The following is a 56,531-nucleotide window of genomic DNA, read 5'->3' on the forward strand; positions in this document are numbered from 1 at the left end:
GATCGGGCATGCAGGCCATCCTGAAGTGATCGGGACACTCGGACAGATTCCGGACAAGTTCCATCTGGTCTCCTCAGTAGCTGATGTCGAGAGATTGCATGTCGACAATGTCCACGACCTGTCGTACGTCACGCAAACGACGCTGAGCGTCGACGAATGTCGGGATATTGTCGGCGCGCTCCATCAACGGTTTCCGCATATCAAGGGCCCCCACCAGGAGGATATCTGTTACGCGACGCAGAACCGCCAGAACGCCGTGAAAGAACTCTCCAAGCTCGTCGACGTCATTCTCGTCATCGGCTCTCCGAACAGCTCGAACTCCAACCGGCTGCGCGAGTTGGGGGAACAGTGTGGGATTGCGTCCTACTTGATCGATGCCGCGTCGGACATCGATCCAACGTGGCTGACGAACGTGCAAGCGGTTGGGATTACTGCCGGCGCTTCAGCGCCAGAAGTTCTGGTCGAAGAGGTCGTAACATACCTCAAGACATTTGGGACCGCAGAGGTTCAAGATCTGACCGTCATCGAAGAAGACGTTGAATTTCTTCTTCCGAAGGAACTCATTGCCATTGAATCTTTCAAAAAGCCAGTCGGGGCTTAGGCGAGACATCCACACCTCTCGCTGATGCCCCTCCCTAAATGTTGTAGGTCTTCTCCCTCCTTTCTACCATAGGCAGTATTTTTCTTTGATTTTTCTCTGGCGTCTGTGCTACAGAACCAACGATCTATCCGGCTTTGTCCGCTCGAAACATGCTATCGAAGGAGTCGCCGATGTATTTGAAATCCATCGAGATGGCGGGATTTAAGTCGTTCGCAGAAGCCCGCATCCAATTCCCCGAAGGCGTGACCGCAATTGTCGGTCCAAACGGAAGCGGGAAAAGCAATGTCGTCGATGCCATTCTTTGGGTACTCGGCGAGCAGAGCACGAAGGCCCTGCGGAGCGAGAAAATGGAAGATGTCATCTTTAACGGAACCGAAATGCGGAAACCTCTCGGCCTAGCCGAAGTGTCCCTTGTGATTAGCGGGCTGGATCGGGTTCATGTGGACCCCCTGTCCGGTCTGTCGAATCAGCTGTCTGAATACCAAGAACTCATGATTACGCGCCGCCTGTACCGTAATGGCGAAAGCGAATATCTCATCAATAAGACCATCTGCCGATTGAAAGATGTCCGGAGCATCCTGCTGGACACCAGGGCTGGCACGAAAGGACACACCGTCATTGCGCAAGGACAGATCGATCAAATCCTGAACGCATCACCGCAAGATAGGCGTGAGTTGATTGAAGAAACTGCCGGCATCGTTCGTTACAAAAAACAGAAGGCCGAAACGCTGCGCAAGTTGGATGCGACGCAGCAAAATCTTCTGCGGGTACGAGACATCATTGCAGAGGTAAAAAAGCAGTTGAATTCCCTCGATCGCCAGGCGCGGCAGGCGCGGTCCTATCAGACGTTGCAGCAAGAGGCCAAGGTGCTGGAGATCCGGTTGTTGACCAACGAATACCGTGCTCTTCGCGCGACGCTCGAGGAGGTGGAGTTGGAACTGCAGACGTTGGGAGACCGCGAGTCGGGGCAGTCCGCAGAGCTGGCGCGTGTGAATACGGAACTCGAGCGAATCAAGCTCGCAATGGCCATGGCAACCGAGGCGGTCGGACAGCGGCGCGAGGAGCTGTCGAAGGTTGAACAGCAACTGGCGCTGGCGCTGACGGCCGCAGAAGTCGAGCGTAATCGTGAAGAACTCTATGCGCAGCAGCAGAGTCAAGGCAGACAGGAACTCGAGCGCCTGACCCAGGAGCAGAAGCAAGGCGCGGACGAGGTTGCGACCCTTGAGGAGGCGTTGGCATCGCTCGAGCGTGAATGTGCGGAGCGGGAGCAGGTATTCGCGACGCTCGACCGGGAAATGAAAGAGCTGGGGCACCAACGATCAGCCGTGTTGGCCGAAGAGGAACGAGGGCGTCAAGACGTACTCAATCTGGCGATATTGGCCGCGAATACTGAGCAGACTCTGGTGCAATTGGCCGCTCGCATTCAAGAGGCAGCGGATCGTGAAGGTCGGTTGGCCTCCGAACGGGAAGACTTTCGCCTGCAGCACGAGACGGCAACGGACAAGCGTCAGGCACTCCGGCAGGCCTCGCATGACGCCGAGCAATTGGTTTCAAGCCTGCGTCTGCAACGGCAAGCAGTTGAGGAAGAGAACGAGCGCCTGTCGGGCGAATTGGCAGAAGTCGACCGGTTTATATCTCAACAGTCTGAAGAGTTGGCCGCAGTGGATTCTCACCTACGAGCGCTGCAGGGGGTGCTCCAAGAGGACATGGGTTATGGGCGGCGCGGTGACGAAGAATCGACGGCACTCAAGGCCTGTACCGGGGTTCGTGATGCAGTTGCCGAATGGTTGGTTGTACCTCCTGGATGGGACCGGGCGGTGGAAGCGATTTTGGGCGAGCGGGTCAGGGGGTGGTTTGTCGACAATCCCGGCGCAGCTTGTGAAGCGATTGAGTTTCTCAAGGGAAAGGATCTCGGTCGTGGTACGTTTATCCCGCAGCAACCTCGCTGGGCAGCTCGGGACAGGGCATCCGACCAGTGGTGGCCTACAATTGAGGGCCAGCCCGGTGTGGTTGGACGTGCGATTGACCTGATCAGGGTGGAGGGTCAACGTGAAGCGGCTCGGGATTATCTCTTCGACCGGGTCGTGTTCGTCGAGACCCTTAACGACGCGACGGTCTTATGGGAACAACAGCCCAGCGCTGCTCCCGATGGCCCCATCCTCGTGACGCGCGCAGGCGAGGTTCTGGATGCAGCAGGGGTGATTTCCGGTGGGCAGGCTGGTGCAACGGGAGGGCTGCTGCAGCGTCGGCGAGAGGTACTTCGTTTAGAGGCACAAGGCGTCTCCCTGACGGGGTCTGTGGAAGAAGGGAAGCAGCGACGGGAACGATTGCTGGAGCAGGGACAGGAGTTGCGTGAACAGAGTCGGCAACTCGCGGAGTCGCTGCGTGACGCTGAAATGCAAGAGCTTTCACTGCGGAAAGACGAAGCAGGACTCCAGCATATGCTGGGAGACCTGACCCAGCGGATCGATACATTGACGGGAGATGCGCAACGAGGCTTGGCGGAAGCGCAGCGGCTCAATCAAGAAATCCGTTCCGGCGAGGCGCAGCTTGCACAATGGATGGCGGAGAAGGCCGGGCAGGAAGCCGAACTCACCCGTGTGCGCGAACGGGTACGGCAGATTGATCAAGATATGCAGGGGATTCAGCAGCGATGTACAGAGGCACAATTGGCGGCGCAGGACATCCGGACAACCAGGGAGCATCGCCATCAGGACCTCCTACGGATTCGGCAGGAGCAGCAGGACGCGACCGCGCGTATTGAGACCTTGACGCGCCATGTCGAAGGGCTCGCAGCCTCAATTGAGCAGAGCCGGGCTGAACGTGAGCGACAGGAAGGGCGTTGTCGCGAATTCGGCGAGTCGGCAGCTCAGGGCAAGGCACGGCTGGTCGAGATGCAGGAGCAACAGGCTCAGGACATGGCGGAGGTGCAGCGGCTCGAGGCCGGGCTGGAAGATATCCGGCGCGTGGTCTCGTCTCTCCGCGAATCCCGCATGGCGGTGGAGGTCAAGAAGGCGGAAATTCGAGTGCAATTGGGGACTGTCGAATCGACGCTCCTGGGGACATACCAGGTCGATCCGGCAACGCTGCTCGATCAGCCGGTCGTCGAGCTGGCGCCCGACCGACTGGCCGTTGGGGAAGAGCCGATTCCGGAAGGCCGACCGGCAGTCGATGAGGCAACGCTCCGTGAGCAATTGCAGAAGATTCGCGAGAAGCTGGATCGCTTGGGGCCGATCAATTTGGCAGCCATTCAAGAACACCAAGAGTTAGACGAGCGGCATCGATTCCTGACGACGCAGGAACTAGACCTCTCCACCTCCATCGGCTCGCTCAAAGAAATCATCCAGCGCATCAACCGTACGACGAAAGACATGTTCGCCAGCACGTTTGCCGAGCTCCAACAGAAGTTCAGCGAGGTATTCGTAAAGTTTTTCCCGGGTGGTCGAGCCGAACTGCAGCTGGTCGAGGTGCCGGCGGACGAGACAGGAGAAGGGCGCGGCCCGCAGGAACCGGGTGTCGATATCGTGGTGCAACCACCGGGCAAACGATTGAAGAGCATCACGATGCTCTCGGGTGGTGAAAAAACCTTGACGGCAATGGCGTTGCTGTTTGCGAGCTTCTTAATCAGACCGACGCCGTTCTGTATTCTGGACGAAATCGACGCCCCGTTGGATGAAGAGAACATCGGACGTTTTACCGGCGTATTGCGTGAACTGTCCCGGGACGCACAGTTCATGGTCATCACCCACAGTAAGCAGACGATGGCCATTGCAGACTCGCTGTTCGGGGTCACCATGGAAGAGCCTGGGATCTCAAAAATTGTCTCGGTAAGGCTCAGCAATTTGCAGCCAGTTTGAAAAGAGCAGGTCGGCTAAAACATCCATACTTCAGAGGACTTCCGTACCTCTGTTTCTTGACGTCAGAGTAGGGGCTCTGTTATATACCCCCACAGAGCCCGACCTATGGGCGGGCCGCTCGTCGCGTGAGCTTTGTGGGGCCAAGCGAGTCACGCGAAGGGTCCAATTCATCATCTACAATTTTCAATAGACCGATAGAATGAAGCTGATTCGAACACTCCTCGATCGTCTATCCGATAGCCTCTCCCTCTCCGTTCCGGAGATGCGCGGGCTGGCGACCGAGTTATCCAACGTTCCGCCGTTGCGGCTGGTGTCGGACAAGTCCGTGCTGTCTGCACCCATCGATTCTGCGACACGTCGCCAGGCCAACCCGATCAGCCAAGTGGATACGCTCGACGACGCGATCCGGCGCAGTCAAGCCTGGTTTCTATCCAGGCAACATCCAGCAGAGGGGTACTGGGTTGCGGAGCTTGAAGCCGATACGACGTTGACAGCTGAGTATCTCATGCTGCGGCGGTTTCTCGATCGGGTCGATCCAGAACGAGAGCGCCGAGCCGTGCACTATCTCCGTGCCATGCAATTGCCCGATGGCGGATGGCCGATTTTCTACGGAGGGCCTTCCGAGATCAGCGCCTCTGTGAAGGCCTATTTTGCCTTGAAGTTGAGCGGCACTTCCGCAGACGAGCCGTTCATGGTTCGGGCCCGTGACCGAATTCTGGCCATGGGTGGAGTGGTTCAAGCGAATGTGTTTACCAAGATCGCGCTGGCGCAGTTCGATCAATATGACTGGGAAGGCATCCCCCACATGCCGGTTGAGCTGATGCTGCTCCCAAAGGGGTTCTACTTTAACATCTATGCCATTTCCTATTGGTCCCGCTGCGTCTTAACTCCACTGCTGATCATCTTCGCGCACCGACCGGTGTGTCAGATCCCGCGGGAGCAGGGGATTGAGGAGTTGTATCATATTCCGCGGAAGGAGATCCGCTATTGGAAGTTCCCGCCGTTCAACAAAGATCAGAAGTGGTTCACCCTGCATAATTTCTTTGTCGCGCTGGACGCGATGCTGAAACTCTACGACCGGGTGCCTCTCATGTGGTTGCGCGAGAAAGCGCTGCATCGTGCCACGACCTGGATGTTGGAGCACATGAAGGGCAGCGGCGGGTCGGGGGCGATTTATCCGGCCATGGCAAATTCAATCGTCGCCCTTCGCTGCCTCGCCTATCAGGTCGATGATCCATTGGTTCAGAAGGCGCTCCACGAAATCGAATCGCTGGAAGTGTACGACACCGTATCGATCGGTGATCAGCGCGTCGAGGCACTGCATCTTCAGCCCTGCCACTCGCCGATTTGGGACACGGCGTTGCTCATGAACGCCTTGAGCGAGACCGGGATGCCGGAGGACCACCCATCGCTTCAAAAGGCGGCGGCGTACATGGTGTCGCGCCAAACGAAAACGGTGGGAGATTGGAAAATCTCGTCTCCCGATGCGGAGCCGGGAGGGTGGTACTTCCAGTTTGAGAATGAATTCTATCCCGACGTCGATGACTCGGCGGTGGTGTTGATGGCGCTGTCGAAAGTCCGGATGGATCAGACCGTCGAGTTACAAGATTCCATCCAGCGGGGAATGAATTGGGTGCTCGCCATGCAAGGATCCGATGGCGGGTGGGGTGCATACGACAAGGACAACAATCGTGTCGTGTTCAATTATATCCCCTTTGCCGATCACCATGCCTTGCTTGATCCGAGCACATCCGATTTGACCGGACGCTGTCTCGAGATGCTTGCGGCGTTGGGCTACGATCAGACGCACCCAGCTGTGGCACCGGCCCTCCGGTTCCTCAAGCGAGAGCAGGAGGCCGACGGCAGCTGGTACGGTCGGTGGGGCGTCAACTATATCTACGGCACCTGGTCCGTCCTCGCCGGTCTCCGTGCGATTGGGGAGGATCTTTCGCAGCCCTATATTCGCCGCGCGGTTACCTGGCTTGAGTCGAAGCAGAATCCCGATGGCGGGTGGGGTGAATCTTGTCTGTCTTACGGCGACCCTGCATGGAGCGGGAAGGGGGACAGCACGCCTTCTCAAACGGCCTGGGCCATCATGGGACTCATGTCAGCCGGCATGAGCGACGCCTTCAGTGTCGCTCGCGGCGTCCAATACCTGCTGCGCCACCAAATGAAAGATGGTTCATGGGAAGAGGTCCGTCATACAGGGACCGGATTCCCTCGAGTATTTTATCTACGCTACCATTGGTACTGTCGGTACTTTCCCTTGTGGGCCTTGGCGATGTATCGGAATCTGCGGACGCGCGGGAAGATGCGGGCTGACGAAGTACGGCAGCAGGTCCTCGCGTCCCGGTGTCATCGAGCCGGTCGTTGAGCCGCCCGCCGACGTCTTCCGTTGGCGCGGACCACTCCCACTCAGGATCTGCAGTGAATCCCATCGCCATCTTTGCTGCGACTCGTTGGGAACTTCAGGCCGTTCGCCGTGCCCTCACGACGGATCGTGTCGAGGTCGTTGCCGGTGTCCGCTGCCATATAGGGCAGCGAGGGAATCGCGCCTATTGGCTCATGCAAACCGGCGTCGGTCCTGTTGCGGCCCGTGCAGTGGCGGGAGGGGTGTTGACGGCCCAGGCGATGTCGCTGGTCATGTCCACGGGTTTTGCCTGCGCGCTCGTGCCGGCTCAGGTGGGGGACCTCATCGTCGGCACAGGGGTCTCCTCGGTGCAGGGGGAAGGAACCTGGACAATCGGGAACGATCCTGTGTTTTGCGATGAGACCGTATGTGAAGGCCTTCTGGCCGTGGCGAAAGACGCAGGGTTAGTCGCGCGGGTTGGAACAGTCGTGTCATCGGACACCGTGGTGTGGCAGGCGTTGGAGAAACGCCGGTTGCAACGTCTGACCGATGCAGTCGGACTCGATATGGAGAGTGCGGCACTGGCGGCGGTCGCTCAGGAGCGGGATCTTCCGCTGGCGATCGTGCGGACGGTTTCTGATTTAGTGGACGAAGATCTTCCTCTTGACTTCAATCTTTTTCTCAGGCCCACTGGTTGGTTCAATGGCATGCAGGCGCTGATGAGTCGGCCTTCCAGCCTCGGGGGGCTGAATCGGTTGCGAAAGCAGAGTCGGGTGGCGGCGGATCGATTGACGGAATGGTTTCAGCGTTATGCCGAGACAGACAGATAGTGAATCGCTTCGACGGTCAAGGAGTCTGTCCGAATAATCCGAAAACGATGCAGATGCCGGTAGATTATACGCCGCAGCAGAATGGCAGAACTTGGACAGGCTCCTGAGGTAATCGATGACGAATGTGCTCGGACAGCTGGGGGCGTGGACGGTACACCGTGTACGGGAAATGGGCCGCATGTGGATGTTTATGCTGTCGTCTTTCGCCTGGCTCGCAAGACCCCCCTTTCGATTCCATCAAACGATGAAACAGCTTCACTTTGTCGGGTACAAGTCCACATTTGTCGTCGTACTGACGGCGGCGTTCACGGGGATGGTGTTGGCGCTGCAAGGGTATTACACCTTACGGAAGTTTGGCTCCGAGGGGTTGCTGGGTTCCGCGGTGGCGTTGAGTATGATTCGGGAGTTGGGGCCTGTGCTGGCTGCGCTGATGGTGACTGCTCGGGCTGGATCAGCCATGACTGCTGAGATCGGTATCATGAGGATCACGGAGCAGATCGATGCACTTGATACCATGGCGATCAATCCGCTGCAATACTTGATCGCGCCGAAACTGGTAGCCGGCCTGATCGGGGTGCCGTTGCTCGTGGCCATATTCGATGTGGTCGGTATTTATGGTGGTTCCCTCGTCGGTGTTGATTTATTGGGCGTGAGCGAAGGGGCCTACTGGAACTCGATCCAATCAGCCGTGGAATGGAAAGATGTCTACGGCGGCATTCTCAAGTCGATCAGCTTCGGGCTGATCATCAGTTGGGTCTGTTGTTATAAAGGGTTCTACACGAGACAGAGTGCCGAGGGGCTCGGGCGTGCGACGACGGAAGCGGTGGTCCTCTCGTCGGTACTGATCCTCGTAAGCGACTATTTCCTGACCTCGGTGCTGCTCTAGAACCGTAAGGGGTGAGGCGTGAGGGGTGAGGCGATTTCAAAGAAGCGAAGTTCTGCGCCCCTTACGCCTGACGCCTTACGCCTCACGGAACACGCATGATCAGGCTGCTCGGGGTCGAAAAACAACTCGGTGGGCAGCCGGTGCTGCAGGGCATCGATCTCTCGATCCCTGTCGGCAAGCTTACGACCATTATCGGTGGCAGTGGATCGGGGAAGAGCGTGCTTCTCAAGCACATGATCGGGCTCATGCAGCCGGATCGCGGTGAGGTGTGGGTTGGAGATGTGGAAATCTCCCGTCTGTCTGGCACACGTTTGAACGATGTGAGAAAACAGTTCGCAATGCTCTTTCAAGGAGCTGCGCTGTTCGACTCCCTCTCGGTGTTCGAAAATGTGGCATTCCCGTTGCGGGAGAAGTTGCGCATGAAAGGCCCGGACGTGGCGCGGCGGGTCGAAGAGAAGTTGGAAGAGGTCGGATTGGCAGGGATGGGACATAAGTTTCCCGCCGAGTTGAGCGGGGGCATGCGGAAGCGGGCTGGTCTGGCACGGGCCTTGGTCATGGAGCCGGGGATTATCCTCTTTGATGAACCGACGACAGGGTTGGATCCTCTGATGGCGAAATCAATTCACGATCTGATCGTCACCATGCAGCGGCGGTTCGGTTTTACTGCAGTCATGGTCAGCCATGAAATCCCGGAGATCTTCGGGATTTCCGATTGGGTGGCGATGCTTCGAAAAGGGAAAATTGTGTTGATGGCCACGGCTGCAGAATTCCCGCGGACCACAGATCCGGAGATTCGGGAATTCATTTCAGTCGGTGGCACTGTGATGCTGCCCAATTCGCTCGCTGAGTAAAGGAGGACTACCGGGGATGGAAAAAACCAAGCTGGAAATCGTGGTCGGCGTCTTCGTGCTCGTCGGCGTATTGTGCCTCGGGTATCTCTCCATCAAGCTCGGGAAACTCGAGATGATCGGCGGCGATGTCTATGAGGTCGAAGCCCAGTTCAACAGCGCCTCGGGGCTCAAACCTGGTTCGACGATTGAGATCGCCGGGGTCGAGGTCGGCAGGGTCCGGGGGATTACGCTCGTCGAGGATCGGGCGAAGGTGAAACTGGCAGTCAATAAGACCGTGAAACTCTATACGGACACCATTGCGTCCATCAAGACGCGGGGGATCATCGGGGAAAAATTTTTGGCCCTGAATCCGGGAGGGGGGGGCGACCCGCTCAAGCCGGGGGATATCATACGCGATACCGAATCGGGGCTCGATCTCGAGGAGCTGGTGAGCCAATTTGTGCATGGGAAAGTGAACTGAGCTAACTGGTTTGGCTGGTTGATTTGGTTTCTTTGGTTCATCTGGTTAGTTTCGTTTGACTACCTAACGAGACAAACTAAATAAACCAAACAACATTCTGATGCTGGAGGAGGGCACATGGAGATCAAGGGATCCGCTGCGACACAGGCGCAGCGATGGAGTTCGAAGTGGTTGCTCAGCGGTCTAGCCGGTCTGTTGTTGTTCGGCGGAGTTGCCGTCCAGCCGGCAGCGGCCGGCGGTGCGACGGAGGCCATGAAGCACACCATCGATCAGGTCCTCACAACCATTCAGGACAAAGAACTCAAACAACCGGGGAAAGCTGAAGAACGCCGGCACCGATTGGAACAGATTGTCGGAGACCGGTTCGATTATCAAGAAATGTCGAGGCGGTCGCTGGGCGCTCCCTGGAATACGTTATCCGACAAAGACAAACAAGAATTTGTCGGACTATTTCAGACCCTCTTGACCAACTCTTACGCCGACAAGATCGAATCCTACTCTGGAGAAGGTGTGAAGTATATCAATGAACGGACTGAGAACGACTATGCCGAAGTCAGGACAAAGGTATTGACTGGTAAGGTCGAAATTCCGCTCGACTACCGTTTGCTCAACAAGGGTGGTGATTGGCGGGTGTATGACGTGGTGGTGGACGGTGTGAGTTTGGTGAATAATTACCGGGGACAGTTCTCGAAGATCCTCCGGTCTTCAACCTACGCTGACCTCGTGGACCAGCTTCGCAAGAAGTCCGACAAGATCAAAGCCCAGTAACCCAATTCAAGAAGTCATGACGATCCTGCACGGCCTCCTTGCCGTTGTCATCCTGTTCCTTGTGGTGAACGGCGGCATGCTGCCGGACTGTGCCCGGGCTGATGTCCAATACTTTCCGGTTCCCGCTGTGTCCAGCAGCAAGAATGACGGGAATGACGCCGGCTTGATCCTTCCGATTCTGGTCACTGAGCCTGATGGAGAGCTCAAATACATTATCGCTCCGATGCTCATTCAAAATTCTATCGTGGGGACTCGCGGGACGATCAATCTGTTTCGATACGAGCCAGGGGGACGGGAAATGCGGCTCATCGGATCCTATACGGAGGAGATCGAGCGGAAACTGTTATTCAGTTACACCGATCCGGCCTTCAGTCAAGGGCGCTACTCGTTGAACTTCGGTGCCTCGTTTTTCAAGAACGCCACGGCTCGGTTTTTCGGTTTAGGGCAAGCGACCTCAGAGTCAGCGGAGACGAATTACACCGCGCGCGAAGGGCGGGCGAACTGGCGTTTCGGGGTCCATGCGAATGAAGTCACTCAGATTGCCATTGGTCAGCGATTCCGTCAAGTGACTCTGCAGGGGGGTGGGGCAACGGATCTTCCCTATACGGGCAACCAGTTCCCTTCCGTCGACGGCGTTCAAGGCGAAACCCTCATTCTTGGACACCGGGCGACGTTCTTTTACGATACGCGCGACAATCTTATCTCGCCGACCGATGGGATGGCCGTGACGGCCTATGCAGAACTGAACCAAAATATCCGCAACGGCGATCATCCCGTCTACTCCCGTTATGAGCTCGAGATCAAGAAGCTGCTACCGAGTGAGTCGAAACACGCGATTCTCATCATGCGGGCGGATCTTCAGGCTACGATTGGGGACCAAGTACCGTTCTTCGAGCAAAGCTCCTTGGGAGGGCAAAACAATTTGCGAGGCTATGGTGTCGATCGCTTCATCGACAAGAATCTTGTCGCGCTGAGTATCGAAGAGCGTATTCATCTGGCACGAGCGAAGGTGGCGGGGGTGATGGCGGACTTTGAGATTGCGCCGTTTCTGGATACGGGACAGGTGTTCAATGATTTCAAAGACGTGAGTTTTAAGGATTACCGTTTGACACCCGGTGTAGGGTTCCGCGGAATTGTTAGGCCCAACGTCGTCGGACGCGTTGACTACGGCTATAGTCAGGAGGGTGGAGCGGTCTTTGCCGGACTCGACTTCCCATACTGATCCATCGTCGCGAGGTATCATTGGTCGCGCGATATTTGGTCTGGCGCTGCTCGTCTGGCTCCTCTCCTTCGTCTGTGCCCAGCCATCGCCGGTCAAGGCGGAGGGGTTCGGTCCGTTTCCTGTCAGAAATTTCCAGCCCTTTCAGCAGCTGGTGTTGACTGTTCCAGGCGACCGCGCCGCCGTCGTGAAACAGGGTACTCTGGACGTACGGTTGGAACTTGCGGAGACGGCCAGTATCTACGACGATAATTCGCCGCCGATGAACGTGACTGTCAAATTTGAAACTCTCAGGTCCGGCCTCTTTCTTCGTTATGGTGCCACGGACAGATTGGAACTCGGGCTAGAGGTGCCGGTTCTCTATCGGTACGATGGATTTATGAATGGAGCCATTAAGGGGGTCGAGCGGGCCACGACTGGCTTGAATCCGGACCAAGCTGCGCTTGAGAACACCAGCTACGTGTTCAATGTCACTCGGAACGGTCAAACAATTATGAGCGGAGGTCCTGGTGCGACAGGGTTGGGGGATACGACGCTGATGAGCAAATATCAGTTCCTGAAGGAGGGGGCGGCGATGCCGGCTGTTTCCCTCCGTGGCGCGGTGAAGTTGCCGACGGGTGATCAATCGGCTTTTTTCGGAAGCGGAAGTCCTGATTTCGGATTGGGTCTCGCGGCTGAAAAACTTGTGGCTGGCCGATGGATACTCTATGGTAACGTGACCGGAGTTGTCCCGACCGGAACCATAGCAGGTTTTGGCCTGCACCCTACCCTGTCCGGGCTTGCGGCCATCGAATATCTCTGGTCAGAGAATCTGTCGGTCACAGCCCATTTTAACTACTATTCATCGCCATTTTCCGGGACCGGCTCGAATGTATTCGACAAGGATGTGACAGAATCAGTCCTAGGGTTCAGCTATCGCGTAGCCCAGCCTCTGTTGTGGCAAGTCTATGCAGTCGAAAATCTCGACTTCATTAGGGGGAGCGCAGCCGACTTCACGCTCTCGACGGTGTTGACCTATCGATTTGAGTCATGAGCGATACGGAAGATTCGGTGGTGAGAGAAGCTAACACCTTGACAACATGGGACTCTCATGTGAAACTCATCCCTGCGAGCGTCCAAACTGCCACACCGCTTTGCCAGTGATCATCAGGGCTTAGCTTGTTGTTACAGGGGTATGTGCGTACGCATTGACGCAAAGGAGCATCCGCTATGTCGATTTTGAAGACCATTCACAGTCCGGCTGATCTGAAACGGCTATCGCCAACGCAGTTTCCAGCCTTGTGCCAGGAGCTGCGGGAACAGATTATCGGCGTGGTATCCAATGTTGGAGGTCACCTGGCCTCGAACCTTGGAGTCATTGAACTGACTGTGGCCCTACATTCTCTGCTCAACACCCCCAAAGATAAGATCGTGTGGGACACGAGCAATCAAGCCTATGCACACAAGCTGCTGACGGGACGCCGCGAGGGGTTCCATACGCTCAGGCAATACGGAGGGTTGAGCGGTTTTTGTAAGCGTGAGGAAAGTGAATACGATACGTTCAATGCAGGCCATGCGGGAACCGGCGTATCCGCTGCCTATGGCATGGTCGAGGCGCGTGACCAGTTGAAACAGCGACACAAGGTCGTCTGCATTGTTGGTGACGGGGCGATGACGGCCGGGATGACGTTGGAAGGTTTGCAGCATGCCGGAGGGCTGGGAAAGGATTTCCTGGTCATTCTGAACGATAATCAAATGTCCATTTCGAAGAACGTCGGAGCCATTTCCTCCTACTTAAACCGGACCATCACCGGAGACTTTTATGACAAGATGCGGGAGGAGACAGGGCAACTGCTGGGGAAAATCCCCCATATCGGTCAGGACGTGCAAAAGTGGGCCCGCCGGGCTGAAGAGCTGGCCAAGGGAGCAATCCTTCCAGGGCTGCTCTTCGAAGAGCTCGGGTTCAGGTATGCCGGGCCGATCGATGGACATAACTTCGAGCATCTGTTGCCCACCTTGGAAAATGTATTGAAGATGAAGGGGCCTGTATTGCTCCATGTCGTGACGAAAAAAGGGCTGGGCTATGAGCCCTCGGTGAAGAATCCTGTGTGGTTCCATGCCTGTCCGCCCTTTGTGCGGGAGACCGGGGTGCCGGCAAAGAAAGCTGCGCGGCCGTCCTATACGCAGATTGCCATCGAATCATTAGTCAAGCTGGCCCGAGCGGACAAGCGGATCGTCGCGATTACAGCTGCAATGTGTGAAGGGACTGGCCTGAATATTTTCGAGAAAGAGTTTCCGGACCGGCTCTATGACGTCGGGATTGCCGAACAGCATGCAGTGACGTTTGCCGCAGGTCTTGCGACCCAAGGCCTCCGTCCGGTGGTGGCCTTGTATGCCACCTTCTTACAGCGTGCGTACGACCAGGTGGTGCACGATGTCGCGACACAAAACCTGCCAGTGACCTTCTGCATCGATCGCGGTGGACTGGTTGCGGAAGACGGGACGACACACCACGGGGCATTCGATTACGCATTTCTGCGACACATTCCAAACATGGTCGTCATGGCGCCGAAGGATGAAAATGAGCTGCAGCATATGATGAAAACCTGCGTCCTGCACGATGGGCCTGCTTCGGTGCGCTACCCGCGTGGACTCAGCCTGGGCGTCGCGATGGATAAGGAGCCGGAGGCATTGCCGGTCGGAAAGGGTGAGTTGTTGCGCGATGGCACGGAGGTGGCGATTGTGGCCATCGGTGTGCCGGTCTCCCCTGCCGTGACAGCGGCGAAGCGGCTTGAAGAAGAAGGTATTTCTGCGGCAGTGATTAATGCCCGTTTTGTGAAGCCTCTGGACCAGGACTTAATCGTCGAGGTAGCGAAGCGGGTTCGATACGTGGTGACGGTTGAAGAAGGCTGCAAAATGGGAGGGTTCGGCTCAGCCGTGCTTGAAGCCCTGTCCGATGGCGGCGTGACCGGTGTGACGACAAAGATTTTGGGGTTGCCGGATTGGTACATCGAGCAAGGGCCGCAGGATTTCCTGCGCGAACGATATGGGTTGACGGCGGACGGGATCTATCAGAGCGTGAAAGAGTTAATCGACAAGACACCAGCTGTGCCACGAGAACAGTTCACCTTTGCGTCATCGCTCGACCGGCTTCCGCATGGAGATGAGCAGGGAAGCTGACGGAAGGCGTGAGGGGGTAAGGCGAGAGTTAGGCGAATGCATATCACGAGACGGAAAACCAGGCAGATTCAAGTCGGCAAGGTCAAGATCGGCGGAGACGCCCCTGTGTCCGTTCAGTCGATGTGTTCGACGGATACGCGCGATACCGCTGCGACGATCGAGCAAATCCGCCAGCTGGAGGCAGCAGGGTGTGAAGTGATCCGTGTCGCCGTGCCGGACGATGAAGCGGCGGCTGCGCTGCCCAAGATCAAAGCAGCCATGACCGTCCCACTGATTGCGGACATTCATTTCGATCATCGACTGGCATTGAAAGCCGCGAAGGTTGTGGACTGCGTCCGGATCAATCCTGGCAATATCGGGGCCTGGTGGAAAGTCGAAGAAGTCATCAAGGCTGTGAACGATCACAACATTCCAATCCGCGTGGGAGTCAATGGCGGCTCGCTGGAGCGGGATCTGTTGGACAAGTACGGGTGGCCCTCACCGGAAGCGCTGGCTGAGTCTGCGCTCAATGCCGTCCATGCCCTCGAGGATGTGGGCTTCACGAACATGAAGGTGTCCCTGAAGGCGTCGGATGTACACCACGCAATCGATGCCTACTGGTTGTTCGCCCACCAGTCGGATTATCCGCTGCATATCGGAATTACAGAGGCAGGAACAGCGATGACCGGGGCAGTCAAATCCACCATGGGTCTCGGGTACTTGCTCTCGCAGGGGATCGGCGACACCTTGCGTGTATCGCTTGCGGCTGATCCGGTCGAGGAAGTGAAGGTGGGATTCGAAATCTTGAAGTCGCTCGAACTGCGGCATCGAGGGATCAATGTCATTGCCTGTCCGACCTGTGGCCGTGTAGAGATCGATGTGGTCAGAATGGCCAATGAACTGGAAAAGAAGCTCGGCCATATTAAGACCCCCCTCAACGTATCGGTCCTCGGCTGTGTCGTGAACGGGATCGGCGAAGGGAAGGAAGCGGATATCGGGATCGCTGGAGGCGAAGGCAAGGGTATCTTATTTAAGAAGGGCAAGCTTGTCCGCAAGGTGCCGATCGAAGAGTTGATGGATACGCTGATTTATGAAGTCGAGCTGATGGCCAAAGAAAAAGATGCTGAAGGAAACGGGGAGGTCATTGCTCCTTCGAGTGAAGGATGGGAGTCCCTTAATCCTGCATCAGATCGGTCCTCGACACTCGGAAAAGAAATTCCAGTTCTCTCCAGTAAGCGGTAGATCCCACCTTTAGCAGGATGCTCAAAAAGGCTGTCCAGCAAGGCCGCAGTGAACGAAGAGGCGAGGCATACGATTCGGTATGTTGAGCTTCTGAGCGAAGCGAGAACGCCGCTGGCAGACTTTTTCAGCATCCTGTGCTAGCCTCTCGCCTCTTTCCCAGACTATAATGCGTGCTTAGGGCGCCGTACCCAAGTGGTTAAGGGAGCAGTCTGCAAAACTGCGATGCAGCGGTTCGACCCCGCTCGGCGCCTCCACACCGCACTGGTGCGTGGTCTGTCTGGTTCATCTGGTCTATCTGGTTTGTTTGGTTCATTGAGTTGGTCTGGTTCAACCAAATAGACCAGACAGACCGAACAGACTAAATGGGCCATCCCGATACCCTACCACTCCCCTGCCGGCCATCGACGTCCTGCCTCCCGGAGCGACCCTTCCAGACTGCTCTGGGAAGAAAGTCCGGCAGAGAACGGATGACTTGTGGAGATCGTCGTACACATGGTGGTGGAAAGTAAATTGACGGGCGACAAAATGGAGTGCTAGAATCTCAAACGTCTACAACCTGCTAGTTCGGTGGCCGGATCGCCATCGTCACCATTACAGATTAAAAAGAAGGAGAGAGAGGAATGGCCGTTCCACTTTCCCAGATGGCTACTGTCACGAAGTATGTGCTTGCCCAGAAGATGAAAGGGGTGAAGCGGTATCCTCTCGTGTTGATGTTGGAACCCCTATTCCGTTGCAATTTGGCCTGCGCCGGCTGCGGAAAAATTCAATATCCTGATCATGTGCTGGACAAGCGGCTCACCCCCGAGCAGTGTTGGGCGGCGGCGGAGGAATGTGGTGCTCCGATCGTCAGTATCCCAGGCGGCGAACCCATGATCCATCCCGAGATGCCCAAGATTGTCCGTGGGTTGGTTGAGCAGAAGCGGTATATCTATCTCTGCACCAATGCAATTTTGATGGAGCGAAAACTCGACGAGTATCAGCCTTCAAAGTTCCTGACATTCAGCGTCCATATGGATGGCCTGAAGGACGAACACGATTTAGCTGTGTGTCGAGATGGTGTCTATGACGTGGCGGTGAAGGCGATCAAGGCGGCACTGAAGCGGGGACACCGCGTTACGACCAATACGACTCTCTTCGACGATGCCAATCCCGAGCGGGTGAGGAAATTTTTCGATGCCATGACGGAGCTCGGCGTCGAAGGCATGATGATCTCGCCTGGCTACAGTTACCAGAAAGCGCCGGACAAGCAGCATTTTCTGAAGCGAGAACGCACGAGGGAATTATTTTCTCGTATTTTGGGGAACCCAAAGAAGGAGTGGCAGTTCAATCAATCACCACTCTTCTTGGATTTCTTGATGGGGCGGCGGGAGTATCAATGCACCCCCTGGGGTAATCCGACCTATAACGTGTTTGGATGGCAGAAGCCCTGCTATTTGCTGCAAGAAGGCTACGCGAAGACGTTCCGTGAATTGATGGACAGCACGGAATGGAATCACTATGGAACAGGGCGGAATGAGAAATGCGCCGATTGCATGGTGCATTGCGGGTATGAACCGTCCGCAGTCGAAGATACGTTCGGAACGATGTCCGGGTTCGGCCGGACCGTCAAGCTGACGATGGTCCCCACCTCGCGATGACGGGCTGCGTGAAGCGTCGTTCGTCTCTCGTCGTTTGCACGAAAGACACACGCTTCACGAGACACGCTTCACGTTTCACGACTCCTCAATGACCGATACCAAGAATCACAGTGGTAGTGTGACCGGATCGCCGCAAGGCCGCGTATTTCAGCCGGCTTCCTTCTCCGAACTCGTCGAGGCGGTAGAGGTGGCGTTTGATTATCGCGGCGATGTGACTATATCATTGAAATCCGGCGAATCCCTCAGTGGATACCTCTTCAATCGCCAGGTCAGGGAGTCCGATTCCTCTATTGACGTGTTTCCTTCCGATGCTTCTCCGGCTCGCCAGATCCGGTATGACCAGATCGTGACAATCGCCTTTACCGGGGAGGATACGGCCACTGGGAAATCCTGGGAAAGCTGGATTGCCAAGAAAGAATCGGAGCGACGAGCCGAAATCGCTCGTGTCGCAGCCGACGCAAAAGCGCGAGGAATCTTGTAAGGTCCCTTTTTCCCCTTCTGCTCTCCGTTCTGTTTTTCATTCCGAAGCCGCATCGTTGAGCACAATCCACAAGTGCTTGAAAACAGGCTCACCCGTCCATTATCTCTGAGTGCCACTTCGTTGACAACGTGTAGGGGCTATGTTAAAAATTGCCCTTTAAAATTGGCCAAGGTCTGCCAAATTGGGCGAGACGGACGCTACGCTCGGCGACGGAAAGAGTCGTCAGTCCGGAGCATGTGAGGCACATACAGGCTGTACAGAATAGGTCACGCTGGCGGGAATGGATCCTGGCCATTGCGGTATTGGTTGGGCTCCCTTCTGTGGTGTCTGCGACGCATGAAGCTGACCATCGGTTTACGGTCGAAGGGTATGTCTGCGGAGCTGATGGAAAAAGCAGTGCGGATACTGATGTGCTCGTCAAGGATACCAGGATTTCCTACGGACAGGTCGTAAAGACTGACGGGGAGGGGTACTACAAAGCGTCATTCCACCTTCATAACGACAATCTTGACGACCCGCTTCTCATTGAAGCCAAAGGAGAGCGGCAAGAACGGAAAGTATCGTTTGACCCAAAGGATTTAGAGACGGAGCGGGTCATCCAGGTCAATTTTGGGAGCGGTTGCGTACGAGACAAGGGTAGCGATTTTTTATGGCTCTATCTAGGGTCGGGGGCCATGGCGGTGGCAGTCGGCGGCTTCATTGGAGCCAAATTGATTCGTTCAATGCGAAGGCAGGAGCCGAAACGAGGGAAGTCCCAGGGGAAGCATAAGAAGTAGCCGATGCAGTCCGTGGGGATGGCGTGCACCTCGCTGGATCGGTAATCGGAGTAGCCGGGGAGTACGAGTGTCGTCACGGTATTCTTTAGATTTTCGCTTTTGCCGGGTAGGGAGCTTCCTGGTGGAGGCATTTTTTTTGTCTTCGTCTGAGAGTGACCCGTCTTTGATAGAGCGAGGAAAGAGGAACGGATGAAGGTCATGAAACAGTTTAGAGTCTTGCAGCTGGCAGTCCTCGTGGGAGTAGGGCTTTTCCTGACGGCATGTGGAGGAGAAGGAGGTGGGGAAGGGCCGATCGTCCCGCCGCCGCCGGCCCCTGCTGAGTGGGCTGACAAACATATGCCGTCTGACTGGTGGACCGACGCGGCCAAACTCGAAGAAGGGCGCAAACTTTACACCGGTGAGACAAATCCTGATGTGAATTGTGGGAGCTGTCACGGTAAGGATGGGAAACCGACCAAGGCCGGCGCCCGAGACTTTCGCGTCTCGGATCGGATGAAGCTCTATTCCGACTCAGTGTGGGCCTGGCGGATCGCCGAAGGAGTTCCCAATACAAAGATGAAGGCATGGAAGAGCAAGCTGTCGGAGGAAGATATCTGGAAGCTTGTGTTGTTTACGGCGAGCTACGGGTTGCCTGGGAAGAGATGGGACACCGCAACGAAATCTTGGGTTGATGCGGCAAGTGCCTCGGCAGCTCCTACTGCAGTTCCCGCTGTTCAGGAACCGGCCGGCAAGTGATGAGGGGTTCGTTCCAGCAGTCGCGACAAGCAGACTGCGGAGAGGTTTGTGGGTACACCGGGACGTCATGGGGCCTCCTGGTCCCGGATACGAGGATGTACTCCACGTAGGATGTTCAATAAGGCTTTCCAGCAAGGCCGCAGGGAGCGCAGCGGGGACGCGTACGCTTCGGTACGTAGATTCTCCGAGTGCTGCGAGAACCTCGCTGGTAGATTCTTCAGCATCCTGCCAGATCTTCTCGTTGTCCCCGTTCATGTTTTTGTTGAATTGTCGCACGGTTCACGGTGAAATGACGCTAGTCGGTACAACCCGCAACCTCCTGACGCCCAAGACCTTCGGTTGCAGGGAATGAGCGGGGTGAAGAGCGGATACCGTGGAACCGGAAAAGAGGATGGGCCTTGGCCGTCTCTTCGATACGCTGGCTTTAATCTTAATCTAATGACAAGAGCGTATGCTGCGGATATCTCGATGTCGGACGGCCTCCTAGCGAGGAGAGGCGTTGAAATACTATGAAAATGTGGCAGCGCGGTCTGACGTTCGTCTGTGCGCTCCTGGTGTTGTTCGGCGGTGCGGCCTATGCCCAAACTCCCGGCCTGTCTGCGGTGGAGTTTCCCTATACAGGAAATCGGACCGCCGTATGGATTGTCGCCCAGCTGCACACGCTCTTCGGGGCGTTCATTCTCGGCGCCCCGATCTTTATCGTCATCTCAGAATGGTTAGGCTATCGGAAACAGGACCTTCGGTACGACCGCTTGGCCAAAGAGGTCACCAAGGTCACGGTCATTCTCTTCAGCATAACGGCTCTGACAGGGGGCCTGTTTATTTTCGTGCTCCTCGCCGCATACCCGCAGTTTACCTCGTGGTTCATCAATCAATTCTATCTCGTGTTTGCGGTGATCTACCCGCTTCTGTTCATCGGTGGGACGATCGTGTTGTACGCGTATTTCTACACGTGGGATGCCTGGAAGGGTGAAAAGAAGGGGCGGCATATCGCGCTTGGTGTGCTCCTCAATCTCCTCTGTATGGTCACGATGTTTGTGATCAATGGCCCGACATCGTTCATGAATACTCCGCTGAAGGGCGAAGGTGTCTCGCCACAAGATCTCCTGGCAGCGGCGAGCTTGTGGGAGAAGATCGCCAATCAAAGCTGGATGCCGCTGAATCTCCACCGGATCGACGGTAACGTGGCGTTCGGAGGATTCGTGACAGGTATGATCGCCGCCTATATGTATATGGGGGCAAAAACGCAAGAAGATCGGGCCTACTACGATTGGATGGGTTTCATCGGAAATTTGATCGCCGTGGGCGCGACGCTGTTCCAGCCCTTCACGGGATTACTGATGGCGTATGAGATGTGCGATTACGATTTTTCGTTCTGTCCGTACATGATGGCCGACCAGCTCTCGATGTTTTTCGAAATGCAGGGGGCAATGGTCGGACTGATGTTCCTGGCGATCAACTATTACGCCTGGCTCAGTCTAAAGCGCATTGAGGGGGCCGAAAGGGTCCGGATGACGATCCTGACACCCATCGTCATAGTGGCGTTACCCTTCGTCATGATGGCGGTGATGAATATCTATTGGATTCCCGACCCGAAGGGGCTGCTGTTCCTCCTGCCGTTGATTCTGGCGCCATTTCTTTTGGGTCGATTCATCCCGTGGACGGTCTCTGCGCGGACGGTGATTAAAATCGGCTTTTTGATGATCATCGTGAGCGATGCGATCTGGCTCACTCCCCGCGGATTCGCGGCCACCGGCGCCAATCTGGCGCCGGGGTTGGAACTGCCGTCGGATTGGGACATCCTGGCCACGATGCCGGCGAAAGTTTCCGCGATGTTCACGTTGGTGTTTGCCACGGTCGTCAACTATATTTTGTATAACCGGGCCATCAAGCAAGGCATGATCCACTGGGGGAAAATAGATTTCACCTCCCAGTTCGTGTTGATATTCCTCGCGTTCACGTCAATCTGGACGATGGGTTTGATGGGCGCGGTCCGTTCGCTGGTGCGGAAGTTCTTCCACACCTACAGTTTGGTGCCCGACCTCACCGCGGAGTCGTTCACGCCGACTCTGTCCTATTCTGCCTGGTGGATTACCGGGATTACCGTCGTCTTTTTCGCCGTCGTAAGTTTGGCTATCATCGTGGCGCTTCGGCCTTCCGAGTCGAAGGGCCATGTACCCGAACGCACCCCTGTGCCTGCTAGGGCCAAGTAACGGGTGCGGAACGCCTGCTGAGAGAACGAGAATCGCATGGGCAATGTGATGAAGAAGCTGGCGATCGGTCTGGTAGTGGGCGGTGTACTGGTCGGCGTCGCGAGGGGGCTCGAGTTTCCCTTCGTCTTTCAGATGCTGTTCCTTGGCTTCGCGATGCTGGGGGCGTTCGTTTTCATGCTGCTGGATGCGCCGCCGCTCAGGACTATGAGCGGGGGGAAATCGGTGTTTGCCCTCGTGGCGTTCTATCTGCTGTTGTGTGCAGTCTGTATCGCCGGCGCGGCGTTTCTGCCGCAATTTGACCCCGAAGATGAAAAGGGGAAGATCGCAAAGATTTTGAAGTCCCAGATCGAGGCCTCTGAAAAGGGGAAAACCGAGGAATTGATCGCGCGTGCCAAGGCGCTTGATGAGCAGGTCAAAGCCCTGGAGGTGCGGCTCAAGGCACTGGGCACGGATCAGGTCGTGCCGGCGCCGCAGCAGGCCGGGACGCCTCCTGCCCCAACGCCCAGTGTGGCGGTCGGCGATTTTATGAAGCTGGGAGAAGAACAGTGGCAGCTGATGGAATGCTACAACTGCCACAAGCTGAGGGGTGAGGGTGGAAAGAAGCGCGGTCCGGAGCTGGATAACATCGGCTCGTTTCTGACGGTCGACGAGATTAAGCAGAAAATTAGCGATCCCAAGAGTTTCATGGCCGAGGGATTCGAGAAGGAATGGGAGAAGGGCAGGATGCCCGACAAGTTTAAAGACCTCATGGAGCCAAAGGATCTTCAGGCGCTCGCGTCCTGGTTGGGGACATTCAAGAATACATCGGTCAACACGCCGAAGCCGATTAAGAAGAAGTAGGATGCAACCTAAACTGAAATCGAAGGTCCGCTGTACGGATCGGGAAATCGGAGAAGTGACCAAGGTCATCATGGACCCGCTGTCTCAGGAGGTCAGCCATGTCGTCGTATCGATGAACGGCTCGGGTGAACGGCAGGTGTTGATGGGGGCGGTCCACACCATCACGGACGATCTGGTGCAACTACGGTCGTCCTCCGCCGAAGTCATAGCCTTGCCGCCCTTCAAGCGGGAGGACTATGTCACGCTGCATGAAGTAGAGATTCCCGGCCTTGAGAGACATGTGCACGTCGAGTCGGGTGAAGTGCTTGTGCCGCTCCCTGAACTGGAACGAAACGTCAAGCGACGGACGTTCTTTGCGAATTTGACCTATGTGACGGGGCTGTTTATCGGATTGCCGCTGGTCTATCCCGTGCTGAAGTTCTTGATGAATCCGATGTATGCCTCGTTGGACAACCGTTGGTTGATGGTCGGCAACATTGCGAAAGTGAAGACGGAGGATGTCGGAACCCAATTCCAGTACAAACGCAGGGTCAAAGAAGCCTATATGCCCGAATCTGAAATCGAGAAGAATGTGTGGGTGGTCAAGGCGACTCCCGCGGTACTGGAACGAGTCTATCAAGGGAAGGATTTGGAGTTTCGGGATGCCGCCGGAAAACCCATCTGGACCAATAAAAAAGACATCCCCTACCTGGCATTTTCTGGAAAGTGCCCTCACCTTGGGTGTGGATTTAAGTGGCGAAATCACAAGGTGCTTGGGCCGGTCTTCCTGTGTCCCTGCCACTTGAGCATCTATGATGCGTCCGGCAAGGTGCTGGATGGTCCTGCCCCGCGCCCCCTCGACATGATGCCGATTCAGGTGTCTGCGAGCGGCGAAGTGCACATCATCGACATGGAATTCAAAGCCGGGACGAAATCCCAAACGCGGATCGTGTGATGAGCGAGGATCCTTCTGCCGGCACGCAGATATCGGTCACGGAGCGAGTCTTCACCTTTGTCGATGAGCGGGTGGGGCTGAAGCAGCTCACCGCGAAGATGCTCAATGAGTCGGTCCCGGGCGGCTCACGCTGGGCCTATGTTTTCGGGTCCATCCTGTTGTTTATCTTCATCATGCAGGCGGTCACGGGCGTGCTGCTGATGTTCTACTATGTGCCCACCGCAGACCATGCCTATGCGAGCACCCAATATATCATCCATGACATCGACTATGGATGGTTCCTGCTGAGTTACCATTTCTGGGGCTCCTCCGCCATGGTTCTCTGCGTCTTTGCGCACATGTCTCAGGTCTTTCTCTGGGGTGCGTATAAGAAGCCGCGCGAACTGATCTGGCTGGTCGGGTTGGCGCTTTTCGCCCTCGTCATGGGATTCGGCTTTACGGGCTATTTGCTTCCGTGGGACCAGCGAGCCTTCTGGGCCACGACTGTCGGCGTTGAGATTATGGATAAGGTGCCGGTGATCGGAGACTTCATGGCGCGCTTCCTCAAGGGGGGCCCGACCCCGGGGCAGATGACCTTGAGCCGGTTTTTTGTCATTCACGTCATGGTGCTTCCGGCAGCTCTGATTGGGTTGGCAGGCCTGCATCTCTTCCTTTTTCGATGTGCGGGACCGGCTGGCCCTTTCAGGGGTACAGCCATGGAGTTGAAGGCGAAGACCGACTACTTTTTCCCACGGCAGATTTGGAAGGATGTCGTCGGGATGGCGGTCGTCTTTGCCTGTATCAGCGGATTGGCCTTCTGGGAGCCGGTCGTCTTGTTGGATGAAGCGACACCTGACCCCGGCGATTATCATCCCGAACCGGAATGGTACTTCTTATTCATATTCCAGCACCTGCGTCTGAGGATGTTCTCCGGCGAGTTGGGGCAGATTCTCGGTTCAATCGTATTTCCCGGTCTCTTAGGGCTCGTGCTGGTTTTCCTGCCTTTCTTCGACCGAAGCCCCGAACGGAATATTTTTAAACGGCCGATAGCACTTATCGGATGGGTGGTACTCACAGCTTCGATTCTGCTTTTTACGGTGTCTGCCATTATTAATCGAGAGTTCTTGGATTAGCAGGATGCTGAAAAGATCTGTCGGCATGAAGAAGGTTGAGGTTCAGGCTAAGGTCGAGGCTTGGAGGAGTGCGTTGGGCCTTCACTCAACCTCAGTCTGCCTGCCCGCCTGCGCTCATCGTTGGATACCTGCATGAACGATCCCATGTCTCCCACCAAGCTTGGGTTTGGCATTCTCTGGCCCGCCTTCTGGACGGGCTTGCCGATCAAGCTTGCCATCGCAGTACTTTTTCTAGCCTTCGGGATTGTGCAATTTGAAACCAGGATCGCTCTCGCGTTCATGATGCTCCTGGCAAGCCCTGTGACGGTGTTTGCCCTTCCAACAATCACCCTGGGATTGGACTCGCATATCGGCGAAGGAGCGGGCATCGTATTACTGTTTCTACTGGCAATTCCAATCGATATGTGGGCGCTCAGAGTCGTCGGCCGAACGTTTTTCCTCGAACAATGCCGTCGTGAGCCACCAGCCGGTTTGGGGCTGACCCTCTGGTGGAAGTGCGCATTGGTCGGCGCCATTTACCTTCCGATCCTCTGGTTCGTTCAGAGCGCGGTGACCGATGCCTCGATCTCTGCGGCCCATTCGCTGTTCGAAGACGGTGTTCTGGAGGGGACTCCGATTGCGGAGCGAATCAGCATTGAGCTGACCCTTTGGGGTACCGTGGCCACGGCAACGCTTTCCTTGATGCTGATCATAGGCTTTTCGCTGGTGGGGCGGATGATTCGTGGTACGGTGCAGATGGCGCCGCATGCCTCGGAGAATTATGAAGGCCTGATTGCGCGCTGGGACTTGATGCGGGTTCCGGTAGATCAAGGGTTACTGCTGACTGTGGTGTCCTGTGTGGCTGTTGTGCTGTCGATCCTGTTCTGGTTTTCTCTCCCGCAGTTTACACCGCATCCCCACGAATGTTGCAAGAAGGTAGAAGCAAAGGCCGAGCCGGAGATCAAACCGCTCGACGTACTGACAAAAAACGAAAATTTGATTGCACAGCTTGCGGCGCGGGTTGAATTTTTGATAGAACAGCAGGCGGCCGCGAACCTGGAAAAGGAAAAGAGTAGGCCAGTAGGCGAGGCAGCGATGAGTGAGCCTGAAACGACAGGGTCCGGTGCGCCCGCCGCCATGAAACCATAAACGTGGGAGATGATGAGGTGAGGGCAATGCAACATCAGGGTGGATGGATTCAGCGGCTTCTCCAGGTCTGTAGGGATCATGGAGGTACACTCTCGATGCTCGCGATAGTTGCGGGCCTCTTTAGTCTCCCCGTATTGGCCTTCGGGGCCGATGCCGCGCCGCCGGCTCCGACCGAGTATCGTGATGTGCCTTACGTCGGTGCCCGTAACGTGATTTGGGTTATCGCCCAGTTGCATTTGCTGCTCGCGGGGTTTGTGCTGGGTGTGCCGATGTTTGCTTGGGTATGCGAAATCGTCGGCTGGAAGGGCGGTGAAAAGCGGTACGACAAACTCGCCAAGGAGTTTACCAAGCTCCTGACCTCCGCCTATTCCACGACCGCCCTCTTCGGCGGCATCCTCTTGTTCCTGCTGATCGGGTTTTATCCCAAATTGATGAATTACCTGAGCGATATTTTCTTCCCGTCGTTTATTGTCTACTGCATCCTGTTCTTGGCTGAGACCGCAACCCTCTACCTCTACTGGTATGGCTGGGACACGATGCAGGATGGCGGGAAGAAAACCTTTCATATTTTCCTCGGCTTCATGCTGAACTTCTTCGCGTTTTTTATCATGATCATCCCGAACTCCTGGGCGACGTTCCAGTCCAGTCCGGTCGTGCTGGCTGAGGGGTCGGATATTGCACGGGCCTGGGCCGCAACATGGAACCCGACCTGGTGGCCCGTCAACATTCACCGTATCATCGCGAACGTCGTGCTCGGGGGCTACATCTGCGGTGCCTATGCCGGGATCCGCTACCTGTCCGCGAAGACCGCTGAAGAGCGCAGCCACTACGACTGGATGGGCTATGTCGGGAACTTCATCGGGGTCTTCGGTCTCTTGTCCCTTCCCTTCGCCGGCTATTGGCTCATGCGTGAAATCTATCAGTACAACCAGCAGATGGGGATCACGCTCATGGGCGGCTTCCTGTCCTGGCTGTTCATTCTGCAGGCCATGCTCATCGGCGTGCTCTTTCTAGGATCGAACTATTATTTCTGGATCGGGATGACCTATCGCATCCCGGGATCCGACATTAAATATAAGAAACAAATGTTGGCGATGCTGATCGCGCTGCTGGTCTGCCTGGGTATCTGGATGACGCCCCACTCACTCGTGGCCAGTATGGAAGAAGCGAGGAAGATGGGTGGAAGTCACCATCCGCTGCTCGGCGTCTTCGGCGTCATGTCGGCCAAGATGACCGTCGCGAATCTCATGATCCTCGTCACCTTCATGAGTTTCATCATGTATTGGCGGGCCGGTAAACAGGAAACGGTGGGCTGGGCAAAAATTGCGAAAATCTTCATGGGTTTCATCCTTGCCGTTTCGGCGATCGTGGTCATCGTTCTGGGCGTGTGGGGCTACTTCGTGCCCGCGATCGTCCGCATCAATTATTTCTCCACGTCGCAAGTATTGGTCGTGCTTGCAGTCCTATTGACGATCACTCCGCTGACGAGCATTCTGCTGAAGACCGCCAAGGTCACGACGGAAATGAACTGGGGCGTGATGCCTCCCCGGGCCGGCTATTCCCTTGTGCTCAATGCCATCATGATCATCCTCCTGATGACGCTGATGGGGTACGCACGGTCGTCTTCGCGCGTCCATTGGCATGTCTATGGTGTGCTCCGCGATACATCGCAATATGCGTACTCCCCCGCGCTCGGCTATGCCTCAGGCATCATGGCCTTGTGCACATTCTTATTCTGTATGATCGTGGCATTTATCTTCTGGGTTGCCACCATGGGCGATAAGGCGAAGGCGCCGGCTGTATCGAGCAAAGCGGGGCTGCCGCAGGGCCTGCCGGCGATGGCCGGCGCATCGAACGCGCTCGATGAACCGAATGCTCGCAAGTTGTGAATCATGGACGTGGGATTGTGAGGGCAATGCAGTATTGAGGGCCAAGCACTTCTTGCTGCCCAAAGGGGATATATGAGTGAAATCGTTCGACTACAGTTGATTGGTCTCGGTGTGATGGGGCTGGGCATTCTCGCCCTGCTTTTTATTCGAGGCACGTTCATCCGAGTCACCGGATTTGTCACGATTATACTGGGCCTCTTCACGCTCGTGTCATTGTCGATTCCGCAAATGGCGTCCCTGCCGCCGGTTGAGGAGAAGTTCGACATTGCCACGGTCAAAACACCAACCGACTTGGCGGCCATTGGGCAAAAGGTTTTTTTTAGCAAGGGGCAGTGTGCCCTGTGTCACACCATTGGTCCCAGTGAATCGGCACGCTGCCCGGATTTAAAGGGAATCGGAGCCAAGCTGAGCCGCGAGTTTCTGTATGAGAGTTTGACGCAGCCGCAGGCCTACATCTATCAAGACTATCGCGTTGAAGGGATGGCGAAGGAGTATCCGGCCACCATGCCCTATATCAATAAGAATCCCATCGGACTGTCAAGGAATGAGATTCTCGCTGTTATTGCATTCTTGCAGCAGATGAGCGGGGAGCCGATTTCCATTGCGGTATCCGAGCTGGCGGCGCCTGAGCAGGCCCCGGCCGTTCCGGTGCAGAAGGCAGCCGAGTCCGTCCCGGTAGCCGTGGCGCAAGTTCATTGAGGAGGAATGTATGAAGGGTGCATTGGTCACGCCCATCATTGTGACGGTGGTCGTCTATCTCTTCTGCAAGTTTATTGTGCCCATTATACCCGGCTCGGCGCCGCTGCCGTCCAGCGTCATCATTCTGTATATGATGTTGACCATCTCGGGGATCGGGATCTTCTACACACTGAGCAAAGATTCCAAGGATGCCTTCTGGGGCCCGATCGAGCGATTCTTGACGGGAGATGGTATCGGCGGAATGCAGGCGTTACGCTGGGGTGTCCTGATCTGCTTTCCGTTGCTTGTCGGCTGGCAAACTTATAACAGCACAGCGGTCAGCGATCAGCCTCCCTCGGAGAACCGGACGATTCATCCGGCCCCGCCGGGCGAATACGCCGGCCTGTCGAATCCTGTTGCCAAGACCCCGGATGCCATCCAACAAGGGAAGGGTTTCTATGCCGCCTATTGTTCCCCCTGCCATGGCGGAAACTTCGACGGCAAGGGATCGGCAGCGAGAGGATTCAGCCCTCCTCCGGCGAACTTCGCGGACCCAACGACAATCGCCATGCTCCAGGAAAGTTATCTCTTCTGGCGCATCAAGAAGGGCGGCGTCGGCCTCCCGATTGAAGGGATGCCATGGAAATCCGCGATGCCACGCTGGGAATTGGAGCTCCCCGACGAATGGATCTGGAAGATCATCATGGGCGAGTACGACGGAGCGCATCAATCACCGAGGACGTGGGAATGAGAAGGCGGGTCTGATGTCTTCCGTGCTCGCGGACCGCGCGCCCTCAGAAGGGCCTCGGTCGACGCGCGCAGTAGAAGACAATCAGACCCGCCCAGCGGGAGACGGAGAAAGAGGGAGCTTATGAAGCATGGTCTGAGTCGAATCGTTCCGAACGTCGCCGTTGGCGCCGGGCTAGTTCTGGGACTGCTGCTGGCACCGCTGGCGGCCCAGCCGGCTTGGGCCGAAGAAAAGGCCCCAGCCAGCGCGTCACCCGAATCGGCATCGGAAAGTAATGCAGTCACTGCTCCGTTGGTGAAGGGTGGACTGCCGGCCGATGATCCAACAGCAGCAGTCTGGAACAGCGCGCCCCAGGCGAAATTCCCGATGTCGCCGCAAGTCCATTGGCCGAACCGCATTCTAGATGCCACGGTCAAGGATTTGAGCGTGCGAGCCTTGCATGACGGAACCAAGGTCGCCATTCTTTTGGAGTACGCAGATCCGACCGAAGATGCGGACGATGCAGCTGCGATTGAGTTCATGGTGGGCGATAAGAAGGCCCACTTTGCCCATGGTCAGCCGATGTTGCAGGTGGAAGGCGGGCCGGTCAATATCTGGTTTTGGAGAAACAAAGATGCGAAGGGCGTCGACATGAATGCCATGGGCTTCGGCACCCTCAAGACGCAAGAGCATCAGGACGTGCAGGCCAAAGGCGTCTATTCCAACGGGACATGGAAAGTGGTCTTTACCAGGCCGCTCGAGACCGGACATCTTGAAGAAGATACGCAGATCCCAATGGGCGGGTTTATCAATATTGCCTTCGCCGTCTGGGATGGCAAGAAAGACGTCAGCGGCGCGGTGAAGGAGAAGGGGTCCCAAAAGGCGGTTTCCTCCTGGTGGAATTTCCGCGCAGAGGCGCCGCCCAATTATTCGGGCTACTACTACGCGGCCATTGCGGTGGGTTTGGCTTTCGGATTCCAGTTTTTTCTGATCCGTAATCTCAAGAAAGGGCCTCGAGCATGAAGGCGGTCCCCTTATACGTATCGGGAGTGGTGAGTGCGCTGATCGGCATCGGGGCCCTGGTTGCCGGGGGTTGTGCCAACGATCAGCAGGCGAAGGGGCATGAACTCTACAACCACTATTGCTCGCACTGTCACGGCGAGAGTGGACGCCAGAACGAAGGGTATAATTGGTCCTCTATGCCGGACCCGAAGCCCAAAGACCTCACGAATAAAGCAGAGATGAGCACGCTCAAGGACAAGGACATCTTCGAGACGATTTACCGGGATATGAAAGATACGGGTGAAGGGGGCGACGAGATCGGCGATGACGAGTTCGGCGTGCCTACCATGCCGACGTTCAAGTACACCCTGTCGGAAGACGAGATATGGGCGATTGTCGGCTATGTCCGGGGCCTCCACGGCACGAAATTGGAGTTCAAGGTCGAAGAGAGAAAGAAACAGTTGGCTGACGCACTCACGGCGGCTCAAGCCAATTTGGACCAGGCGACGAAGGCATACGAAGAGGCTGAAAAGAAGGCCAACGATGAGGCTGAAGCGAAAAACGTCGATGTCGACGATGCGGCTTATGCCAAGGAATTGGCTGCCATGGCTCAGGCGAAAAAGGATCGTGATGCGGCCCAGACCGCGGTCAATAATTTTTCGTCCAGGCCGGGGAAAGGCCAGAGTGTGGCCAGGCCCGATCTCACCGTGAAGCCGGCAGAGATTCCAAAGTTGGTGGAGATCGGCAAGCGGTATTATGAGGACAAGTATGGCTGCAACGGCTGCCATGCCATCGGCGGTGAGGGAGGGAAGGTCGGGCCGGCGCTCGATCGAGCAGGGTTCAGATTGAATGCGACCTGGGTCTATCGGTGGCTGAAGAACCCACAGGCGATGGATGCAGAGACCAGGATGCCGGCGCTCGGGCTCAGTGATGCCGATGCCAGGGCCGTGACGATGTACCTTACTACGTTGCGCGCGCCCGCAAATCCAGAGGGTTCGACCAACAAGCCGGAAGAGCCTTTACCCGTCAGCAAGCCGGCAAGCTGATCTCAGAGTAGGAATCCCGCGACCATTCCGAAGAAGACGGCGGCCCCTACCCACACATGTTGCTGAAACATGTGGAAAGCGGTGGGAGTCGACACAGCCTGCCTGAGCTGCAGGGCTTGTCTCAGACACCACCAGCCGATGGCCACGAGTACTCCATAATAGATCCAGCCGATGTCGGCAAGCCAGCCCGCGAGTCCCAGCAGGAACAGCATTGCACAAAAGACTGTCCCGACGGCGATCCACGTCGATGAACCGAACAACAGCGTCGAAGACTTCACCCCGATCCGGCGATCATCCTCCCGATCTTGCAATGCGTAAATCGTGTCATATCCGATCGCCCAGCAGATTGTGGCAGCGAACAGGCACCAGGCTGGCGCTTCGATAGCCCCCCGCGAGGCGGTCCAGGCCATGATGGTGCCCCAGCCGAAGGCGATCCCCAAAATGGCTTGCGGCATGTGGATGACGCGTTTCGCGAACGGGTAAAGGGCAGCCAAGAGGATGGCGATTGGACTCAAGAAGATCGTGAAGGGGTCAAGGGATAATACGAGTATTGCGGCCAGCAGAAGAAAGAACCCCACGACCATCAGGGCATGTGTGACGCTGAGTTCACCCGAGGCAAGTGGACGGACCCTTGTGCGGGTCACATGCCGATCGAAGGAACGATCCGCTAAATCGTTCAAGACGACTCCCGCACTGCGCATCACAAATGATCCAATGACAAAGACGATAAGCAAATGAAGCGGAGGCGTCCCGCGAGCGGCGAGGACCAGGGACCAGAGTGTCGGGAGCATGAGCAGCCATGTTCCAGTCTGGTTTTGGAGGCGAATGAGTCGGCTGACAGCCGACCAGGACAATTGAGGCGGTACTGGTGATCCCGGTTCCGGCGAGGAAGATCTCGTCATGGGGGTCAACTTAGCCGAGGGGTGTGGGGCTGTCAACGATACAGAAAGCGTGGCGCGTGAAACGCGCGAATCGGATGTTTCTCTTGTTTGTTTGGTTTGTTTGGTTTGTTTGGATGAAACTAGTCCAACCAGATGAACCAAATAAACCAAATAGACCAAACAAACCTGGCCCGTTGTGCTCCCCGGATGTTTTTCTGTATAAGAATGCTTGTGCAGGTCATGGATTCAGCGCGTCCGTCCCTCTTGCTTCGTGCGGCCTCAGGGGTTGTCGCGGGGCTGTCTATTCTGACGTTGACGAGTTGCTCGTTCTTCTCGAGAGGAGGGGGCGCGGTCGTCGGATACGATCTTCCCCTGACGGTCCAACTTCGATCTGACCCAAGCATCGCCGCGGCTCAGCTCGCCTATCAAGACGCCTGCGGCCAAAGGCAATCCTTGCCGGTCGGGGCTCTATTACAAGACCTCCTTGAGCGAAAGACAGGCCGTGTCTTTGAAAGGGTCCTTCCGGATGGGACAGGATCCCCCTCGGTTCCTGATGGCTATGTCGATGCATCGTTGGGGCCTGCCTCCGTCGACCTTGCGATCACCCGTAAGGCCAACAAGAGCTACCCTGCCATGGTCACTGTGGGGCTGGACTTTGCCTATAGGGCTGCCGATGGGGTAGTCCTCTACAGCAAGAAAATTCAGAGCATCGGCCGTGGAGATGTCGAGGTCACCGATGCGTCGTGCGAGGTGAAGGGACTCGATGCGATTGCCAAAGAGGCAATAGGCTATGTGACAGATGGCATGGCCGCGTATCTTGGCACCTCTACCAAGATCGGCGAGGCTGCTCAAGCACGCAAGGCTGGCGGGTCCAAGCCGGCAGGGCAGGTTGCGCTTCAGTCATCGGCAGTCGCTCCTGCGCCTGTTTCAGCGGATGGACCTGCCACGGTGGTGTTCCGTGCGATCGTCCGCCCTGAGAATCACAATCAGATGTTGAGCACCGGTGAAGCGGTCGCGATCGAAATCGAAATCAAGAATGAGGGACCGGGACCTGCAAGGGCTGTCGAGTTGTCGGTAGCTGCTTCGCCTGCCTTGATTGAACGGATTCCCAGCAGGGTATCGGTCGGCGATCTCCAGTCCGGTGAGGTGAAACACATGGTATTGGAGGGCAAGGTTGGCAGGGTCAATAACGCCGTGCAGGCGGAGTTGACATTGACATTGCATGCCGGGTCCCAGTCGGCCCAGCTGCCCTCACCCAAGAAGTTTCTAGTGGCGATGGTGCCTGAATCTGGAACAAGGGTCCAAGCGGCGCCGGTTGATGTCGATCAGCTGCCGAAACGGCCCAGCCTCCTCAGACAGCCGAAGGCCGTCGGTATCGTGATCGGCGTGGGGCGGTTTCGGGAGAACGACGTCGTTCCGGTCAAGTATGCCGCGAGAGATGCGGAGGTCATCGCCGCCTACCTCAAGGCGATCGGTGGGATCCCATCCGAGCGTGTGCGCACCCTCGTCGACGCCCATGCCCTCAAGGCCGACCTGACCGAAGCGCTGGAAGAGTGGCTGCCCAAGCTGGTAGATGCCGCCACGGTGGTCTATGTTTCGATTACGGGTCGAGGAGTCGTTGAGCCGGCCACCGGGGCAGTGTCGATCAGATTATTCGACAGTACCACCATGTCTGATGCAAGACTCTATTCGCTTCGTCGACTGCATGATTCCTTGGCATCATTGCCGATTCAGCGGGCCGTCGTGATACTCGATCTCTCGCTGGAATGGGCGCCTGGCAAGGAGGCAACAGAAGGAACTGTTCCCTTGTGGGGGCAGAAAGCCAGCGGGAAAGAGAAGATCATGTGGATGATCGGCAACCGGGCAGTCCGGGAGGCCCCTAGTTATGACCAAGGCCGGCATGGATTGTTTGCCTATCAATTGCTGAAAGGTTTGGGCGGCGCGGCAGATCTCGATAAGAACGGTACCATCCTTGCCGGAGAACTGTGCACCTATACCAAGTGGCAGGTGCTCAAGATGGCTCAGGAGCAGTATGGCAATGGGCAGGAGCCCCTCTGTCTCCCAGGGCCGGGCCAGGGAGCCTCGGTCAGGCTGCAGCCTGTTGCCTTATTCAAGTAGCGCAGGTAGGCTGGCAGGCTGTTGATAAAGTCCGCCAGCGGCGTTCTCGCTTCGCTCAGAGGCTCAACGTACCGCAGAGGGTACGCTTCGTCTCTTCGCTTGCTGCGGCCTTGCTGGACGGCCTTTCTGAACAGCCTGCGATTACTTCCGAACAAGTTTGTGAGTATCCGGGCCGTGCGTTTCTGTTATGCTCAAGTAGTTTGTCGACACCCTGCTAGTCAGGCAGGCGTGCTGCCTGGCAGCAAGAGCCTTGTTGCTCCGCTCTCGTCCACGGTTGAACGAAAAATTCCTTGAGGCGGAGAAAAAACCCGTGTAAGTTGTGAGATCTTACGCAAGGGCCGGCGTAGCTCAGTTGGTAGAGCAGCGGTTTCGTAAACCCCACTCAGCCACATCCAGAAACCCCAATAAAACGCGGCAAACACCGATGAACAGTGGCGATTCGGTGACAGGGGTGATGCACCAGGATGCCCCTACATTTCCCTGGTTTGGACAATCATTTCCCTGCATTTTGCCATACACTTTTCGGCTGAAGCATGCCGACGCGGATCCCATCATGCAGCGCGTCGGCTGTCTAGGTGAAGGCAGAGTAGCAGTGGCTGATAGACCATCCGAACAGGAAGGCGGCAGAGTACACCGAGGATACCGCGCCCTAGGAGCTAGAGGCATCTTGGGATGGGCTCCTGGAGACATCTCAGGGAGATCTTTGCCTTAAACTAGGGGCACTCATAGGCCGCAAACACTGCGGAGTATAATACTATGAATTGGAAACGCTTGTTCTGTTCCCATCGGCGACATGGCTCTATGAAGGATTCCTTAACAAGCCCGAGGTGGGCAATCTTTGCCACCTACGGCAGTATTTGTACGCAGTTCACTCCTCTAGGCAACGCCTGCATATCCCAGAGACTGTATAAGTTGCTGAAATACTTGGAGGAAAAAATTAACCATGACTTAATCCTTTATGGCATTCGGGTTGCTGTATAAGGAGAGACCCTATTCCGCATAGAAAGGTGGGGGGGGTTGATTATCATTACAAGAGGTAGCTAATATGCATTCCCCAATGGAAGAACAAAACCTACTCAACGCACAGCTCGACGCATTCAAGCAACAGAACCCACGAATTGTGGAGGCCATGCGTGTGCTTCACGTTGACATGGATCGTTACTTGCGCGCACTCGCTCAATTGAACCCTCCTACCAGCATATCCACAAATACCGCCTCGGGAGGTTAGGTGCAGTCTACCTGGTCCCGAATACTTAGCGAAATAACAACCCAGTCAAAATTAAATCCCGCCGCGATTGATACCGTTCGTCGTGAAAAAATTACCGCAATTGAGTTGATTACAGCGCGTCCGCTGATCGTTTACGCGACTGCTTGGACCACTCCTGGGAGGAACGTTCCTCAAGACCTGCTTCAGATCGACTTCTCCGACAAGACCGGTTTTCGAGATGTGACAGAACAACTGACAGGAGAGAATCTCGATATCCTTATTCATAGCCCCGGTGGTCTTGCAGAGGCGACACAGGGTATTGTCGATGGCCTGCGGGAAAGATTTTCAAGTATCCGTTTCATCGTCCCTCACGCGGCAAAGAGTGCGGCTACCATGCTGGCCCTTTCCGGGAATGTCATCCTTATGGATGAAGTCTCCGAATTAGGACCAATAGACCCACAAATGCCAATCTTCCAGGGCGGAGGAGTGAAGTATTCGCCCGCTGATGCCATCTTGGGCCAGTTCGAGGACGCATCGAAAGACATTCAGGAACATCCTGAAAAACTGAGTATCTGGGTTCCCCTTCTCGCGCAAATGGGGCCGTCACTTCTCGTGGAGTGTGCAAATGCTAAGCTGTTATCCCGCACTCTAGTAAAAGAATGGTTAACAAAATACATGTTCAAGGGAGAGGTAGACGCGGCAGACAATGCTGAGCGCATTTCCTCCTATCTTGCAGATCATAAGAACTTCCTCTCTCATTCGAAACGGGTCAGCATGACAGAGTTGGTCAATCTCCATTGCAAAGTGGAAGATCTTCGAAACGCGCCCAATCTTCGCAACGCGGTTTGGGAACTCTATTGTGCGATAGACATTACAATGGCGAACTCAACTGCCTGCAAGATCATTGAAAATTCGTCTGGTCATGCCGTTATTAGAGCTCAACAGGTACAACAAATGTTTATGCCAAATCCGTTCGGTATCCAAGCTAGTTTACCGGCTGGACTACCAACCTTTCCTATTTAGTCCATCTGCAAAGCCGACAAGCCCAGCTTCAGAGTCTGGGCCTTCTCCCAGGGTCTCGAACGAAGCGCTTCAGCCTCGTAAAGCCTTCACGACCTCGGGATAGCTCAGCCGCTCCAACCCGAACCATGGTCCCTTCCCGCACACAACCCGCAGGCATGATCATTGTGAGCACCGGTGCAATGAATGAGGAGATTTATTTTCGATTGACGAGCGATTGACGTTGCCTTCAGAGACTCACCTGAGTTAAATATCAAATACGTTGACTCGTTAATCCTCGGCGATCCCGTGATGGCGATCCCCGAGGAACGGTCAACCGGTTCCCAGTGCCCCGTTTCCAACCCAATTAATGGAAGGCCATGAGCGGGATCTTCCCCTAGCAGGGAAGATTCTGGAGTGGGCTTTTAATTGTTGGAGGGTTTGAAATGGCGGCCATTCCATATAAGGACCGGATCAAGCAGTTCTCGCTTCCCCTCGATCGCGATCACAAAACAATCCTCGATCGCTTGCACCAGAAGTCCGGTTTGTCGCGCGCGAAAGTCATCAGACGACTGTTGCTGCGCGAAGACCAAGCCTTGCCCCATGAAAAAACCCTGGCGACGAGGGAGGGCCGATGAAACGTCTGCCCGCCCAGGCCTCTGGCTCGCCTGCCCACCAGCGAAGCGGCCAGATCCTCTATGTGAGCGCCGCCGCCGTCTTGCTCGCTTGTAGCGAAAAAGCGATTCGCGCGAAGGTGGCGAGACAGTTGCTCCCCCATCGACGACTCGGTGGGCGCGTCATCTTTCTGCGGAATGAGCTTGAAACATTCCTCAGTGAGTTGCCTGGCACCTCGGTGGCCGAGGCGCAAGCGAATCTGGCGCTGCGATCTGGCGAGGAGGGGCCCCGATGACCATGACGGGTCCTAGCCCATCATTGGCGACGCTCGATGATCCAGCGCTCTTGCAATTATTACTGCGCCAGGATCTGCCGCCATTCTTAACGACCATGTATGCCAGCGAAGCGGATCGACGGATGGCTGCGCACGATCAGCCCGCGGTTCCGGGCATGATGACATTGAACCTTCCGTTCGGCCAAGGAGACGGTCAATGAACAAGCAACGATACCGGAGGCCACCGAATTGTCCCTCATGGGTCCAGACTTCGCCAACGAAGGGTCCTGGGGTCATGATTCACGCGAAGAAGGCGCTCGCTTGGGGAGAGGGTCGCTCGTTAGAGGAAACCGCGCTCGCGATGCGGCAGATCTACCATGCCTTACTGGCTGGCGATTTTGAGGCAGTTGCGCAGTATCCATTCGTCGTCACCAGCATCACCGAAACCGACAACTCAGGGGGTTGACGATGTCACGGTATCGAAAAATTGATGTACGCATGTATGGGGATGAAGCATTCCGTGCCCTCTCCCCACCAGCGCCGTGCGGGCAATCGGTATTCGTGTATCTGCTCACTGGCCCTCATACGACGAACATTCCGGGCCTTTTCTCCGCTGGTGAAGCCGGTCTCGCTGAAGCGCTCGGCTGGCCGTTGAAAGGCTTTCGCGAAGCCTTTGCCGAAGCCTGCCGAAAGCCTCTCGTAAAGGCTGATTGGCACGCGCGTCTGTGCTGGGTGCCGAACGCCATTAAATTCAACAAGCCTGAATCACCGAACGTCGTCCTCAGTTGGCGCGTCACCTGGGATGAGCTGCCGGAATGCGATCTTAAATACGAAGCGTATCAACAGCTTAAAGCCTTCCTGGAAGGCATGGGCAAAGCCTTCGCCGAAGCCTTCGAGGAAGCCTGCCGAAAGCCTTTACGAAAGCCTTCGCTAAAGGCTATGGCGAATCAAGAGCAGGATCAGGATCAGGAGCAGGAGCAGGAACAGGAACAAGATATTTCCCGCGAAGTTTCGAATTCGCGGGCGGTTGCGGTTGAAGGGGTCAGTGCTGAGACTTGGAAGGCCTATGCATCAGCCTACCGAGATCGCTATGGAGCCGATCCCGTCCGGAATCGGCAGGTCAATAGTCAGCTGAAGAAATTGGTTGAGCTACTCGGCGAGGATGAAGCGCCACCGGTCGCGGCGTTCTACTTGAGCTGCCATGACCAGCGGTATGTCATGGGACGGCATCCCGCGAATCTCTTACTGCTGAATGCCACAGGACTCAGAACGCAGTGGTTCACCGGCATCAAGGCTACTCGGGGCGAAGCGCAGAGTGCAGAAAAGAAACAGGGTATGGACGAATTGTTCAAGCGGATTCGGGCTGAGCGGTCGCCAGACCCGATCGATGTCACGCCACCGCCACCCACAGCGATTGAGCAAGCCGACAACGAACCCCTTTGTGAACCGGGGGGAAGGATGGCGCTGTGAGCAAGGAATGAGGGTCCGGGGACGAAGGGACGAAGGTACCATGTTTTAGCCTAACTCTCTCTAGATGCTCTCATGAGAGAGTTTGAGAAATTATCGTACCTCAGTCCCTTTCGTACCCGAAAAGGGAGGGAAAGGATGGGGGGCACAAAAGTCTCGATCTGGCTTTGAGGCGGTTTTGGCCGCTTTCAAAGGGCAATTTGAGAGAGCACCAGATAGCCAAACCGGTGCTCTGGCGAAGGATATCACACGGTTACGAGCGGTTTTCGCGGGGTGTATGGCATTCAAACGGGAAATGACAGCCGAATCTCATTGGGAAGTTCTCGTACCGATAACAACCAAATTCCTACACGGTCTTATCAGGAGCGGCACAGGGAATCGAGATCTTGGTCAGGGAATGAGTCGCGACGGCAGGGCAAATCCCCTCCAAGAAGCGATCTGGCTGGCGCGGTATGCGATCGAAAGCCTCAAGATGATGTCGGCAGCGATTTGCGACCTAAGTAGCAATACCGAGGCAATCTGGACGAATCAGGAGAGAGCAGTATGAGCGCCAAAGTCGGCCAACGCAGCCTGAAGCCCACCGAGATGTCCCGGCGCTATACGGCGCAGTTTCTGGAGGATATGGATGGCCGAAGCCTGATTGCCCGAGCCTTGCGGGGTCAATTGCGAGAACTCACGAACGATCTCGGCGGCATCGCGCAGCTCTCCTATCAAGAGCGGTCTTTGGCCAAGCGAGTCGTCCATCTCCAGCGGTTGATCGAGCAAAAGGAGCGGGCGCTCATGCAGGGCGATCCGGTGGATCAAACTTCCTATTTCAGCGCCGTCACTCTGCTGAGCAGCCTGCTTTCCAAACTCGGCCTGAAGCGGCGAGCGAAGCAGCTGCCTTCATTGACTGAATATCTCAACGGCAAGGCATCGAGCCCTCACGCCGAGCCGACACCGACCATCATTGACAACCATTCATTAACCTCACACCAAGGAGATCCATCATGAAACAGGCACTAGCAGCGACCAAAACGCTCGTCAATACGCTTCGACATCACAAGGAGCAGCCCCTTCGAAGCCTGAGCGGCGATGCGCTTGAACGCTGGCTGGCCATCGTGGCCAACCTGCTCGAAAAGCTCACGGCGATGGCCAAGGAAATAGACAGTATCGATGCCGATCCGAAGCTCACCGACCGAGGCAAGCAGGACAAGCTGCTGGCTCTTGGCCCGAAAGCGGTCGGCAATGTCCAGAACCTCGGCAACGCCAGAACTCAAGCGGCTGAGGTCGTCGTTCGGCTGGAGCAGCTGATTTTCTCCTTGCTCACGAGCAAGCCTGCGGGCGATGTAGTGGTGACCTTCCTTCGAGAAGATGCAATCCGGCGAGGGACGCCCAAGGAACAGGCAGCGATGGTCTGGCTTGAGGCGATCAATCGCGGCGATCTGGAGACCGCGCGGGCCTTGCTGGATTGGCCAGGCTCGCCAGTGATCCCCGATGACATCCTACGACGGGGAAAAGAGAGTTACGCGCTGCGAGTCAATCCGGTCGCTTGGGAACAGCTCCAATATGTGAACACGCTGAAGGACAACCTCTCCTCCATCGCTCAACAGTTCGCCAGCTGGTTGCTCCTGCTCGGAGCCTCGCCAGAATCGGTGACACAAGCGACCGGTGTGGCTGTGCCGCCGTCCGCGAAGGTCATGCAGATGGACGAGTATCTCAAAAAGGTCAGCACCGCCACGGCGAAATAGGAGGCAGCCATGGGAATGAGTGAGGAACAAAAGGCCGCGTACCTGAAGGAGTGCCAGGCAGAGAATGAAGCGATGCTCGATCGCATCTTCCTGAAAGTTTTCGGGCGGACCTGGCGTCTAGATGAAGCGGATCTGGAACGGGCGGCACATCTGGCCACCCTCCCGCATGGCGAACAGAACGGGGATAGCTCGCGGCATCCGCCGGACTCGTTGCAGAAAATCAAGGCGGACTTTCCCGACCTGTTTGGCACGGGCAAGACGGAGAACCCGTGAATATCATCCAAGCGATCGAAGACCAGGCCTTGTTCCGGCCATTATTTCGCAGCCTGGATACCTGGCGCATGTGGATGGTCGTGCTCAAGGCAATCTTTGCCCTGGAGATGACCGAGGCAGAGCGCGTCCAGTTCACGGCGCTGACGGGTCGACACTCTCCTCCGGCTCAACAGGTCGAGGAATGCTGGTTGGTGATTGGCCGACGAGGCGGAAAAAGCTTCACTGTCGCCTTGATCGCCGTGTTCCTCGCCTGCTTCAAAGACTACACGGCCTGCTTGGGTCCGGGCGAACGCGGGGTCCTCATGATCATCGCCACCGATCGGAAGCAAGCCCGGGTCATCATGCGGTACATCCTCGCCCTGATCGAACACGTCCCGATGCTCAAGGCCATGGTGCTCCGCCAGGATGCCGAAAGCCTCGACCTGGACAATAGGATCTCGATTGAAATTACGACCGGGAGCCATCGCACCACCCGAGGCTACACCGTGATTGGGGCGCTGTGTGATGAAATCAGTTTTTGGAGAAGTGAGGACACAGCCAATCCTGCGGAAGAAATCTTAGCCGCTTTGCGTCCGGCCATGAGTACGATTCCAGGCGCGCTCTTGATTGGACTGGGCACGCCCTATAAGCGGAGCGGCCCGCTCTACGACGCTTATAAGCGACACCACGGGCACGAGGATTCGCCGGTCCTGGTCATTCAGGCCCCGACCCGGATCATGAATCCGTCGGTCCCGCAGAGCGTCATTGATCGAGCCTTTGAGCAGGATCCGATCAATGCGAGTGCGGAATATCTGGCTGAATTTCGATCCGATGTCGGCAGCTTCCTCGATCTGGACCTGATCGAACGCAGCATTGAAGTGGGTCGCCGGGAACGGGCTCCGCAACCAGATCTTCAATATGTCGCCTTTTGTGATCCGTCAGGTGGGGCTCGCGATGCATTCACACTCGCCATCGCCCATCGACAACGCTATCCGGCCCCGCGCAGTCGTCGAGAGGAAGAAGATCAACAACGACAGCCGCCTCGCGTCGTGTTGGATCTCTGCCGGGGTATTAGCCCGCCGTTTTCACCCGAGCAGGTCGTCAAGGAGTTTGCCGACGTGTTGCGGTCCTATCGCTGTCACACGGTGGTTGGCGACAAATACGCGATGGAATGGACGCGGTCGTCGTTCGAGAGAAACGGGATTCAGTACAAGCACAGCGAGCTGACGAAATCAGAATTGTACCTGGAGAGTTTGCCGTTGTTTGCCCAAGGCAGCGTGGATTTGCTCGATGTGAAACAGTTGAGCACGCAACTCCTGGGGCTGGAACGGCGCACCGGCCGCTCTGGCAAAGACTCGGTGGATCATGCGCCAGGCGCACACGATGATTTTGCGAATACCTGCTGCGGTGCCCTGAGTTTGTGTGTGCAGCACCAGGCGACCATCCGCATCGTACCATTGGTCGGTCTCTAAGACATCATCACAGGGAGGTCTGTTATGCCGAATCATCTGACCCGCCTCACCGTCATTCCGAATCTGCTCGTGGAGCATGGTCGCATTGATCGCTCGATGCAGGACCGCGAGACCATTGCCGATGCCATGCGCGCACACGGCTGGACACCAGATCAGATCCACGCCCGCGTCTGTATCGACGGCAAGCTGATTCCACAGGCGCAATGGGAATACGCGATTCCTGCGCGTGGTTCCTCGATTGTGATCCGTCGCGTCCCGATGGGCGGGGGAGGGGGCGGCGGCAAGAACACCGGTATGATGATCGGGATGATTGCGGTGATGGCGCTCGCGCTCGCGGCCCCCTATGCTGCCCCACTCGTGGCCGGAACCCTGTTCGGCATGGTGACGAGCAGCGTGATTACTGCGACCAGCATTGCCCTGTCTGCCGGTGTCGGCATCGGCGGCATGCTCGCCCTACGGGCCTTGATTCCTCCGCCGTTGCCTCGACTCACCCGGGAGATTCCAGATGAAAAGTCCCTTCCAATATCAGTTTCAGCCCGACGGCTCCATCACCCTCGCGGGATTGCCAGGCGTGCAGCTCGAATTGGTCGAAGAACAAGGCCGAGTGACCGGTCGCAATTGGCAAGATGAACTCAGGCTGCCGACCTATCAAGAAGAATGGGAGGCGATGGCGCAGGTGCGCGGGATGAGTGGGCGTCATGTGCGCTTCCTCTGCATGGATCAGTCTGAGAGTCGTCTCCCTGGTCATCCGCGACTGAACCCCAAGACTGTCGTGCTGCCCGAGCACGGGTGTCCGTTCGAATTGGGCCATACGGGCTTCGTCATTGGAACCGTGTATGCGTTCATCACAGGGTTCGACGACCTCAGGACAGAGATCCCCTCGCTGTTTGGCTTCGCACTGCCCTTCGAACCTGAAGGCGACTTCATTATCGGTCAAGCGGTGTTGTTTGATTCAGATTTGGCCAATGCGTCATGGGAGGGCTTGCAGAAGGAAATCTTGACGCATGTCTGCCCGATGACCTGGCGGGCCGATGCGGAGGGGGCTGAACACCTCGTGCAAGTGACGCTGACTCCTGGCGACTATCCCGGCTGTCCGAATTCGCAGATCTTGGCCATGTGGGAGGCGGCATGAACTGTCTGAATTGTCGCGCAGGCCGACTGACGCTCGAAGATCCCAGGCGGGCGCTATGGACATGTCCCGTCTGCCATCAATGCTTCGGCATGTTCAAGGACGAAAAACCTAACCCGCCTGAGGTGCCGAAAGCATGACCCCGACTGCTCGCAGCCTGCAACATCTCAAGGCCTTGGGCTACGCCGCTCGTGTGGTCGAGAAGTGGAATCCCTTCGCGAAGATTCGGCAAGACTTGTTCGGGGCCGACCTGTTGGCGCTCAAAGCGGGTCAGCCGGTGCTCGCGATTCAATGTACCAGCGGCAGCAATCATGCTGCTCGACGAGTCAAGCTTGAAGCGGAAGGGTTCGTCGCCCTCTGGAAAGCATCCGGCGCGGCCCTCGAAGTCTGGTCCTGGTCGAAACAGGGTCCACGCGGGAAGCGGAAAACATGGACACTTCGACGGGAGGCCGTGTGACCACGAGACAGATTCTCCATCAGTTGTGGAAACGGTGGGGCCATGTTAGGAATGTGATCGTGGGCCAAGGACGGCACCTCAAGCGAGAGGTGCTGACATGACCACCCGCCAGCGCTTGCCCGCTCGTCGCAAATCCAGTACCCAAAAGATCAAGGTCGGCAATCGGCGCACCTTATACCTGAGCACCGATGGGACCCCTCCATCGGAGTTGTTTCTCAGGGTCAGAGGGACCGATACGTCGGCGGAGGTCACGGCCTTGTACGATTGTCTCGCCCGATTGGTCTCGATTGCCCTGCAATACGGCGCACCGTTGGAGATGGTCGGAAGATTGCTCCAAGGTGTCAAGGTCGAACCGGCCGGGATCGTCGTCGGCCATCCCAGTATCCACTTCTGTTCGAGTCTGCCGGATGCGATTGGCCAGCATTTGCTGCATCTGGGCCAGGACCTGCCCTCGACACCCCAAGAATAAGGACGCGATCCAAATGCTCAATCCAAGCCCACAGTTTGCCTTACCGCCCGGATACCGCGCTCCCAGAGAGGGTTTTGTGCCCATCACCACAACCAATAAATAAAAGGAGACGCATCATGGATATGAATACGCAGATCGCCAAACCGAGAACGAGCACGAGGACGACCAGCGCCCGTCGCGATGTGCCGGAAGCCCAGTTGCAGGAGTGGGCGCGCCGCGGGACAGAGAAATGGCGGGAGACCGTCGCCACGATCATCGCCTTCGGGCAGTTCTTGATTGAAGCGAAGGCGGCGGCCGGGCACGGGAATTTCAGTCGGCTATTCAAAGACCACGCCAAGCCGGTCGATCCCCCCATGCCGATCACGCAGCGTACTGCTGAGAAGTTGATGAGCATCGCCGAGAATCCCGTACTTTCAAATCCGGCCAATTGGTCGAATTTGTCGAACGCCTTGAGCACCCTCGACACATTGGACCATCTCCCGCAGGAGGATCTTCAGCGGATGATCGGAGAAGGCAAAATATCACCAGAGTTGACCCAAGACGAGGCCCACATGCTCCTCTACTGTGGAACCGTCAAGGCCCAGGCGGCGCAGGCGGCCCTCGCGAAGGTGAAGGCCTACCAGAAGAAATTGGCGCGTCGTGCGGTCGCCGAATGCCTCTGTCAGTGCGTCCGCTGCGGCAGCGTTCACTCAGACCAGCGGCTGCTATCTCAAACTCAACAAGGGTCCAGCCATGAAAATGACGGCAAAGGCGATTGATTGTATGGGGGCAGGGGGGGTGCCGTTCTACTAGTAAAGCACACGTTGCCAGGCATCCTAGTTCTGCTCTAGAATACTACTAGGTCACATTCTGTAAGGATATCCATTGGAAGGAGCGCCCCATGAAAATGATTACCGTGCCGGTCGAAGACAAGACCAAACGCGAGCTGGATCGGCTTCGCAAGGAAGGATGGTCCATTAACCACTTCACCCGCCTGGCTCTCACCAAAGCCTTACGGGCGCATCGACGGGAGCTGCGGGAAGCGAAGGCCGAATGAAGCACCCTTCCTTGCCGGACCGGTTCTGGTCCAAGGTCGCGAAGGGACCACCCGAGGACTGCTGGCTATGGATGGGGGCTAGGTTGCTCACCGGATACGGGGTCTTCAGTCTGGGCGGATCAGATGGGGCTCATCGCGTCGCCTGGATGCTGACCCACGGACCGATCCCTCCTGGTCGGCATATCTGCCATCACTGCGATAACCCGCCCTGCTGCAATCCCGCTCATCTCTTTTGCGGCACGCACCTGGACAATATGCGCGACAGAGATCGAAAAGGGCGAGGCAATCACTATCACCCGCCTCGCAGCGGCACCGGACCGGGCCATCAACTGTCTCCGAAGGGAGCCACCATGAAGATGTTGACGGTTCCGGTGGAGGATTCGCTAAAGCGCGAGCTGGATAAGCTTCGCCAAGAAGGCTACACGCTCAATGGCTGGGTGCGGGCGACGCTGGCCAAGGCACTGAAAGCGCGTAAGCAGCAGTCCGCGACGAAGTAACCCCACCCAACAAGCGGAGGACATCATGAGCATCAACTATGTGGCGATCAGACTGAGTGGGCAGACGATCACCGGTCAGACAGAGACCTTCTATGACGCCGCCTTGGAGCTGCGCAAGATGCTCCGAGACCCGTTCTATAATCGACCAGACAGCCCGATCAAGACAATCTTCCTGAGCGACGAAACCACTCTGAGCGAATACCTGCCCTCTGAGATCGAGAACCCGGCGAACTGGCAGGAAGGCCGCTGAAATGAAACGAACGCCCGTGAGAGTCCGCTTCTATGAACTGAGTCGCGACGGCACGGCGACGGTCGGGGATCTCTATATCGATGACCAGGGCCGATTGATTGCTGATCCGCCCGATCGCCGAGCCTTGGCGCGCTTGATCACCGAACCATTCCAGTTATGGCACCCACAGAAAGGCGACCTAGGGACCATCTTGCCGAGGGAGCATCCGGAGGAGTTTTTGAAGGCCTGTGTGCGCGAGATTCGTGGCACGTACTTTTGGTGCAAGCAACTCCCCGAGTCCACCGGGACCATCATTCAGAGCCGCTGATGAGTTACCGAATCCCGATGTATAAAATTTCAATGATCCGCGATGGGAGCGTGTGCGCCGAACGAAAGGCGATCATGAGTTCCAGGGATGTGCTCCCGATCTTGCGCGAATACTTCGAGCACCATGACCGAGAGGAAATGTTGTGCCTGCTGCTGGACGCGAAACACAAGCTCACGGGACTCCACACGATCAGCATTGGGTCGTTGTCCTCCGCGATCGTCCATCCCCGCGAAACCTTCAAGTGCGCCATCATCAGCAATTGCGCCGCCATTATTCTCGCGCACAATCACCCCTCCGGCGATCCCACGCCCAGCCAGGAGGATCATGCCTTGACGAAGCGATTGAAGGACGGCGGGGATATCTTGGGTATTCCGGTGCTCGATCACCTCGTGATCGGCGAGAACGGGCGCTATGTGAGCTTCGCCGAAACCGGACAGCTATAACAAGGAGGGCATCATGGTGACGATTTCCATTCAGTGGCAGCGTCTTGATACCCGTCGATTCACAGGCGGGCAGATCAAGCGGTTTCGATATGACTCACCGGTAGCGGCTGCGGCAGCCATTCAGCGCTTCACCTCAGTGAGCTGGTGCCGACTCCTCAGCATGCGGGAAGTGAAAGGAGCGAGATATGAGACGCGGTGACGGACTCATCCTCAAAGGGAAAAGCTGGTATTTGGAAGCTCGCATCGGCGGGAAGCGCTATCAAAAACGGCTGGGCAAGGGCATCACCAGAAAAATCGCTTTGGAATTGGCGCAAGTCGTGCGCGGCCAGATTCTCAAAGGCGAACTCGGGATCGGCGGAAAGAAGAAAAAGGACCTGAGCTTCAGCGAGGCCCGGAAGCGATTCGAGGACTGGATGCACAGCGACAAGAAGCCGAACACCATCCGCAGCTATGCCGCCTGCCTCCGTGCGCTGGAGAAAACCTTCGGCGGCCAGCGGTTGGGCCAGATCAGCACATGGCAGGTCGAAGCCTATCGGCAGAAACGGTCGAAGGGCGCGGCCCTGACGGAGCGACCCGACGATCTGAGCGACATCGAATGGAATCGGCGCTGCCAGCTCGCGCAGCGCGGCGCACCAATTCGAGTCAATCGAGAGTTGGCGGTCCTCAAAATGTTATTCAATCGATGCCGGGATTGGAACTTGTACGAGGGAGAAAATCCGGTCAGCAAGGTCAAGTTCCGCAAGGAGCCTCGGCGGCGGCTCCGGTTTCTGGAAGCCGAGGAAACGGACCGGCTGCTCGCCGCATGTGCTGAGCCTTTGAAGACCTTGGTGTTGGTCGGTATCAACTGCGGACTGAGAATTCACGCCGAGGCCTTGACGCTTCGGTGGGAGAATGTCGATTTGAAGCGCGCGACCCTCAGCGTCGAAAGTGCCTATGCGAAAAATCATCGCAGTCGATCCATTCCATTGAACTCCACGGTCAAGGCCGCGCTCGCCAATCTCCAGAAGACCGCTAAGAGCGACCTCGTCTTCGCCCAAGCCGATGGGCTGCCCTTTCGGTCGATCAAGACCGCCTTCGCGACGGCCTGCCGGAAGGCCAAGATCACTGACTGCACGCCGCACACTTTGCGACATACTTTCTGTTCGCGGCTGGTCATGTCGGGGGCAGATTTGCGAACGGTGCAGGAGTTGGGCGGCTGGCAGACCATTGGGATGGTCGAGCGCTATAGCCATCTCAGCCAGGCCCACAAGGCCGAGGCGGTCGAGCGGATTGGGGTAGAATTTCCCTATGGGATGCCATACCCTACGGACGAGGCGCTTGCAGTTGTGTCGTAACCGTGTGATATTACGGGCAAGCCGGCGTAGCTCAGTTGGTAGAGCAGCGGTTTCGTAAACCGCAGGTCGTCCGTTCAATCCGGATCGCCGGCTCCAGTTTTTCAGCAGCTTAGAGAAGCCTCGCCAGATAAAATCTGGACCTGTGCTAAATTTGTGCTAAACGACCGTCCTGCTTCCAACGCGTCCACCCCTTCTCGAAGACTTTCCGGATAGTGATGGGCATAGCGCTGCGTCATGATTGGCGACCTATGACCGAGGAGCCGCTGCACCTTATACAGGTCTATCCCGGCCTGAACCATTCTCGTCACGAACGTATGGCGAAGATCGTGAAAATGAAGGTCTTGGATCTTCGCACTATCGAGCGCGGTGGTCAGAGCTCGCCGGATGTTGCTTCCGTCGAGGGTCGTCTGGGTTTCGCTGTAGAAGACGATATCAATCGTCCTTGGGCGCGCCGCGTATTTGCCTTTCAGGAGATCAAGCACGGTCGTGTTCACCGGGATCGTCCGTCGCTCGCCGTTTTTTGAACGAAAGACGGTGACCGTTCGACGGAACAGATCGACACCGGCCCAAGTAAGGGTCAGAATCTCCCCCATGCGCATGCCGGTATAGATGGCAAAGACCAGGAGCTCCCGCAACCATGGAGCCGCAACAGGGAGAAGTCGCTGTTCTTCCTCCACGGTCAACCAGCGAACCCGCGTATTGTTTTCCTTCTCCATGGAGACACGGCAGACCGGGTTATCGGTACACCATTCCCACTCTCGACGAGCAAGATTGAACGCTTTCTTCAAGGTCGCGAGCTCCCGGTTAATCGTGGCCGGTTTCACCCCATCGGCATAGCGTTGGTTCTTGTAGGCGACAATCAGCTTCGGCGTGATGTGATCCAGCGTAGGATTCCCGAAGAACGCCTTCAGGTTTTTGATGCTGGTGAGCTCTCGCCGATGATTAGCCCGCCTCGCCGCATGCTCACTTTCGTACCGATCCATCAGTTCCTTCAAAGTCCGATGTTGCGCTTCCGGTTTCTCGAAGAATCGGCCTTCGATAATCTGGACCTTCACCTTACCTAAGATCGCCTCAGCCAGCCGTTTATCAGCAGTCCCCGTCGACCGTCTGACCTGCTGGCCTTGATACGTAAACGACATCCACCACGTATTCCATCTCTTCACGAGTCCCATTCGTTCACTCCTTTCCAGTGGGACTCGGTGTTATGGTTTCCCCGTGGCCGGGAGTATAGACGTCGCGCTTCGCTCTCGCAATCACTCTGTCCAGGTCGGAGTGGTCCACCCTCCGGGTGCCTATCTGGGGAGGTACGGACGTTTGCGTAGAAAAAGAGGACAGCCAGCGATCGATGTCCTGTTGATCAAACCGTACTAGTCCATGAATCTTCCGGCAGGGAATCTTGCCGTGCGCGGCCCAGAGATAGAGCGTGGACGGTTTGATGTTGAGCCGTGCTGAGAGGTCTTTTACCGTTAAGAGCATCGGTTACGATAGGAAGGGGGAGTCTGACGACGCCCCCTCACCTCCCCCCTGACATGGTGTGTCCGCGTGATCGCCGGCGTCGGATTCGGACCGCACTCCCAGTGGGTGCGAGCCGGCACCGCAGAGCAGCGGCCAGGCCTTCCGGGTGCCACTTCAGGCCTGTCCCCCGCGAAGGTGCCATCCCGCCTGCTTCTTCGACGCCCCACCCCTGTGCTGTGAAGGGTGGGGCTAGACATCGTGATAAAGAAAGAGGCGGACATGGCTATTCCCGGTTCCCAGGGCATGCTGCATGGGCCACGGCAGCCGACGCCGAGGCATGAATACGCCGTGCCGCGATACCAGGTCACGCTCGTCCGCGACAACCGGGCCGTCCCGCCTTCGTTGCCGTTGACCACTTCGGTCGCTGCTGCGGTCATCCTCAGACCGCTCTTTGCAGGACTGGACCGCGAACAATTCCTGGTCTGCGGGCTGGATGCCAAGCATGCCATCATCGGCGTCAATCTCGTCTCGATCGGCTCCCTGACCTTGGCCATCGTGCATCCGCGGGAAGTATTCAAACCGCTGATCCTGATGAATGCTGCGGCCTGGATCTGTGCGCACAATCACCCCTCCGGCGATCCCACCCCCAGCCCAGAGGATCGTGTGCTTACCAGCCGACTCCGGCAGGGTGCCGACCTGCTCGGCATCACGCTCTTGGATCATCTCATCCTCGCTGACGAGCGCTGCTACAGCTTCGCCGATCAGGGCTGGCCCGGCGTGTGAGGGCTGAGGCCCGCATGAGCCGGAGGCCCACGATCACGACGGACGCGGTCAACGCGCCACGCCCCGCGACTCGGAATCGTCCCTGCCCCGGACTCTTGCGGGGGGCAGGAAACGTGTCTCGTTATCGAACCAACGCCTTCAGTTGATCTTTGTCCAATTTACTCCCGAATTCCCGTTCTACCCGTTCGGCCATCTCTTGCCACGTTCGCCCCGCGGCTTTCATCGCTCTCAGGACCGCCAATGCCTTTGCCAAGGAGCGATCCTCATGGGCATCGGGCTCCCGGGTCCCGAGGCCTAAGGCTTTTCCCAGTTCCGCCCGCAAGGAGTCTTTCAGGTCCTCTCGCTTCAGGGGAGTCCTGTCGACAGGCCTCGACTCTTTGACTCGGCGAGGACGATCCCAATAGGGGGTCTTGCATTTGGGGCAGCGCAAGGGCTTCGACGGACGACGAGGCCACCAGGTGTTCCCACACCGGAGACAGGTGTGCTGATGCAGGACCGCCTGTTCCCCACGTCCTTGTACGAGTACTCGCTTGATAACAGGGGCGACCCGTAAGTTGTTGGAAAGAGGCATCATCCGTCCCTAGAAATAGCACCCCCGTTTTACCAGCCGGGGGCTTTTTGCGGGGCGCGCCGCCGGCCTTGGCCGGCGATCGCGCCCTGCACTCTCGCTTTTGCCATTGAGACGCAGCACGCGGCTTCGTCCGTTGCGTTCCATCGCCCATCGGACTTTCGCGAGATCGAACCGCGCCATGCGACACATCCATTGAACGGGGATCTCCTCCTTGCGGTAGCCCCGTTGAATCGACTTCACGCCCATACGAAGTTCCGCCGCCAATTCCTTCACCGTGAGCAACTCCTGCTTCTTGCCCAGTCCTTTCTTCCGGTGCAGCTCAGCACGGCGCTGACCATACCGGTGTGAGTGAGTGTAGGGAAGTACCCTGCTTGGGCCTGCTTGGGACAGTTAGGGACGATAGTCAGAAGCAAGCCGAATGGAATGTAACTTCGGGGGTACACAGATAGAAATTATTACTGTTATGTAAGAAGGGCGAGCAGGGATCTGGCTAGCTAACGAGCATGCAAAATGGATAAATTGCGTGAAACAAGCGTGCTCTACGTGTCAATCCCGACAGGATTGAACGTAGGTGACGGGGATGACTGGTTGATTTCCAGAGCCACTCCCTCCCAAGTTGGCGTGCTTTCTCAGAGGGAAAGGGGTATTCTTCCGCGCAATGGTCCATGAGAACATTACCTATGCGATTTCAAATCCTTGGGCATGACCACCACCCCCAGAACGATACCGACACCTACAACCACGATCATACCCATGGCACCCTCGATCCAATCCTACTGACGACAGAGAAAGGGATTTGGGCGGTTAAATGGTCGATGGTCGGATTACTCCTGACTGCCCTCCTGCAAGCGGCGGTTGTCGTGTTCACCTCCAGCGTAGCTCTCCTCGCCGATACGATCCATAACTTTGGCGACGCGGCGACGGCGGTCCCCCTGTGGATTGCATTCTTGATGGCCCAAAGGAAGCCGAACAAGAAATTTAGTTATGGTTATGGACGTATTGAAGATCTCGCTGGAATCGTGATTGTGTTCATCATGTTCGCCAGCGGACTGATGGCCGCCTACGAATCCATAAGCCGACTGTTCCAGCCTCAGGAGATCCACCACCTGAGCGCGGTAGTCATGGCATCTCTGATGGGCTTTACCGGCAATGAACTCGTCGCGAGGTTGCGGATTCGTGTTGGGAAAGAGATTAGCAGTGCGGCACTCGTCGCCGATGGTTTTCACGCTCGCACGGACGCATTGACAAGTCTAGGAGTGCTGCTTGGTGCGGTTGGTGTATGGCTGGGATATCCTCAGGCTGATCCATTCGTCGGGCTTGTCATTACACTCGTGATTTTCAAGATCGTGTGGGAGTCAGGAAAATCTCTGTTTTCGCGCCTGCTCGATGGGGTCGATCCCGAGGTCATCGATGAGGTGACGCATTCAGCGCAACACGTGCCTGATGTCCTAGAAGTCGCGGAAGTGAGAGTCCGATGGGTGGGGCATCGACTGCTGGCCGATGTCAATATCGCCGTGAAATCTGATCTCTCGGTCGAACAAGGCCATGAGATTGCCCATGAAGTGCGGCATCAGCTCTTGCATCATTTGCCGTACCTTGGCAATGCCACGATTCATGTCGATCCTGCCACAGCGTCAGGCGAACAGCATCATCGGATTGGGAATCATGAACATGACGAACTGCCGACCCATTCACACTAACCATGTGCAAACGGGGCAACGCCAGATGACTAACCGTCATATTACGGCATCCCCCCATGTCGCCTGTTTGGGACACTCGAGCCTATGACTTGAGTGAAGCAATTTTTGAATAATGCGGGAATGAATGATTGGACGATTGGCCTTTACGCTGAGAAAGAGGTGGACGATGACACGTCTAGTACGCCTTCTTGGATCCATTCTGTTGGTGGCAAGTTCAAGTGTTCTAACAGCCTCCGTTTATGGGGAGGAAGCTTTATTTGGAACGCCCAAAGGAGCCGAAGGCACTCGCATCTTCAAAGCGGCTGAACATCCATTTTATAGTGGTACGTTCCACCTCAAGGGTGCCGGGACGACCCTCGTAGGGAGTATGCAGGACCGGGCTCCCTGGGACCACCTCGATTACGCCGGCAAACACCTGAATCCAGTGCAAGGGACCATCGAGATTGATGTGAACGAACCCACGAACAGTGGCCAGGTGGTTGCTGAGTTTGTTGAGGGCGCCGACCGGTATCGGATCGTCTTTGACCGGTTTGCCGCGAAAGCTCCGTTCCAGGACGGAGGCGTTGCTACGAGGATTTATGAACATGGTGACTCCGGAAACGGCGATTCCTTGTATCCAAAAACGTGGCTCTATCTTGCTGGCTGGGGCACCGCCACGATGCACAAGAACGATCAGGTGCTCTACAAGGACTACGATGCCCATTTCATGGTCATGGAACGATCCCGTGATCCAAAAACCCATGAGATTCACTATCACGTGAAGCGAACGCTACCTGGGGGAGAAACCGATCCAGCCGGAATGGAAATCGATCTCTGGGTCCGGTCGAAAGAACAAAACGCGAATAATTTTCCTCCCTTTGAGACCTTTGTTCATCTGTGCTGGGAAGAAGTCACCTGGCGGTAACAAAGCTCTTCGTTAACTACTGCCCCCAGTAGACGGGACAGGTCCTCAATCCTCGCGATCAATTCCCGTGTTTTCCGAGACCCATTGAAGAAACCTTTTGCTCGCGCATGGGACCATCGGACACACCACTCAACCCTCTCCGTGATCCTCCACTGGCACATGGTCGCACGGCAGCGGAGATTGGACCAGGATACACACCATGTTCTCGGAGGCGTGAGTATTGCGAATCGAGTGAGGCACGTCTTTCGAGACCAGGACCAAGTCCCCTGCATTTACGGGATATCGATCCGCCCCAACTACGCACTCACCGCTGCCTTCCACAAAATAAAGGATCTCGTCCGAGATGGGGTGCCGATGTAGCGGATTCTGCTGGCTCGGCGCAATGCAGTACATGTTGAAGTGTATGTTGGAGGTCTCGAAAAGGCGTTTTCGTACAAAGGTTCGTTTTCGAAACTCCTTTGCTTCTTTGAGGCTGAAATGCTTTTTCTTCTCACTTCCGACCGGTTTCATACGGATTCCTCCTTCCGGTCACTCCTGACCTTCACCTGTGAATATGGCTCCCACGGCAAGCCTCTTAGGAGAGGGGCCAACTTTGACTGTCGCGACCACCTTCTGCTGCACCACATCTATGACCGTCACGTCATTCGAGCCCGAATTGCTCACCACTGCCAGATCCCCATTCGGTGTGAACCCGATCCAGTTGGGGTCACGACCAACCAAGACACGGCCAAGAATCTTGTGGTCGTTCGTATCCATGATGGTCACGTCATTGGTCGTCTGGGTAGACAGCCAGAGTTGTGTCCCATCTGGAGTAAGGGCCAGTCCATGTGCATCTTTGCCTTCCACCGCAAACTTGGGCTCACATAGGGCAATACGGTCTATCACCTGATTCTTGGCAGGATCGATAATCAATGCCCCGTTCAGCCACCGGATAGTCTGGTAAACCTTCTTCCCGTTTGGGGCAACGACCACCACGCGAGGAAACGCTAGGAGGGAAGTCTCGCTGGTGACCTGCCACACTACCGGGTCGAGTGCCACGAGCTTCATGTCGCCTTCGCTCGTAACATAGATCGTCTTCCCGTCAGGACTGCGGAGGGCAATGTGGGGTTTGCGCCCGATCGCTACCACCTTGATCACCTCTCTTTTAGCCACCTCGACGACGGCTATAGCGTCGGCTTGGTTGAGCGCCACGAAAAGGTAGCGGCCGTCGGCCGATACGGCAATTTGATGAGGGCCTCGGCCCACCTCAATGTTCGCTACCACTTCGTTCTTTGTGGGATCGATGAATGACACCGTACCATCGCCTTCATTTGAAACAAAAACAGCCGTGCCGTCAGGCGCGATGACCACTCCGTGCGGTTTGGCACCTGTTTTGATATGGGCCATCAAACGCCCGTGTTCAGGGTCTACCACCGAAACACCATCCCCATCGAAGTTCGTAATGAAGGCTCGAACCGCCTTCGGGGATTTGTTCTGGGTTCTGGCGTCCTGTGCCAGACTGGCGGCAGACGCATCACTGAGTAGCAAGAAGACGAAAAGCACGGTTGCGTTCTTGAAGGAAAGAGAACATAGGTGCTTTAGCCACCCGGCGATCTTATGAAGTCCTACACAGGTTGAGTCTTTTTGGGTGATATGGTTCATTTTGAGCTCTCCTTTACAATTGGTGTGCGGTCACTGGTGGCGCCTGGCTTTTGACACCAAGCTGGAATGCCAGAGCCGTTATGAGCAAGAGGGTCGCGATCAATCCAAAAGAAGCCCGAAAGTTCTGGCCACCCCACAACCCAATCAGCAGCCCTGCCAAAATCGGTCCTGCAGCATGGCCCACATCGAAGAGGGTGCCGAAGGCGCCCATCGCGGATCCCAGGTGGGCTTCTTTGCAGAAATCAGCGACCAACGCCGCAGCCGACGAGGTGAACATGGCCTCTCCAGTCCCGAAGCAAGCCGCCAAAAACATAACCTGCGAGATCTGGGCTCATGAAGTCGGTACTGGCAATCGAGCACATTGGGCCCGTCACTTAAATATGTCGAAGAGAACTCGGAGCCCAATTTGTACACTGTTCTCCCATGCCTCTTGGCCATCTCCGATTCCGACGCGAGATCCTCTCCATACAACGTCCCACTGCACATCCGGTGTTTTATACCAACGGAAACCCGTCTGAACCGCTGGAAACTCATCTTCGAAACTGAATGGATCACCGTTGAAGGCTTCCGCGATAAAGCGAAGCTCGCGGGAAAAGGTGATCACTTCAAAACCCGCTGCCCAGTAAAGCTTGCTGGTGTACTGGCCCCCGAGCCCCGCGTTGTACTGCGACTTGGTGCCAATGTTCACATGAATGGCCAGCCCGTTATCGTAGGGGTCTGGGCTGCCCTCGGGCGTGAACAGGAACCAGCTGATATGTGCCATAATGAACGAATTCCACAGCTGCCGGTTCCCACTTGTAGGGATCAGGAGGCTCGGGGCGATGGTTACGGAAGGAATAAGTCCGAATGACCGGTGCAGCAGGATCTTAGGCTGGAAGACCAAATTCTCCAAGACGGTGAAGCGTTTGTCCTGATACTCTAGGCCGATACCGCCGGCAGTGATTTGCAACCAATCTGTCACAGACACGGCTTCCAATGTCGCTAAGGTAAGCGCAGCCTTTTGTCCCCTGATGAGCTCTAGGCCGGCAAACGACTCCGTCTCGAGTTGCCCTTTGTCAACGATGCGGGCATCATCGGTGACAAAGGGACGGACGGCCTCGGACGGGGTTGCCCAGACGGTCACCGCTAGGGACGCTATCA

At 56.5% G+C, this 56,531-nt stretch carries 60 protein-coding genes and 2 tRNA genes (2 of these 62 only partly in view); 53 read left to right on the forward strand and 9 right to left on the reverse strand.

From position 1 onward, the window contains the following. From ispH to HZB34_07695, 27 genes are all read left to right on the forward strand, one after another. Window positions 1-601, forward strand: the 3' portion of a protein-coding gene (ispH, locus tag HZB34_07565; GenBank protein MBI5315813.1) for a 4-hydroxy-3-methylbut-2-enyl diphosphate reductase. It extends 353 nt beyond the left edge of the window; the window shows 601 of its 954 coding nt (coding positions 354-954); its start codon lies off the left edge, out of view; the stop codon is at window positions 599-601. A gap of 170 nt (window positions 602-771) precedes the next feature. Then, a complete protein-coding gene (smc, locus tag HZB34_07570; protein MBI5315814.1) occupies window positions 772-4,458 on the forward strand; it encodes a chromosome segregation protein SMC in 3,687 nt (1,228 codons plus the stop codon). A 199-nt stretch (window positions 4,459-4,657) separates the two neighbouring features. Next, window positions 4,658-6,832 (forward strand): squalene--hopene cyclase, encoded by a 2,175-nt coding sequence (gene shc / locus HZB34_07575; protein MBI5315815.1) that lies wholly within the window; start codon window positions 4,658-4,660, stop codon window positions 6,830-6,832. A 53-nt stretch (window positions 6,833-6,885) separates the two neighbouring features. After that, entirely contained in the window at window positions 6,886-7,638 is a 753-nt protein-coding gene (locus HZB34_07580) for a hypothetical protein (GenBank protein MBI5315816.1), read from the forward strand. 115 nt (window positions 7,639-7,753) lie between these two features. Further along, the gene (locus tag HZB34_07585) at window positions 7,754-8,524 is read left to right on the forward strand and encodes an ABC transporter permease (protein ID MBI5315817.1); all 771 of its coding nucleotides are present in this window, start codon (window positions 7,754-7,756) and stop codon (window positions 8,522-8,524) included. Between the two features lie 95 nt (window positions 8,525-8,619). Beyond that, the gene (locus HZB34_07590; protein MBI5315818.1) at window positions 8,620-9,375 is read left to right on the forward strand and encodes an ATP-binding cassette domain-containing protein; all 756 of its coding nucleotides are present in this window, start codon (window positions 8,620-8,622) and stop codon (window positions 9,373-9,375) included. 16 nt (window positions 9,376-9,391) lie between these two features. Beyond that, window positions 9,392-9,835: an outer membrane lipid asymmetry maintenance protein MlaD gene (gene mlaD, locus HZB34_07595; GenBank protein ID MBI5315819.1), complete on the forward strand. Its 444-nt coding sequence runs from the start codon at window positions 9,392-9,394 to the stop codon at window positions 9,833-9,835. Window positions 9,836-9,952: 117 nt separating this feature from the next. Next, entirely contained in the window at window positions 9,953-10,603 is a 651-nt protein-coding gene (locus HZB34_07600) for an ABC transporter substrate-binding protein (GenBank protein ID MBI5315820.1), read from the forward strand. Window positions 10,604-10,619: 16 nt separating this feature from the next. Continuing rightward, window positions 10,620-11,825 (forward strand): BamA/TamA family outer membrane protein, encoded by a 1,206-nt coding sequence (locus HZB34_07605; GenBank protein MBI5315821.1) that lies wholly within the window; start codon window positions 10,620-10,622, stop codon window positions 11,823-11,825. Next, complete coding sequence (locus tag HZB34_07610; protein ID MBI5315822.1) at window positions 11,800-12,855, forward strand: DUF3187 family protein; 1,056 nt, start codon at window positions 11,800-11,802, stop codon at window positions 12,853-12,855. The genes HZB34_07605 and HZB34_07610 overlap by 26 nt, the downstream gene beginning before the upstream one ends. A 176-nt stretch (window positions 12,856-13,031) precedes the next feature. Continuing rightward, window positions 13,032-14,981, forward strand: coding sequence for a 1-deoxy-D-xylulose-5-phosphate synthase (locus HZB34_07615; protein MBI5315823.1), 1,950 nt, complete (start codon window positions 13,032-13,034; stop codon window positions 14,979-14,981). Between the two features lie 36 nt (window positions 14,982-15,017). After that, window positions 15,018-16,202, forward strand: coding sequence for a flavodoxin-dependent (E)-4-hydroxy-3-methylbut-2-enyl-diphosphate synthase (gene ispG / locus HZB34_07620; GenBank protein ID MBI5315824.1), 1,185 nt, complete (start codon window positions 15,018-15,020; stop codon window positions 16,200-16,202). Between the two features lie 178 nt (window positions 16,203-16,380). Then, window positions 16,381-16,456 (forward strand) — tRNA-Cys (locus HZB34_07625). 366 nt (window positions 16,457-16,822) lie between these two features. Next, the gene (gene hpnH, locus HZB34_07630; GenBank protein ID MBI5315825.1) at window positions 16,823-17,839 is read left to right on the forward strand and encodes an adenosyl-hopene transferase HpnH; all 1,017 of its coding nucleotides are present in this window, start codon (window positions 16,823-16,825) and stop codon (window positions 17,837-17,839) included. Window positions 17,840-17,927: 88 nt separating this feature from the next. Continuing rightward, window positions 17,928-18,320, forward strand: a complete 393-nt coding sequence (locus HZB34_07635) for a hypothetical protein (protein MBI5315826.1) — start codon at window positions 17,928-17,930, stop codon at window positions 18,318-18,320. A gap of 236 nt (window positions 18,321-18,556) precedes the next feature. Continuing rightward, a complete protein-coding gene (locus HZB34_07640; protein MBI5315827.1) occupies window positions 18,557-19,096 on the forward strand; it encodes a hypothetical protein in 540 nt (179 codons plus the stop codon). A gap of 198 nt (window positions 19,097-19,294) precedes the next feature. After that, window positions 19,295-19,831 carry a cytochrome c gene (locus HZB34_07645; protein MBI5315828.1) on the forward strand — a complete coding sequence of 179 codons (537 nt, stop codon included), beginning with the start codon at window positions 19,295-19,297 and terminating at the stop codon, window positions 19,829-19,831. A 509-nt stretch (window positions 19,832-20,340) separates the two neighbouring features. Next, entirely contained in the window at window positions 20,341-22,044 is a 1,704-nt protein-coding gene (locus HZB34_07650; GenBank protein ID MBI5315829.1) for a cytochrome ubiquinol oxidase subunit I, read from the forward strand. A gap of 36 nt (window positions 22,045-22,080) precedes the next feature. Continuing rightward, window positions 22,081-22,884: a c-type cytochrome gene (locus HZB34_07655; GenBank protein MBI5315830.1), complete on the forward strand. Its 804-nt coding sequence runs from the start codon at window positions 22,081-22,083 to the stop codon at window positions 22,882-22,884. Window position 22,885: 1 nt separating this feature from the next. Next, window positions 22,886-23,818, forward strand: coding sequence for a ubiquinol-cytochrome c reductase iron-sulfur subunit (locus tag HZB34_07660; GenBank protein MBI5315831.1), 933 nt, complete (start codon window positions 22,886-22,888; stop codon window positions 23,816-23,818). Then, a complete protein-coding gene (locus HZB34_07665) occupies window positions 23,818-24,930 on the forward strand; it encodes a cytochrome bc complex cytochrome b subunit (GenBank protein ID MBI5315832.1) in 1,113 nt (370 codons plus the stop codon). Before HZB34_07660 ends, HZB34_07665 begins: the two co-directional genes overlap by 1 nt. A gap of 132 nt (window positions 24,931-25,062) precedes the next feature. Beyond that, on the forward strand, window positions 25,063-26,058 hold the full coding sequence (locus tag HZB34_07670) for a hypothetical protein (protein MBI5315833.1): 996 nt from the start codon (window positions 25,063-25,065) through the stop codon (window positions 26,056-26,058). Window positions 26,059-26,153: 95 nt separating this feature from the next. Next, window positions 26,154-27,947: a cytochrome ubiquinol oxidase subunit I gene (locus HZB34_07675; GenBank protein MBI5315834.1), complete on the forward strand. Its 1,794-nt coding sequence runs from the start codon at window positions 26,154-26,156 to the stop codon at window positions 27,945-27,947. Between the two features lie 72 nt (window positions 27,948-28,019). Beyond that, entirely contained in the window at window positions 28,020-28,646 is a 627-nt protein-coding gene (locus HZB34_07680) for a cytochrome c (protein MBI5315835.1), read from the forward strand. Between the two features lie 10 nt (window positions 28,647-28,656). Next, window positions 28,657-29,376 (forward strand): cytochrome c, encoded by a 720-nt coding sequence (locus HZB34_07685; GenBank protein ID MBI5315836.1) that lies wholly within the window; start codon window positions 28,657-28,659, stop codon window positions 29,374-29,376. 120 nt (window positions 29,377-29,496) lie between these two features. Continuing rightward, complete coding sequence (locus HZB34_07690) at window positions 29,497-30,375, forward strand: hypothetical protein (protein ID MBI5315837.1); 879 nt, start codon at window positions 29,497-29,499, stop codon at window positions 30,373-30,375. Further along, window positions 30,372-31,400, forward strand: coding sequence for a c-type cytochrome (locus HZB34_07695; protein MBI5315838.1), 1,029 nt, complete (start codon window positions 30,372-30,374; stop codon window positions 31,398-31,400). The genes HZB34_07690 and HZB34_07695 overlap by 4 nt, the downstream gene beginning before the upstream one ends. Window positions 31,401-31,402: 2 nt before the next feature. Here HZB34_07695 and ubiA read toward each other — a convergent pair whose 3' ends face one another. After that, window positions 31,403-32,302, reverse strand: coding sequence for a 4-hydroxybenzoate octaprenyltransferase (gene ubiA / locus HZB34_07700; protein MBI5315839.1), 900 nt, complete (start codon window positions 32,300-32,302; stop codon window positions 31,403-31,405). Window positions 32,303-32,521: 219 nt separating this feature from the next. Between ubiA and HZB34_07705 the strand changes: the two genes are divergently transcribed. The 23 genes from HZB34_07705 to HZB34_07815 all read left to right on the forward strand — a co-directional run bounded on the left by HZB34_07705 (window position 32,522) and on the right by HZB34_07815 (window position 48,433). Further along, window positions 32,522-34,399, forward strand: a complete 1,878-nt coding sequence (locus HZB34_07705) for a hypothetical protein (GenBank protein MBI5315840.1) — start codon at window positions 32,522-32,524, stop codon at window positions 34,397-34,399. 1,228 nt (window positions 34,400-35,627) lie between these two features. After that, on the forward strand, window positions 35,628-36,629 hold the full coding sequence (locus tag HZB34_07710; protein MBI5315841.1) for a serine protease: 1,002 nt from the start codon (window positions 35,628-35,630) through the stop codon (window positions 36,627-36,629). A 422-nt stretch (window positions 36,630-37,051) separates the two neighbouring features. Then, window positions 37,052-37,243 carry a hypothetical protein gene (locus HZB34_07715; protein ID MBI5315842.1) on the forward strand — a complete coding sequence of 64 codons (192 nt, stop codon included), beginning with the start codon at window positions 37,052-37,054 and terminating at the stop codon, window positions 37,241-37,243. Beyond that, entirely contained in the window at window positions 37,240-37,515 is a 276-nt protein-coding gene (locus HZB34_07720; protein ID MBI5315843.1) for a helix-turn-helix domain-containing protein, read from the forward strand. Before HZB34_07715 ends, HZB34_07720 begins: the two co-directional genes overlap by 4 nt. Beyond that, window positions 37,512-37,715: a hypothetical protein gene (locus HZB34_07725; protein ID MBI5315844.1), complete on the forward strand. Its 204-nt coding sequence runs from the start codon at window positions 37,512-37,514 to the stop codon at window positions 37,713-37,715. The genes HZB34_07720 and HZB34_07725 overlap by 4 nt, the downstream gene beginning before the upstream one ends. Further along, window positions 37,712-37,960 (forward strand): hypothetical protein, encoded by a 249-nt coding sequence (locus HZB34_07730; protein ID MBI5315845.1) that lies wholly within the window; start codon window positions 37,712-37,714, stop codon window positions 37,958-37,960. Before HZB34_07725 ends, HZB34_07730 begins: the two co-directional genes overlap by 4 nt. A gap of 2 nt (window positions 37,961-37,962) precedes the next feature. Further along, window positions 37,963-38,964, forward strand: a complete 1,002-nt coding sequence (locus HZB34_07735; protein ID MBI5315846.1) for a hypothetical protein — start codon at window positions 37,963-37,965, stop codon at window positions 38,962-38,964. A gap of 540 nt (window positions 38,965-39,504) precedes the next feature. After that, on the forward strand, window positions 39,505-39,954 hold the full coding sequence (locus HZB34_07740; GenBank protein MBI5315847.1) for a hypothetical protein: 450 nt from the start codon (window positions 39,505-39,507) through the stop codon (window positions 39,952-39,954). After that, window positions 39,951-40,691 carry a hypothetical protein gene (locus tag HZB34_07745; GenBank protein MBI5315848.1) on the forward strand — a complete coding sequence of 247 codons (741 nt, stop codon included), beginning with the start codon at window positions 39,951-39,953 and terminating at the stop codon, window positions 40,689-40,691. Before HZB34_07740 ends, HZB34_07745 begins: the two co-directional genes overlap by 4 nt. Window positions 40,692-40,706: 15 nt before the next feature. Further along, entirely contained in the window at window positions 40,707-40,964 is a 258-nt protein-coding gene (locus HZB34_07750) for a hypothetical protein (GenBank protein ID MBI5315849.1), read from the forward strand. Beyond that, complete coding sequence (locus HZB34_07755; protein MBI5315850.1) at window positions 40,961-42,415, forward strand: hypothetical protein; 1,455 nt, start codon at window positions 40,961-40,963, stop codon at window positions 42,413-42,415. The genes HZB34_07750 and HZB34_07755 overlap by 4 nt, the downstream gene beginning before the upstream one ends. Window positions 42,416-42,920: 505 nt before the next feature. Further along, a complete protein-coding gene (locus HZB34_07760) occupies window positions 42,921-43,547 on the forward strand; it encodes a hypothetical protein (protein MBI5315851.1) in 627 nt (208 codons plus the stop codon). Window positions 43,548-43,680: 133 nt separating this feature from the next. Beyond that, window positions 43,681-44,001 carry a hypothetical protein gene (locus HZB34_07765; GenBank protein MBI5315852.1) on the forward strand — a complete coding sequence of 107 codons (321 nt, stop codon included), beginning with the start codon at window positions 43,681-43,683 and terminating at the stop codon, window positions 43,999-44,001. 97 nt (window positions 44,002-44,098) lie between these two features. Continuing rightward, complete coding sequence (locus HZB34_07770) at window positions 44,099-44,470, forward strand: hypothetical protein (GenBank protein ID MBI5315853.1); 372 nt, start codon at window positions 44,099-44,101, stop codon at window positions 44,468-44,470. Window positions 44,471-44,586: 116 nt separating this feature from the next. Then, complete coding sequence (locus tag HZB34_07775; GenBank protein ID MBI5315854.1) at window positions 44,587-45,228, forward strand: hypothetical protein; 642 nt, start codon at window positions 44,587-44,589, stop codon at window positions 45,226-45,228. A gap of 122 nt (window positions 45,229-45,350) precedes the next feature. Further along, window positions 45,351-45,506 carry a hypothetical protein gene (locus HZB34_07780; protein ID MBI5315855.1) on the forward strand — a complete coding sequence of 52 codons (156 nt, stop codon included), beginning with the start codon at window positions 45,351-45,353 and terminating at the stop codon, window positions 45,504-45,506. Then, complete coding sequence (locus HZB34_07785) at window positions 45,503-46,003, forward strand: HNH endonuclease (GenBank protein ID MBI5315856.1); 501 nt, start codon at window positions 45,503-45,505, stop codon at window positions 46,001-46,003. The genes HZB34_07780 and HZB34_07785 overlap by 4 nt, the downstream gene beginning before the upstream one ends. Window positions 46,004-46,028: 25 nt before the next feature. Then, window positions 46,029-46,253 carry a hypothetical protein gene (locus HZB34_07790; GenBank protein MBI5315857.1) on the forward strand — a complete coding sequence of 75 codons (225 nt, stop codon included), beginning with the start codon at window positions 46,029-46,031 and terminating at the stop codon, window positions 46,251-46,253. 1 nt (window position 46,254) lies between these two features. After that, a complete protein-coding gene (locus HZB34_07795) occupies window positions 46,255-46,560 on the forward strand; it encodes a hypothetical protein (GenBank protein MBI5315858.1) in 306 nt (101 codons plus the stop codon). After that, window positions 46,560-47,003, forward strand: coding sequence for a DNA repair protein RadC (gene radC, locus HZB34_07800; GenBank protein ID MBI5315859.1), 444 nt, complete (start codon window positions 46,560-46,562; stop codon window positions 47,001-47,003). The genes HZB34_07795 and radC overlap by 1 nt, the downstream gene beginning before the upstream one ends. A 13-nt stretch (window positions 47,004-47,016) precedes the next feature. Then, on the forward strand, window positions 47,017-47,202 hold the full coding sequence (locus tag HZB34_07805) for a hypothetical protein (GenBank protein ID MBI5315860.1): 186 nt from the start codon (window positions 47,017-47,019) through the stop codon (window positions 47,200-47,202). Next, complete coding sequence (locus tag HZB34_07810) at window positions 47,189-48,337, forward strand: site-specific integrase (protein MBI5315861.1); 1,149 nt, start codon at window positions 47,189-47,191, stop codon at window positions 48,335-48,337. The genes HZB34_07805 and HZB34_07810 overlap by 14 nt, the downstream gene beginning before the upstream one ends. Window positions 48,338-48,357: 20 nt before the next feature. After that, window positions 48,358-48,433, forward strand: a tRNA-Thr gene (locus HZB34_07815). Between the two features lie 5 nt (window positions 48,434-48,438). On the opposite strand, the gene HZB34_07820 is transcribed toward HZB34_07815, so the two are convergent. Together HZB34_07820 and HZB34_07825 are read right to left on the reverse strand one after the other, a co-directional pair. Further along, complete coding sequence (locus HZB34_07820) at window positions 48,439-49,509, reverse strand: tyrosine-type recombinase/integrase (protein MBI5315862.1); 1,071 nt, start codon at window positions 49,507-49,509, stop codon at window positions 48,439-48,441. Between the two features lie 4 nt (window positions 49,510-49,513). Beyond that, the gene (locus HZB34_07825) at window positions 49,514-49,813 is read right to left on the reverse strand and encodes a helix-turn-helix domain-containing protein (GenBank protein MBI5315863.1); all 300 of its coding nucleotides are present in this window, start codon (window positions 49,811-49,813) and stop codon (window positions 49,514-49,516) included. A gap of 258 nt (window positions 49,814-50,071) precedes the next feature. Here HZB34_07825 and HZB34_07830 point away from each other — a divergent pair, with 258 nt between their 5' ends. After that, window positions 50,072-50,575, forward strand: coding sequence for a JAB domain-containing protein (locus HZB34_07830; GenBank protein MBI5315864.1), 504 nt, complete (start codon window positions 50,072-50,074; stop codon window positions 50,573-50,575). A 121-nt stretch (window positions 50,576-50,696) separates the two neighbouring features. On the opposite strand, the gene HZB34_07835 is transcribed toward HZB34_07830, so the two are convergent. Both HZB34_07835 and HZB34_07840 read right to left on the reverse strand, forming a co-directional pair. After that, window positions 50,697-51,149, reverse strand: coding sequence for a hypothetical protein (locus HZB34_07835; protein MBI5315865.1), 453 nt, complete (start codon window positions 51,147-51,149; stop codon window positions 50,697-50,699). Window positions 51,150-51,155: 6 nt separating this feature from the next. Beyond that, entirely contained in the window at window positions 51,156-51,428 is a 273-nt protein-coding gene (locus tag HZB34_07840) for a hypothetical protein (GenBank protein MBI5315866.1), read from the reverse strand. Window positions 51,429-51,826: 398 nt separating this feature from the next. Between HZB34_07840 and HZB34_07845 the strand changes: the two genes are divergently transcribed. Together HZB34_07845 and HZB34_07850 are read left to right on the forward strand one after the other, a co-directional pair. Further along, complete coding sequence (locus tag HZB34_07845) at window positions 51,827-52,846, forward strand: cation transporter (protein MBI5315867.1); 1,020 nt, start codon at window positions 51,827-51,829, stop codon at window positions 52,844-52,846. A 166-nt stretch (window positions 52,847-53,012) separates the two neighbouring features. Continuing rightward, on the forward strand, window positions 53,013-53,750 hold the full coding sequence (locus HZB34_07850; protein MBI5315868.1) for a hypothetical protein: 738 nt from the start codon (window positions 53,013-53,015) through the stop codon (window positions 53,748-53,750). Between the two features lie 129 nt (window positions 53,751-53,879). On the opposite strand, the gene HZB34_07855 is transcribed toward HZB34_07850, so the two are convergent. The 4 genes in view from HZB34_07855 to HZB34_07870 are tightly spaced (at most 57 nt apart) and all read right to left on the reverse strand, a layout consistent with a single transcriptional unit that may run on beyond the window. After that, entirely contained in the window at window positions 53,880-54,260 is a 381-nt protein-coding gene (locus HZB34_07855) for a cupin domain-containing protein (GenBank protein ID MBI5315869.1), read from the reverse strand. An 18-nt stretch (window positions 54,261-54,278) separates the two neighbouring features. Next, complete coding sequence (locus HZB34_07860; protein MBI5315870.1) at window positions 54,279-55,391, reverse strand: beta-propeller fold lactonase family protein; 1,113 nt, start codon at window positions 55,389-55,391, stop codon at window positions 54,279-54,281. A 13-nt stretch (window positions 55,392-55,404) separates the two neighbouring features. Further along, entirely contained in the window at window positions 55,405-55,704 is a 300-nt protein-coding gene (locus HZB34_07865; GenBank protein MBI5315871.1) for an MFS transporter, read from the reverse strand. A gap of 57 nt (window positions 55,705-55,761) precedes the next feature. Next, window positions 55,762-56,531, reverse strand: the 3' portion of a protein-coding gene (locus tag HZB34_07870; protein MBI5315872.1) for a hypothetical protein. The gene runs 52 nt beyond the window's last position; 770 of the gene's 822 nt are visible here — the last part of the coding sequence; the start codon falls outside the window, past its right edge — the gene reads right to left on this strand; its stop codon occupies window positions 55,762-55,764.

The sequence above is a fragment of the Nitrospirota bacterium genome (assembly GCA_016219645.1).
GTDB lineage: Bacteria > Nitrospirota > Nitrospiria > Nitrospirales > Nitrospiraceae > Palsa-1315.

Bases quoted from the DNA above. Each gene is read 5' to 3' on its own strand.
- HZB34_07830 (MBI5315864.1), top strand. From the start codon at position 50,072: ATGGCTATTCCCGGTTCCCAGGGCATGCTGCATGGGCCACGGCAGCCG.
- HZB34_07585 (MBI5315817.1), top strand. From the start codon at position 7,754: ATGACGAATGTGCTCGGACAGCTGGGGGCGTGGACGGTACACCGTGTA.
- HZB34_07615 (MBI5315823.1), top strand. From the start codon at position 13,032: ATGTCGATTTTGAAGACCATTCACAGTCCGGCTGATCTGAAACGGCTA.
- HZB34_07780 (MBI5315855.1), top strand. From the start codon at position 45,351: ATGAAAATGATTACCGTGCCGGTCGAAGACAAGACCAAACGCGAGCTG.
- HZB34_07690 (MBI5315837.1), top strand. From the start codon at position 29,497: ATGAAGCATGGTCTGAGTCGAATCGTTCCGAACGTCGCCGTTGGCGCC.
- HZB34_07635 (MBI5315826.1), top strand. From the start codon at position 17,928: ATGACCGATACCAAGAATCACAGTGGTAGTGTGACCGGATCGCCGCAA.
- HZB34_07675 (MBI5315834.1), top strand. From the start codon at position 26,154: ATGCTCGCGATAGTTGCGGGCCTCTTTAGTCTCCCCGTATTGGCCTTC.
- HZB34_07865 (MBI5315871.1), bottom strand. From the start codon at position 55,704: ATGTTTTTGGCGGCTTGCTTCGGGACTGGAGAGGCCATGTTCACCTCG.
- HZB34_07720 (MBI5315843.1), top strand. From the start codon at position 37,240: ATGAAACGTCTGCCCGCCCAGGCCTCTGGCTCGCCTGCCCACCAGCGA.
- HZB34_07740 (MBI5315847.1), top strand. From the start codon at position 39,505: ATGAGCGCCAAAGTCGGCCAACGCAGCCTGAAGCCCACCGAGATGTCC.
- hpnH (MBI5315825.1), top strand. From the start codon at position 16,823: ATGGCCGTTCCACTTTCCCAGATGGCTACTGTCACGAAGTATGTGCTT.
- HZB34_07750 (MBI5315849.1), top strand. From the start codon at position 40,707: ATGAGTGAGGAACAAAAGGCCGCGTACCTGAAGGAGTGCCAGGCAGAG.
- HZB34_07790 (MBI5315857.1), top strand. From the start codon at position 46,029: ATGAGCATCAACTATGTGGCGATCAGACTGAGTGGGCAGACGATCACC.
- HZB34_07835 (MBI5315865.1), bottom strand. From the start codon at position 51,149: ATGATGCCTCTTTCCAACAACTTACGGGTCGCCCCTGTTATCAAGCGA.
- HZB34_07850 (MBI5315868.1), top strand. From the start codon at position 53,013: ATGACACGTCTAGTACGCCTTCTTGGATCCATTCTGTTGGTGGCAAGT.
- smc (MBI5315814.1), top strand. From the start codon at position 772: ATGTATTTGAAATCCATCGAGATGGCGGGATTTAAGTCGTTCGCAGAA.
- mlaD (MBI5315819.1), top strand. From the start codon at position 9,392: ATGGAAAAAACCAAGCTGGAAATCGTGGTCGGCGTCTTCGTGCTCGTC.
- HZB34_07670 (MBI5315833.1), top strand. From the start codon at position 25,063: ATGAACGATCCCATGTCTCCCACCAAGCTTGGGTTTGGCATTCTCTGG.
- HZB34_07770 (MBI5315853.1), top strand. From the start codon at position 44,099: ATGACCACCCGCCAGCGCTTGCCCGCTCGTCGCAAATCCAGTACCCAA.
- HZB34_07655 (MBI5315830.1), top strand. From the start codon at position 22,081: ATGGGCAATGTGATGAAGAAGCTGGCGATCGGTCTGGTAGTGGGCGGT.
- ubiA (MBI5315839.1), bottom strand. From the start codon at position 32,302: ATGACGAGATCTTCCTCGCCGGAACCGGGATCACCAGTACCGCCTCAA.
- HZB34_07650 (MBI5315829.1), top strand. From the start codon at position 20,341: ATGAAAATGTGGCAGCGCGGTCTGACGTTCGTCTGTGCGCTCCTGGTG.
- HZB34_07600 (MBI5315820.1), top strand. From the start codon at position 9,953: ATGGAGATCAAGGGATCCGCTGCGACACAGGCGCAGCGATGGAGTTCG.
- HZB34_07855 (MBI5315869.1), bottom strand. From the start codon at position 54,260: ATGAAACCGGTCGGAAGTGAGAAGAAAAAGCATTTCAGCCTCAAAGAA.
- HZB34_07695 (MBI5315838.1), top strand. From the start codon at position 30,372: ATGAAGGCGGTCCCCTTATACGTATCGGGAGTGGTGAGTGCGCTGATC.
- HZB34_07725 (MBI5315844.1), top strand. From the start codon at position 37,512: ATGACCATGACGGGTCCTAGCCCATCATTGGCGACGCTCGATGATCCA.
- HZB34_07665 (MBI5315832.1), top strand. From the start codon at position 23,818: ATGAGCGAGGATCCTTCTGCCGGCACGCAGATATCGGTCACGGAGCGA.
- HZB34_07765 (MBI5315852.1), top strand. From the start codon at position 43,681: ATGACCCCGACTGCTCGCAGCCTGCAACATCTCAAGGCCTTGGGCTAC.
- HZB34_07860 (MBI5315870.1), bottom strand. From the start codon at position 55,391: ATGAACCATATCACCCAAAAAGACTCAACCTGTGTAGGACTTCATAAG.
- HZB34_07760 (MBI5315851.1), top strand. From the start codon at position 42,921: ATGAAAAGTCCCTTCCAATATCAGTTTCAGCCCGACGGCTCCATCACC.
- HZB34_07680 (MBI5315835.1), top strand. From the start codon at position 28,020: ATGAGTGAAATCGTTCGACTACAGTTGATTGGTCTCGGTGTGATGGGG.
- HZB34_07605 (MBI5315821.1), top strand. From the start codon at position 10,620: ATGACGATCCTGCACGGCCTCCTTGCCGTTGTCATCCTGTTCCTTGTG.
- HZB34_07645 (MBI5315828.1), top strand. From the start codon at position 19,295: ATGAAACAGTTTAGAGTCTTGCAGCTGGCAGTCCTCGTGGGAGTAGGG.
- HZB34_07590 (MBI5315818.1), top strand. From the start codon at position 8,620: ATGATCAGGCTGCTCGGGGTCGAAAAACAACTCGGTGGGCAGCCGGTG.
- HZB34_07745 (MBI5315848.1), top strand. From the start codon at position 39,951: ATGAAACAGGCACTAGCAGCGACCAAAACGCTCGTCAATACGCTTCGA.
- HZB34_07785 (MBI5315856.1), top strand. From the start codon at position 45,503: ATGAAGCACCCTTCCTTGCCGGACCGGTTCTGGTCCAAGGTCGCGAAG.
- HZB34_07735 (MBI5315846.1), top strand. From the start codon at position 37,963: ATGTCACGGTATCGAAAAATTGATGTACGCATGTATGGGGATGAAGCA.
- HZB34_07795 (MBI5315858.1), top strand. From the start codon at position 46,255: ATGAAACGAACGCCCGTGAGAGTCCGCTTCTATGAACTGAGTCGCGAC.
- ispG (MBI5315824.1), top strand. From the start codon at position 15,018: ATGCATATCACGAGACGGAAAACCAGGCAGATTCAAGTCGGCAAGGTC.
- HZB34_07805 (MBI5315860.1), top strand. From the start codon at position 47,017: ATGGTGACGATTTCCATTCAGTGGCAGCGTCTTGATACCCGTCGATTC.
- HZB34_07715 (MBI5315842.1), top strand. From the start codon at position 37,052: ATGGCGGCCATTCCATATAAGGACCGGATCAAGCAGTTCTCGCTTCCC.
- HZB34_07685 (MBI5315836.1), top strand. From the start codon at position 28,657: ATGAAGGGTGCATTGGTCACGCCCATCATTGTGACGGTGGTCGTCTAT.
- HZB34_07730 (MBI5315845.1), top strand. From the start codon at position 37,712: ATGAACAAGCAACGATACCGGAGGCCACCGAATTGTCCCTCATGGGTC.
- HZB34_07820 (MBI5315862.1), bottom strand. From the start codon at position 49,509: ATGGGACTCGTGAAGAGATGGAATACGTGGTGGATGTCGTTTACGTAT.
- HZB34_07810 (MBI5315861.1), top strand. From the start codon at position 47,189: ATGAGACGCGGTGACGGACTCATCCTCAAAGGGAAAAGCTGGTATTTG.
- radC (MBI5315859.1), top strand. From the start codon at position 46,560: ATGAGTTACCGAATCCCGATGTATAAAATTTCAATGATCCGCGATGGG.
- shc (MBI5315815.1), top strand. From the start codon at position 4,658: ATGAAGCTGATTCGAACACTCCTCGATCGTCTATCCGATAGCCTCTCC.
- HZB34_07845 (MBI5315867.1), top strand. From the start codon at position 51,827: ATGCGATTTCAAATCCTTGGGCATGACCACCACCCCCAGAACGATACC.
- HZB34_07705 (MBI5315840.1), top strand. From the start codon at position 32,522: ATGGATTCAGCGCGTCCGTCCCTCTTGCTTCGTGCGGCCTCAGGGGTT.
- HZB34_07825 (MBI5315863.1), bottom strand. From the start codon at position 49,813: ATGCTCTTAACGGTAAAAGACCTCTCAGCACGGCTCAACATCAAACCG.
- HZB34_07660 (MBI5315831.1), top strand. From the start codon at position 22,886: ATGCAACCTAAACTGAAATCGAAGGTCCGCTGTACGGATCGGGAAATC.
- HZB34_07775 (MBI5315854.1), top strand. From the start codon at position 44,587: ATGGATATGAATACGCAGATCGCCAAACCGAGAACGAGCACGAGGACG.